Annotated in this window: 59 protein-coding genes, 1 tRNA gene, 1 pseudogene and 1 riboswitch (2 of these 62 only partly in view); of the genes and pseudogenes, 27 read left to right on the forward strand and 34 right to left on the reverse strand. The window is 71.1% G+C overall.

Annotated features, from left to right (window positions below; translation table 11 throughout):
- Both ACE1OA_RS34435 and ACE1OA_RS34440 read left to right on the forward strand, forming a co-directional pair.
- Positions 1 to 218, forward strand: partial view of a hypothetical protein gene (locus ACE1OA_RS34435; RefSeq protein ID WP_432753976.1) — the 3' portion only. The gene continues 373 nt to the left of window position 1, outside the view; 218 of the gene's 591 nt are visible here — the last part of the coding sequence; its start codon lies beyond the left edge, outside the window; its stop codon occupies positions 216 to 218.
- 448 nt (positions 219 to 666) lie between these two features.
- On the forward strand, positions 667 to 1,413 hold the full coding sequence (locus tag ACE1OA_RS34440) for a VOC family protein (RefSeq protein ID WP_386540685.1): 747 nt from the start codon (positions 667 to 669) through the stop codon (positions 1,411 to 1,413).
- 89 nt (positions 1,414 to 1,502) lie between these two features.
- Here ACE1OA_RS34440 and ACE1OA_RS34445 read toward each other — a convergent pair whose 3' ends face one another.
- From ACE1OA_RS34445 to ACE1OA_RS34460, 4 genes are all read right to left on the reverse strand, one after another.
- A complete protein-coding gene (locus ACE1OA_RS34445) occupies positions 1,503 to 1,850 on the reverse strand; it encodes an STAS domain-containing protein (protein ID WP_384873498.1) in 348 nt (115 codons plus the stop codon).
- 537 nt (positions 1,851 to 2,387) lie between these two features.
- Positions 2,388 to 3,893: an aminotransferase class I/II-fold pyridoxal phosphate-dependent enzyme gene (locus ACE1OA_RS34450; protein WP_386540591.1), complete on the reverse strand. Its 1,506-nt coding sequence runs from the start codon at positions 3,891 to 3,893 to the stop codon at positions 2,388 to 2,390.
- Between the two features lie 229 nt (positions 3,894 to 4,122).
- Positions 4,123 to 5,016, reverse strand: coding sequence for an SDR family oxidoreductase (locus ACE1OA_RS34455; RefSeq protein ID WP_356777859.1), 894 nt, complete (start codon positions 5,014 to 5,016; stop codon positions 4,123 to 4,125).
- Between the two features lie 55 nt (positions 5,017 to 5,071).
- Entirely contained in the window at positions 5,072 to 5,698 is a 627-nt protein-coding gene (locus ACE1OA_RS34460) for a flavodoxin family protein (protein ID WP_432753977.1), read from the reverse strand.
- A 234-nt stretch (positions 5,699 to 5,932) separates the two neighbouring features.
- Between ACE1OA_RS34460 and ACE1OA_RS34465 the strand changes: the two genes are divergently transcribed.
- Positions 5,933 to 6,187, forward strand: coding sequence for a DUF6479 family protein (locus ACE1OA_RS34465; protein WP_384873508.1), 255 nt, complete (start codon positions 5,933 to 5,935; stop codon positions 6,185 to 6,187).
- Between the two features lie 140 nt (positions 6,188 to 6,327).
- On the opposite strand, the gene ACE1OA_RS34470 is transcribed toward ACE1OA_RS34465, so the two are convergent.
- The 7 genes from ACE1OA_RS34470 to ACE1OA_RS34500 form a co-directional block, all read right to left on the reverse strand.
- Positions 6,328 to 6,401, reverse strand: a tRNA-Met gene (locus ACE1OA_RS34470).
- 211 nt (positions 6,402 to 6,612) lie between these two features.
- Positions 6,613 to 7,320: an NAD(P)-dependent oxidoreductase gene (locus tag ACE1OA_RS34475; RefSeq protein WP_432753978.1), complete on the reverse strand. Its 708-nt coding sequence runs from the start codon at positions 7,318 to 7,320 to the stop codon at positions 6,613 to 6,615.
- 148 nt (positions 7,321 to 7,468) lie between these two features.
- Positions 7,469 to 8,392, reverse strand: a complete 924-nt coding sequence (locus tag ACE1OA_RS34480) for an RNA polymerase sigma-70 factor (RefSeq protein WP_432753979.1) — start codon at positions 8,390 to 8,392, stop codon at positions 7,469 to 7,471.
- 499 nt (positions 8,393 to 8,891) lie between these two features.
- Positions 8,892 to 9,332: a VOC family protein gene (locus ACE1OA_RS34485; RefSeq protein WP_356606019.1), complete on the reverse strand. Its 441-nt coding sequence runs from the start codon at positions 9,330 to 9,332 to the stop codon at positions 8,892 to 8,894.
- Positions 9,333 to 9,714: 382 nt separating this feature from the next.
- Positions 9,715 to 10,758, reverse strand: a complete 1,044-nt coding sequence (locus ACE1OA_RS34490) for a YihY/virulence factor BrkB family protein (protein WP_384873523.1) — start codon at positions 10,756 to 10,758, stop codon at positions 9,715 to 9,717.
- 233 nt (positions 10,759 to 10,991) lie between these two features.
- Positions 10,992 to 11,468, reverse strand: coding sequence for a hypothetical protein (locus ACE1OA_RS34495; RefSeq protein WP_384873526.1), 477 nt, complete (start codon positions 11,466 to 11,468; stop codon positions 10,992 to 10,994).
- Between the two features lie 56 nt (positions 11,469 to 11,524).
- Positions 11,525 to 12,463: an SDR family oxidoreductase gene (locus ACE1OA_RS34500; RefSeq protein ID WP_386540683.1), complete on the reverse strand. Its 939-nt coding sequence runs from the start codon at positions 12,461 to 12,463 to the stop codon at positions 11,525 to 11,527.
- A 276-nt stretch (positions 12,464 to 12,739) separates the two neighbouring features.
- On the opposite strand from ACE1OA_RS34500, the gene ACE1OA_RS34505 reads away from it, so the two are divergent.
- Together ACE1OA_RS34505 and ACE1OA_RS34510 are read left to right on the forward strand one after the other, a co-directional pair.
- Positions 12,740 to 12,994 carry a DUF5133 domain-containing protein gene (locus ACE1OA_RS34505; protein ID WP_386540583.1) on the forward strand — a complete coding sequence of 85 codons (255 nt, stop codon included), beginning with the start codon at positions 12,740 to 12,742 and terminating at the stop codon, positions 12,992 to 12,994.
- A gap of 589 nt (positions 12,995 to 13,583) precedes the next feature.
- Positions 13,584 to 13,892 (forward strand): PRC-barrel domain containing protein, encoded by a 309-nt coding sequence (locus ACE1OA_RS34510; RefSeq protein ID WP_356606033.1) that lies wholly within the window; start codon positions 13,584 to 13,586, stop codon positions 13,890 to 13,892.
- Positions 13,893 to 13,995: 103 nt separating this feature from the next.
- Here ACE1OA_RS34510 and ACE1OA_RS34515 read toward each other — a convergent pair whose 3' ends face one another.
- The 3 genes from ACE1OA_RS34515 to ACE1OA_RS34525 are packed head-to-tail and all read right to left on the reverse strand — an operon-like array spanning position 13,996 to position 16,426.
- Positions 13,996 to 14,355: an STAS domain-containing protein gene (locus tag ACE1OA_RS34515; protein ID WP_386540581.1), complete on the reverse strand. Its 360-nt coding sequence runs from the start codon at positions 14,353 to 14,355 to the stop codon at positions 13,996 to 13,998.
- The gene (locus ACE1OA_RS34520; protein ID WP_384873540.1) at positions 14,352 to 15,617 is read right to left on the reverse strand and encodes a PP2C family protein-serine/threonine phosphatase; all 1,266 of its coding nucleotides are present in this window, start codon (positions 15,615 to 15,617) and stop codon (positions 14,352 to 14,354) included. Before ACE1OA_RS34520 ends, ACE1OA_RS34515 begins: the two co-directional genes overlap by 4 nt.
- Positions 15,617 to 16,426, reverse strand: coding sequence for an alpha/beta fold hydrolase (locus tag ACE1OA_RS34525; RefSeq protein WP_384873543.1), 810 nt, complete (start codon positions 16,424 to 16,426; stop codon positions 15,617 to 15,619). Before ACE1OA_RS34525 ends, ACE1OA_RS34520 begins: the two co-directional genes overlap by 1 nt.
- Positions 16,427 to 16,986: 560 nt before the next feature.
- Between ACE1OA_RS34525 and ACE1OA_RS34530 the strand changes: the two genes are divergently transcribed.
- Entirely contained in the window at positions 16,987 to 17,262 is a 276-nt protein-coding gene (locus tag ACE1OA_RS34530; protein WP_384873546.1) for an isoamylase early set domain-containing protein, read from the forward strand.
- 188 nt (positions 17,263 to 17,450) lie between these two features.
- Positions 17,451 to 18,080, forward strand: a complete 630-nt coding sequence (locus ACE1OA_RS34535; protein WP_356606043.1) for a class I SAM-dependent methyltransferase — start codon at positions 17,451 to 17,453, stop codon at positions 18,078 to 18,080.
- An 8-nt stretch (positions 18,081 to 18,088) separates the two neighbouring features.
- On the opposite strand, the gene ACE1OA_RS34540 is transcribed toward ACE1OA_RS34535, so the two are convergent.
- Entirely contained in the window at positions 18,089 to 19,546 is a 1,458-nt protein-coding gene (locus ACE1OA_RS34540) for an NF041680 family putative transposase (protein WP_432752769.1), read from the reverse strand.
- Positions 19,547 to 20,137: 591 nt separating this feature from the next.
- On the opposite strand from ACE1OA_RS34540, the gene ACE1OA_RS34545 reads away from it, so the two are divergent.
- From ACE1OA_RS34545 to ACE1OA_RS34570, 6 genes are all read left to right on the forward strand, one after another.
- Positions 20,138 to 20,677 carry a 2'-5' RNA ligase family protein gene (locus tag ACE1OA_RS34545; RefSeq protein ID WP_432753980.1) on the forward strand — a complete coding sequence of 180 codons (540 nt, stop codon included), beginning with the start codon at positions 20,138 to 20,140 and terminating at the stop codon, positions 20,675 to 20,677.
- A gap of 137 nt (positions 20,678 to 20,814) precedes the next feature.
- Complete coding sequence (locus ACE1OA_RS34550; protein ID WP_432753981.1) at positions 20,815 to 20,997, forward strand: hypothetical protein; 183 nt, start codon at positions 20,815 to 20,817, stop codon at positions 20,995 to 20,997.
- A 328-nt stretch (positions 20,998 to 21,325) separates the two neighbouring features.
- Entirely contained in the window at positions 21,326 to 21,760 is a 435-nt protein-coding gene (locus ACE1OA_RS34555; RefSeq protein ID WP_432753982.1) for a hypothetical protein, read from the forward strand.
- Between the two features lie 281 nt (positions 21,761 to 22,041).
- On the forward strand, positions 22,042 to 22,221 hold the full coding sequence (locus ACE1OA_RS34560) for a DUF6480 family protein (protein WP_356606051.1): 180 nt from the start codon (positions 22,042 to 22,044) through the stop codon (positions 22,219 to 22,221).
- A 272-nt stretch (positions 22,222 to 22,493) separates the two neighbouring features.
- Positions 22,494 to 23,672, forward strand: coding sequence for a lycopene cyclase family protein (locus tag ACE1OA_RS34565; protein WP_356606053.1), 1,179 nt, complete (start codon positions 22,494 to 22,496; stop codon positions 23,670 to 23,672).
- A gap of 28 nt (positions 23,673 to 23,700) precedes the next feature.
- Positions 23,701 to 25,257, forward strand: a complete 1,557-nt coding sequence (locus ACE1OA_RS34570; protein WP_432753983.1) for an FAD-dependent oxidoreductase — start codon at positions 23,701 to 23,703, stop codon at positions 25,255 to 25,257.
- 43 nt (positions 25,258 to 25,300) lie between these two features.
- On the opposite strand, the gene ACE1OA_RS34575 is transcribed toward ACE1OA_RS34570, so the two are convergent.
- From ACE1OA_RS34575 to ACE1OA_RS34590, 4 genes are read right to left on the reverse strand one after another with little or no spacing between them, the layout of a single operon-like run.
- Positions 25,301 to 26,293, reverse strand: coding sequence for a DUF5914 domain-containing protein (locus ACE1OA_RS34575; RefSeq protein WP_356606057.1), 993 nt, complete (start codon positions 26,291 to 26,293; stop codon positions 25,301 to 25,303).
- A gap of 20 nt (positions 26,294 to 26,313) precedes the next feature.
- Complete coding sequence (locus tag ACE1OA_RS34580; RefSeq protein WP_432753984.1) at positions 26,314 to 27,360, reverse strand: phytoene/squalene synthase family protein; 1,047 nt, start codon at positions 27,358 to 27,360, stop codon at positions 26,314 to 26,316.
- On the reverse strand, positions 27,357 to 28,919 hold the full coding sequence (gene crtI / locus ACE1OA_RS34585; protein WP_432753985.1) for a phytoene desaturase family protein: 1,563 nt from the start codon (positions 28,917 to 28,919) through the stop codon (positions 27,357 to 27,359). The genes ACE1OA_RS34580 and crtI overlap by 4 nt, the downstream gene beginning before the upstream one ends.
- Complete coding sequence (locus ACE1OA_RS34590) at positions 28,916 to 30,109, reverse strand: polyprenyl synthetase family protein (protein ID WP_384873234.1); 1,194 nt, start codon at positions 30,107 to 30,109, stop codon at positions 28,916 to 28,918. Before ACE1OA_RS34590 ends, crtI begins: the two co-directional genes overlap by 4 nt.
- Before the next feature lie 257 nt (positions 30,110 to 30,366).
- On the opposite strand from ACE1OA_RS34590, the gene ACE1OA_RS34595 reads away from it, so the two are divergent.
- Together ACE1OA_RS34595 and ACE1OA_RS34600 are read left to right on the forward strand one after the other, a co-directional pair.
- A complete protein-coding gene (locus ACE1OA_RS34595) occupies positions 30,367 to 31,074 on the forward strand; it encodes a class I SAM-dependent methyltransferase (protein WP_356606065.1) in 708 nt (235 codons plus the stop codon).
- A 338-nt stretch (positions 31,075 to 31,412) separates the two neighbouring features.
- Positions 31,413 to 31,742, forward strand: a complete 330-nt coding sequence (locus ACE1OA_RS34600) for a hypothetical protein (RefSeq protein WP_432753986.1) — start codon at positions 31,413 to 31,415, stop codon at positions 31,740 to 31,742.
- A gap of 424 nt (positions 31,743 to 32,166) precedes the next feature.
- On the opposite strand, the gene ACE1OA_RS34605 is transcribed toward ACE1OA_RS34600, so the two are convergent.
- Positions 32,167 to 32,580: a TraR/DksA family transcriptional regulator gene (locus ACE1OA_RS34605; protein WP_432753987.1), complete on the reverse strand. Its 414-nt coding sequence runs from the start codon at positions 32,578 to 32,580 to the stop codon at positions 32,167 to 32,169.
- Between the two features lie 225 nt (positions 32,581 to 32,805).
- Positions 32,806 to 33,195: a hypothetical protein gene (locus ACE1OA_RS34610; RefSeq protein ID WP_432753988.1), complete on the reverse strand. Its 390-nt coding sequence runs from the start codon at positions 33,193 to 33,195 to the stop codon at positions 32,806 to 32,808.
- 203 nt (positions 33,196 to 33,398) lie between these two features.
- On the opposite strand from ACE1OA_RS34610, the gene ACE1OA_RS34615 reads away from it, so the two are divergent.
- Positions 33,399 to 33,692, forward strand: coding sequence for a hypothetical protein (locus ACE1OA_RS34615; protein WP_356606073.1), 294 nt, complete (start codon positions 33,399 to 33,401; stop codon positions 33,690 to 33,692).
- A 136-nt stretch (positions 33,693 to 33,828) separates the two neighbouring features.
- Here ACE1OA_RS34615 and ACE1OA_RS34620 read toward each other — a convergent pair whose 3' ends face one another.
- Together ACE1OA_RS34620 and ACE1OA_RS34625 are read right to left on the reverse strand one after the other, a co-directional pair.
- Positions 33,829 to 34,800, reverse strand: a complete 972-nt coding sequence (locus ACE1OA_RS34620; protein ID WP_432753989.1) for an oxidoreductase — start codon at positions 34,798 to 34,800, stop codon at positions 33,829 to 33,831.
- Positions 34,801 to 35,122: 322 nt separating this feature from the next.
- A complete protein-coding gene (locus ACE1OA_RS34625) occupies positions 35,123 to 35,572 on the reverse strand; it encodes a hypothetical protein (protein ID WP_386543424.1) in 450 nt (149 codons plus the stop codon).
- A gap of 100 nt (positions 35,573 to 35,672) precedes the next feature.
- Here ACE1OA_RS34625 and ACE1OA_RS34630 point away from each other — a divergent pair, with 100 nt between their 5' ends.
- Positions 35,673 to 35,984, forward strand: coding sequence for a hypothetical protein (locus ACE1OA_RS34630; RefSeq protein ID WP_384873248.1), 312 nt, complete (start codon positions 35,673 to 35,675; stop codon positions 35,982 to 35,984).
- Between the two features lie 40 nt (positions 35,985 to 36,024).
- Here ACE1OA_RS34630 and ACE1OA_RS34635 read toward each other — a convergent pair whose 3' ends face one another.
- Positions 36,025 to 36,777 (reverse strand): hypothetical protein, encoded by a 753-nt coding sequence (locus ACE1OA_RS34635; RefSeq protein ID WP_432753990.1) that lies wholly within the window; start codon positions 36,775 to 36,777, stop codon positions 36,025 to 36,027.
- A 213-nt stretch (positions 36,778 to 36,990) separates the two neighbouring features.
- On the opposite strand from ACE1OA_RS34635, the gene ACE1OA_RS34640 reads away from it, so the two are divergent.
- The 3 genes and pseudogenes from ACE1OA_RS34640 to ACE1OA_RS34650 form a co-directional block, all read left to right on the forward strand.
- Positions 36,991 to 37,653: a hypothetical protein gene (locus ACE1OA_RS34640; RefSeq protein WP_356777793.1), complete on the forward strand. Its 663-nt coding sequence runs from the start codon at positions 36,991 to 36,993 to the stop codon at positions 37,651 to 37,653.
- Between the two features lie 49 nt (positions 37,654 to 37,702).
- Positions 37,703 to 37,915: a hypothetical protein gene (locus ACE1OA_RS34645; RefSeq protein WP_432753991.1), complete on the forward strand. Its 213-nt coding sequence runs from the start codon at positions 37,703 to 37,705 to the stop codon at positions 37,913 to 37,915.
- Positions 37,908 to 38,282 (forward strand): annotated as a pseudogene (locus ACE1OA_RS34650) (GntR family transcriptional regulator); the annotation flags it as partial. The gene ACE1OA_RS34645 and the pseudogene ACE1OA_RS34650, both read left to right, overlap by 8 nt.
- Before the next feature lie 286 nt (positions 38,283 to 38,568).
- Here ACE1OA_RS34650 and ACE1OA_RS34655 read toward each other — a convergent pair.
- The 3 genes from ACE1OA_RS34655 to ACE1OA_RS34665 form a co-directional block, all read right to left on the reverse strand.
- Positions 38,569 to 39,156 carry a hypothetical protein gene (locus ACE1OA_RS34655; protein WP_432753992.1) on the reverse strand — a complete coding sequence of 196 codons (588 nt, stop codon included), beginning with the start codon at positions 39,154 to 39,156 and terminating at the stop codon, positions 38,569 to 38,571.
- 300 nt (positions 39,157 to 39,456) lie between these two features.
- Positions 39,457 to 40,332, reverse strand: a complete 876-nt coding sequence (locus ACE1OA_RS34660; RefSeq protein WP_432753993.1) for an alpha/beta fold hydrolase — start codon at positions 40,330 to 40,332, stop codon at positions 39,457 to 39,459.
- Positions 40,329 to 41,072: a TetR/AcrR family transcriptional regulator C-terminal domain-containing protein gene (locus ACE1OA_RS34665; protein WP_432753994.1), complete on the reverse strand. Its 744-nt coding sequence runs from the start codon at positions 41,070 to 41,072 to the stop codon at positions 40,329 to 40,331. Before ACE1OA_RS34665 ends, ACE1OA_RS34660 begins: the two co-directional genes overlap by 4 nt.
- Positions 41,073 to 41,347: 275 nt before the next feature.
- A riboswitch (guanidine-III (ykkC-III) riboswitch) is annotated at positions 41,348 to 41,409 on the forward strand.
- A 78-nt stretch (positions 41,410 to 41,487) separates the two neighbouring features.
- Between ACE1OA_RS34665 and ACE1OA_RS34670 the strand changes: the two genes are divergently transcribed.
- From ACE1OA_RS34670 to ACE1OA_RS34685, 4 genes are all read left to right on the forward strand, one after another.
- On the forward strand, positions 41,488 to 41,940 hold the full coding sequence (locus ACE1OA_RS34670) for an Ohr family peroxiredoxin (protein WP_386543411.1): 453 nt from the start codon (positions 41,488 to 41,490) through the stop codon (positions 41,938 to 41,940).
- On the forward strand, positions 41,933 to 42,388 hold the full coding sequence (locus ACE1OA_RS34675; RefSeq protein ID WP_386543409.1) for a hypothetical protein: 456 nt from the start codon (positions 41,933 to 41,935) through the stop codon (positions 42,386 to 42,388). Before ACE1OA_RS34670 ends, ACE1OA_RS34675 begins: the two co-directional genes overlap by 8 nt.
- Before the next feature lie 592 nt (positions 42,389 to 42,980).
- A complete protein-coding gene (gene icmF / locus ACE1OA_RS34680) occupies positions 42,981 to 46,211 on the forward strand; it encodes a fused isobutyryl-CoA mutase/GTPase IcmF (RefSeq protein WP_432753995.1) in 3,231 nt (1,076 codons plus the stop codon).
- A 406-nt stretch (positions 46,212 to 46,617) separates the two neighbouring features.
- Entirely contained in the window at positions 46,618 to 48,072 is a 1,455-nt protein-coding gene (locus tag ACE1OA_RS34685) for a hypothetical protein (protein WP_432753996.1), read from the forward strand.
- Positions 48,073 to 48,205: 133 nt separating this feature from the next.
- Here ACE1OA_RS34685 and ACE1OA_RS34690 read toward each other — a convergent pair whose 3' ends face one another.
- Entirely contained in the window at positions 48,206 to 48,787 is a 582-nt protein-coding gene (locus tag ACE1OA_RS34690) for a hypothetical protein (RefSeq protein ID WP_432753997.1), read from the reverse strand.
- A 174-nt stretch (positions 48,788 to 48,961) separates the two neighbouring features.
- Complete coding sequence (locus tag ACE1OA_RS34695; RefSeq protein ID WP_356606101.1) at positions 48,962 to 49,126, reverse strand: hypothetical protein; 165 nt, start codon at positions 49,124 to 49,126, stop codon at positions 48,962 to 48,964.
- A 380-nt stretch (positions 49,127 to 49,506) separates the two neighbouring features.
- Between ACE1OA_RS34695 and ACE1OA_RS34700 the strand changes: the two genes are divergently transcribed.
- The 3 genes from ACE1OA_RS34700 (at position 49,507) to ACE1OA_RS34710 (ending at position 52,304) form a co-directional block, all read left to right on the forward strand.
- Entirely contained in the window at positions 49,507 to 49,941 is a 435-nt protein-coding gene (locus ACE1OA_RS34700) for a VOC family protein (RefSeq protein ID WP_356606103.1), read from the forward strand.
- Positions 49,942 to 50,162: 221 nt separating this feature from the next.
- Positions 50,163 to 51,779, forward strand: coding sequence for a PP2C family protein-serine/threonine phosphatase (locus tag ACE1OA_RS34705; protein ID WP_432753998.1), 1,617 nt, complete (start codon positions 50,163 to 50,165; stop codon positions 51,777 to 51,779).
- A 201-nt stretch (positions 51,780 to 51,980) separates the two neighbouring features.
- Entirely contained in the window at positions 51,981 to 52,304 is a 324-nt protein-coding gene (locus ACE1OA_RS34710) for a plasmid stabilization protein (RefSeq protein WP_356777769.1), read from the forward strand.
- Positions 52,305 to 52,347: 43 nt separating this feature from the next.
- Here the strand turns inward: ACE1OA_RS34710 and ACE1OA_RS34715 are convergent, their stop codons facing one another.
- The 5 genes from ACE1OA_RS34715 to ACE1OA_RS34735 form a co-directional block, all read right to left on the reverse strand.
- Positions 52,348 to 52,662: a hypothetical protein gene (locus ACE1OA_RS34715; RefSeq protein ID WP_356606109.1), complete on the reverse strand. Its 315-nt coding sequence runs from the start codon at positions 52,660 to 52,662 to the stop codon at positions 52,348 to 52,350.
- A 298-nt stretch (positions 52,663 to 52,960) separates the two neighbouring features.
- Positions 52,961 to 53,512, reverse strand: coding sequence for a cysteine hydrolase family protein (locus ACE1OA_RS34720; RefSeq protein ID WP_356606111.1), 552 nt, complete (start codon positions 53,510 to 53,512; stop codon positions 52,961 to 52,963).
- A 68-nt stretch (positions 53,513 to 53,580) separates the two neighbouring features.
- Positions 53,581 to 53,997 (reverse strand): CBS domain-containing protein, encoded by a 417-nt coding sequence (locus tag ACE1OA_RS34725; protein ID WP_432753999.1) that lies wholly within the window; start codon positions 53,995 to 53,997, stop codon positions 53,581 to 53,583.
- 82 nt (positions 53,998 to 54,079) lie between these two features.
- The gene (locus ACE1OA_RS34730) at positions 54,080 to 54,451 is read right to left on the reverse strand and encodes a fic family toxin-antitoxin system, toxin component (protein WP_356606138.1); all 372 of its coding nucleotides are present in this window, start codon (positions 54,449 to 54,451) and stop codon (positions 54,080 to 54,082) included.
- Positions 54,452 to 54,453: 2 nt separating this feature from the next.
- A protein-coding gene (locus ACE1OA_RS34735) for a hypothetical protein (RefSeq protein WP_356606115.1) crosses the window boundary here: on the reverse strand, positions 54,454 to 54,693 show its 3' portion. Its footprint extends 24 nt past the window's final position; 240 of the gene's 264 nt are visible here — the last part of the coding sequence; its start codon lies beyond the right edge, outside the window — the gene reads right to left on this strand; it ends in the stop codon at positions 54,454 to 54,456.

The raw sequence follows: 54,693 nt of genomic DNA on the forward strand, positions 1-54,693 counted from the left end.
ACGAGATCCAGAACCGCTTCGTGGACGACCCGCGCGAGGCCGTCCACGCCGCCGACACACTGGTCGCCGAGGTCATGCAGACGCTCGCCGCCACGTTCGCCGAGCGCAGGCAGGGCCTCGAGGGCCAGTGGAACCAAGGTGAGAACGTCGACACCGAGAGCCTGCGCCTGGCCCTGCGCCAGTACCGGTCCTTCTTCAACCGGCTCCTCTCGAGCTGAACGATCACCCCCGGCTGCCCGTGATCCGGGGGTATCCCGTTCACCGCGCTTCGCGCTTCGAGCCTCCGACTCCGCCGTGATCCGCTGCATTCCGTCGAGGGCTCGGGCGCCGCTCAGTCCGCCCCTCCGCAGAGCGCTGAGGGCAGGTGCCGACGTCCCGGAGGTCTCCTCCCGCAGAGCGAGTACGACGCCGACAACCCGCTCGCGCCGGCACGGCGGAGTGGCTGCCTGGAGTGGACGAAGGGGCCTGACAAGCTGACCTCGCGGCGCTCATCGGCGGATGCCGGTACCCGCGACGGGCCGGCCGCAAGGGCGCCCCCACGGGTCGAATGCTCCGGCTTGCGACGACGGTGAAACAACCGACCGCCGCGGGGGTCGGGACGGATGGAGGGTCGGTGTGGCGGTTTTCAGTGACACGGTGTTCGGTGCTCCCTGCTGGGTCAGCCTGCTGACCCGGGATCTCGAGGCGGCGCAGAACTTCTACGGCGCGGTCCTCGGCTGGGACTTCCGGCCCGACAGGCGCGGCGAGAACTTCTGCGTGGCGCTGCAGGACGGTGCGCCGGTCGGCGGCCTGGGCGTGCTCGCCGGGCAGCCCGCGGCGGTCGCGTGGACGCCGTACTTCGCCGTGATCGACGCGAACACGGCAGCGGAACGGATCCGTGAGCGCAGCGCCACCGTCGCGGTGGGGCCCCTGTCCTTCGGCACGGGCCGGGCCGCGCTGGCCGCGGACCGGGACGGCGCCACGTTCGGGATCTGGCAGGGCAGGCTCCAGCCAGGGTGGAGGATCGGTGCACGCAAGGCTCCCGCCTGGCTCGAGTTGCGGACCAGGGACGCCTTCGAAGCAGCCGTCTTCTACGGGCAGGTCCTGGACTGGGCGTCCGAGCGACCCGGATCGTGCCAGGTGTCCTACGAGGGTTCCCAGGTCGTCCTGCGCCACGGCCACGACATCGTCGCCCGCATCAGCGGGGGCGCTGTCAGGACCGCCCCCGACCCGCTGGTGCGTCCGCGATGGCACGTCCACTTCTCCGTCGCCGATCTCGACGCTGCCGTCGCGCAGGCCGAACGCCACGCAGGCCGTCTCGTCCCGCCCGTGCTCAGCACGCCCACCGAGCGCCGTGCGACCCTCGCCGACCCCGACGGCGCCCTCTTCACGATCACCGTACGGAATGAAGCCGGTGGGCGGGCACCGGACTGACGTCGCCCTCGCCCCGGCCCTGCCCTGGTCGTCCGACGGGAGCCTGTGCGTCATGGGCGACCGGTACCCCGGTGCTCCGTGGTCGCGTCCTACGCGGCGTGGCCGGGGACTGCTGCGGTCGGAGGTCGAGGGCTGAGGTGGAAGAGACCTTCGGCCCCGGTGATGCGCAGTACGCGCAGGACTCGTTCCTGCACCCCGCGGAGTTCCAGCGTGCCGTCCTCCTGCTGCACGCGGAGGCGCAGTTCCAGGAGCAGGTTGAGGCCGCTGGAGTCGAGGAAGGCGAGCCGTGACAGGTCCAGGGAGAGGGTCCTGCCACCCAGGGGGAGGGCGTGGACGGCCTCGGTGACGGTGGGGCACGTGGTCATGTCGAGTTCCCCGGCAATCACGATCAGCGTCCGGTCGGGCAGCTCGTCGACGTTCACTTCAAAGGTTCGCATGAGGGTTCACCGTTCGGGTTGAAGCCCATCACGGCCGGCTTCTGCCGGAAGGTGGCCGTCAAGAGCGCGACATCGATGTCGCTCACAGCCGGGCGTGACCACCCGTACCCGTCCACGGTCACCTGAGGTGGCCATCGGACGGCGCGGGGTCTCCCACCAGACCAGGCTGGCTGGTGCTCGCAGCGTGTCACGTCGCGTCGCCGAGGACTACCCCGCACCAGGTCGAATCAGCCGCGGGGGACCGGTGGCCGATGAGGCCGGCACGGGTCACCGAGTTCGCGACCAGTGCGTAAACCCGGCCTCGGTCGATGAACGGTCGGTGCGCCTGGGGTTCGAACAGCCACGAAGTCGCCGGCGCGAGGTGCCGGACATGTGCAGTTCGTGAGGTTTGTCGTCCATGGGGGTGGGCAGCCGCTCTTCGGTTATGAAGCCTCGCCACGTGATCACTCCCGATTCCGACGGGTGGCGAGGGAACCATGCGGGCCGCGCCCTCCGCGCCTGGGACGTGGCCCGCGCCATGCCGGCCGGGCCCCGGATTCAGCCACCCGCGGAGTCGGCGGCCGCGACGACCCGCACCGTCCGCAGGCGAGGGTCTGCCGGGTCGGGCACGTTCATCCCCGCGTCGACTCCGGTGCGCAGGTACCGAAGGACCGGTTCGGTGAGCCGTTCCCCCGGGAGGGCGACGGGAATGCCCGGAGGGTAGGGGGTGATCATCTCTGCTGCGATCCTGCCGGCGGCCGATTCGAGAGGGACGTCCTCGGTGCGGGCGAAGTAGGCGTCACGCGGCAGTCGCGCCTGATCCATGCGCAGGCTCGCCGGGGAGGGTACCTCCACGGACGAGGCGGGCCGCAGTTCCGACGCGTTGCCTGCCAGGTCCTTCAACGCCGTCAGCAAGGTGCCCGTGGTGTCGTCGTCGTCCGCGTGCGTGAGCTGGGCGCTGATCCGGCGGTGATCGAAGAGGTGCATGTCGACGTGGTGGTTCTCGCGCAGCCAGTCCGCGGCGTCGTATCCGGTGACGGCGAGGTCCGACAGGTCGATGACCACGGGCAGGGGGTCGAACTCGAAGGCCAGGCCGGGGCCGCAGAAGTCCGCCGCGTCGTTGACGTGGAGCCCGTCGATCTTCTCGATCTCGGCTCGGACGTGTGCGGCCCGATCCAAGGCGCGGGAGAGGAGCCGGTTGCCGTCCCGGACCATCTGACGGCGCCAGCCGTCGATCCCCGCGTACAGCAGGACGGACGGGCTCGTCGTCCCCAGCAGATCGGCCCGCGAGGCCAGGTCGGCCGGGTCGATCAGACCGCCCTGCAGATGGAAGACCGATCCCTGCTCCAGGCCGCTGCCCATCTTGTGGATGCTGGTGACGCAGACATCGGCTCCGGCGTCCATCGCCCAGGTCGGCAGGTCCGGGTGGAAGGGCAGGTGGGCGCCCCACGCCTCGTCCACGACGAGCGGCCTGCTCCGGCGGTGGCAGACCTCGGCGATGGCGGCGAGCTCGGCAGCCGAGCCGTAGGGGGTGGGGCTCGTGACCAGGGCACCGCGGGCGTCGGGGTGGGCGCGGAACGCCTCCTCGTACGCCTGGGCCGTGGGTGCGTGGGCGAGGTGACGCTCGGGGTCCCAGGCGGGCTCGACCCAGATCGGCTGGATGCCGCACAGGATCAACCCTGCGACGACCGACTTGTGGGCGTCCCTGCCGATGAGCAGCTTCTCGTGGGGAGCGGCGACGGTCAGCATCGCCGCCTTCACCGAGAGTGAGCTGCCGCAGGTCGAGAAGAACGTGTGCTCGGCATGCACCGCCTCGGCCATCAGCCTCTCGGCACGCTCCAGGACCCGCCCGCGGGTCCGGCGCTCGTCCAGGCCGCCACTGGCCAGCACGTCGCCATGGAACACCGCATCGCCGAGCACCCGGCGGACGTCAGGATCGGCGCCGCGCGCCTGCTTGTGCCCGGGGGGTGTGAACGCCACCTCCCCTGCTCGGTGGTACCTCTCCAGCGCCTCCAACACGGGGGCCTCGTCCTGGCCGTCGACTCGCTGCTCCGTAGTGCTCATGCCTCACGGCTTCCCCGCTCTCGCGGATTTCCGCCCCCGAAATCCGGCAGTTTGCGTCCTGAACCCGGCCGGGCCTGCCGGGACGCCGGGAACGGTCCGGGGACAGCGGCCGGTGCCGGTGCCGGTGCCGGTGCTGGTGCCGGTGCCGGTGCCGACGGCGGACGCGACCGCTCCGGTCCGATCCGCTCCGCTCCGGTCCGTCGGCGGTCCACGGCCCAGGGGAGAGGAGTCAGGGGAGGGGCGTGCCGCCGGTCGCGTTGAGGATCTCCCCGGTGATGTATCCGGCCTGGGGAGAGGCCAGGAACACGTAGGCCGGCGCCATCTCGGCCGGCTGGGCGGCCCGGCCCAGGGGCGACTGCTCGCCGAAGTGCTTCGTCTCCGGCATCGTCGCGGGGATCAGCGGGGTCCACACGGGTCCGGGCGCGACCGCGTTCACCCGGATCCCGCGCTCGGCGAGCATCTGCGCCAGACCGTGCGTGAAGGAGATGATCGCCGCCTTGGTCATCGCGTAGTCGAGGAGATGCGGGCTGGGTTGGTATCCCTGGACGGAGGTCGTGTTGATGACGCACCCACCACGTGGCATGTGCGTCAGGGCCTGGCGAGTGAGCCAGAACATGCCGTACAGGTTGGTCTTCATCACCCGGTCGAACTGCTCCGTGGTGATCGCCTGGATGCCGTCGGGTTGCGACATCTGGTAGGCCGCGTTGTTGACGAGGATGTCCACGCCGCCGAGTTCGCCCGCCGCCCGCTCGATCACGCTCGTGCACTGATCCTCGTCCCGCAGGTCGCACGGTACGGCGATGGCCGTACGGCCGGCTTCCCGTACCAGGCGCGCGGTCTCCTCGGCGTCGTCCGCCTCCTCGGGCAGGTGGGTGAAGAGGACGTCCGCACCCTCACGTGCGAAGGCCAGGCACACCGCCCGGCCGATCCCGGAGTCTCCTCCGGTGACGACCGCCGCCCGGTCGGCGAGGACCTGATGGCCCTGGTACGACTCCTCACCGTGGTCGGGCCGGGGGTCCATGCGCTCGGTCGAGCCGGGATGCTCCTGGTGCTGCTCCGCCTGCGGCGGCCGGGGATGGCGGGACGGCGGGTCGGGGAGGGCGGCATCTTCGTGGGGCGTCATCGGATTCCTCCGTGCGGGTGGGGCGAGTCGTGAGCGTCGTCGTGAGCGTCCTTGATCAGGAGGACGGGGGGTAGGCGGCCGCCTTCAGCAGCCTTGCCAGGTGGGCGGTGTTGGCGGCGAGCGTGGCCGTGGTGGCCTCGGTCTTCTCGGGGGTCTTGTCGAGGTCCCGGTAGTCGGTGCCCTGCATGGCCTCGCCGACCCAGTACGTGACGGCGTTCGGTGCGAGGGAGAAGCCGACGTCGTTCAGCCCCTGGAAGAGGTCGGCGCTGACCTTGTGGGCGCCGTCCTCGTTGCCGACGACGCAGACGGCCGCGGCCTTGCCGTAGGTGAGCATGCGGCCCTCGTCGTCGCTCTCGCCCTGCTCGGCGTTGAGCCGTTCGAGGACCAGCTGCGCGACGCTGGAGGGATGCCCGAGCCAGATGGGCGTGGACAGGATCAGGATGTCGGCGTCCAGGATCGCGGAGCGGATGCCCGGCCACGCGTCCCCGCCGCCCATGTCGGTCCCCACTCCGGGCTTCACCGCGTGGTCGGCGATCCGGATGACGGTTCCGGTGACTCCGTGGTCGGTCAGCGCGGCCAGTGTCTGTTCGGCCAGCAGTTCGGAGCTGGAAGGCGTGGGGGAGGGGGAGAGCGTGCAGACGAGCGCCACGGCACGGAGCGGGGTGATGTCAATGGGGTTCATGGTCTTCGGCTACCCGCCCATCGGAGGCGAATCCCCCGAATCGCCCGCGAGTGCACCGGATGCCCCGCGCCGACCGCCCGTGCCCTGACTCACGGGGGTAGCCGTTGCCGGCGCCGAGGGGTGCGCCGCTGAAGACGTTCGTCCGATCGGTTCCTTCCGGGCTCGCCGTGCATCCGGCGACTCGCTGAACGCGAAATGCGGGCAAAAGGTACATCGCCCCTACTGGAGGCTCCCGTGCACCTCGTGATCGGATTGATCGTCGTAGCGGTTCTGGTCGGCGCCGTCGCCTTCGGAAGCAAGTTGCGCGACCAGGAAGGACCACCCCCCGACCCCACGACGCACCCGCACCGGCCCCCCACCAGCCGGCTTCCCGGAGAGGTGTCCGAGCGCCTCCGCCACGTCGAGGTCCCCAAATCCGACCGCGCGCACCGGCTGCGTCCGTACCAGGTGCGGACCAGCACCGAGCCGGTCCCCTACGAAGAGGCGTAGCCGGACGCTGCCGCTCGTCGGGAATCTGCCTCGCGGTACCGAATCGCCCGGTCATCCAGCCCGGTACCCCCCGGCCTGGTGCGGTGTCGCGTGCACGCGTGAGGCCCGGATCCGCAGGATCCGGGCCTCACGTCGTTCAGTAGCGGGGACAGGATTTGAACCTGCGACCTCTGGGTTATGAGCCCAGCGAGCTACCGAGCTGCTCCACCCCGCGTCGGCAGAAGCAACACTACGTCACTCGCGGCGCTCCCAAGACCAGACGACCCTCATGGGGGCTCGCGCGGGTCGGACAAAGGGGGCTATAGCACCACATCTGTCTGCGGCTGTCCTCCTCGTCGCGAGGGCTTCGCACAGGCCCGGACACGCCCCCGACCGCGGGCTCCGTCCAGCGGGTGCTGCTCCGGCGATGTTCTGTCCGGTCGTCGTCAGGTCGGATCGTCGTTCCTGGTCAGCGCCTCGCGGCGGATCCACTGGAGCAAGGTGGGGTTGTCGACGGTGGTGATGACGCTGACTGTGGAACGGACGTGCCGGTCGTCGTCCAGCAGTCGCAGCAGGCCGGCGGCCAGATCGACGCGGGCGGTGAACCTCCCGTCCGCGTGGCCTTCCACCAGCGTGTGGTCGGTGACCGACGGAAGGTGGTAGAGCCCGCTCGGGCGCACGATCGTCCAGTCCAGATCGCTGGCCCGCACCAGTGCCTCCATGCGCCGCATGTCGTCGTACAGGGTTCTGCCGAGTACCCGTGTCACGTACGGCAGGAGCACTCGGTTGAACAGGAATCCGCCGTCGGAGAAGCGGTGAGGTTCGACTCCGCTCGAACTCACCACGGCGAGCCGCCCGACCCGGTGGCGGCCCATCGCCGCGACGATGTGGGAGGTACCGCGCGAGTAGGTGCTGATCGGGTTTCTCCCCGCCGGCACGCCGAGCGTGGAGAGTACGGCGTCCCGCCCCGCCACGGCGGCGTCGACGGCCTCGGGATCGAGGACGTCGGCGCCGACCACCTCGAGCCGGTCATGACGCAGCGGGAACGCGGCGGGCTGCCGGGTGACCGCCGTGACGCGGTGTCCGGCGGAGAGTGCCTGGCCCGTGAGGAGGCGGCCGGTCGGACCGTTCGCCCCGAAGACTGTGATGTGCATGATGGGGTTCTTTCCTGATCGCTATGTCGTCGGGTGGAAAGTCAGGGGAGGGGTGCGGAGCGGCGGAGCGCCCGTGCCCATGGCGGCAGTTCGTCGACGAGGCGGTACAGGGCTGCCGCACGCCCTCCGATGCGGGTGGCGCCGCCGATCAGCCGGGGCCCGTAGCGGCCCGCTGCATGTCGCGCAGGACCGCCCAGGCGTCCGTGACGGGACCCACGTGCCTGAGTTTCTCGGGGTTGCTCACCGTGCGGATCGCCTGGATCCGCCCGTCGAGGACGTCGAGCGTCCAGGTGCTGATGACCTTCCCGTCCTGAACACGGAAGATCGCGCCCGGCCGGCCGTTCACCTGGCACGGTTCCACGACACCGCCGATGCGCACGAACGCCGGGAGGGAGGAAACGAGCACCTCGATGACGTGGTCGGCACCGAAGAAGCCCTCGGCCCATTGCGGAGCTCTGCCACCGTTGTCCGCGACCAACTTCACGTCCGCGGAGAGCAGTTCCCGCAGACCGTCGACGTCTCCTTCGGCGAAGGCACCGAAGAACCGTGTCGCGAGCTGCTCGCGTTCACGTCGGTCGGCCTCGAACCGCGGTCGACCCTCCGCCATGTGACGGCGCGCCCGGACCGCCAGTTGGCGGCATGCCGCCTCCGAGCGGTCCACCGCCGTGGCGATCTCGGGGTAGCCGAAGTCGAACACCTCGCGCAGCACGAAGACCGCGCGTTCGAGCGGGGTGAGTCGTTCCAGCAGCAGGAGCGCCGCCATCGACACCGAGTCCGCCAGCTCGGCCGAGCGCTCGGGGTCCTCGTAGGGGTCCGTGAGCAAAGGCTCGGGAAACCACGGCCCGACGTACTCCTCCCGCCTGACGCGGGCGGAACGCAGGACGTTGATGGAAATCCGCGTGACCACGGCTGCCAGATAGGCCCTGACCGAGTCGGGAGGGGTCGACGAGGCCTCGTAACGGAGCCAGGTCTCCTGGACGGCGTCCTCCGCCTCGGTCACGCTGCCCAGGATCCGGTAGGCGATCGATGCCAGCAGCGGCCGCAGCTGCTGGAACTCCTCGGTTCGCGTCACGCGGGCTCCTGCTCATCGCTCGGCCGCCCCGACGGGCGACGCAGCTGCCGGCGGAGCATCCGCTGGGCCTCGGCGCTCGCGAATCCGTTTCCCTCGGTCAGGATCACACCCGGCGGATCCTGCCGGGGCCCCGACCACTGCCGCGGAACCCCTCCGCCCCGTACGAGCACGCGCATGTCCACCATCCGTCCACGTCACCGTCTGTCTTTCACTCTCCAGACAAGTCGGCCCGGAGATCTGTGACATGGCCCGGACCGGCGTTGACGGTCGGGTCGTGGCGACTGGCCGCTGGGAGGGGTCGACGTGGCCGCGACTGCGCGTCGGCATCCCTCGATCCCAGCGCCTGGAGGAGCGCGACGATCCGGAGCGCGTCCTCCCGGCCGACGGGGTCCGCGGCGTGGCTACGGCGTAGCTGCGTGACCGGCCCGGTCACGGCCGCGGTGCGGCCGCCCGTCTGACGGATGAGGTCGCCGACGAGCGCCGATTCGGGTCCGCCTGCTCAGGCCAGTTGCTCGGCGAGGCCGATGATGATGCCCTCCGGGCCGCGGACGTAGCAGAGCAGATAGCTGTCCTCGAACCGGGCGATCTCGCCCACGAGCTCGGCGCCGTGCGGGCGCAGGCGGGCGACGGTGTCCTCGATGTCGTCGACGGCGAACATGACGCGGTGCGTGCCCAGGATGTTGTGCGGCCGGTTGCGCGGCCCGGTGCTGATCGCCGCGGGGCTGCGGTACTTCGCCAGCTCGAGCCGGCTGTGCCCGTCCGGGGTCCTGACCATCGCGATCTCACAGTGGACGCCGTCGAGTCCGGTGCACTGGTCGGCGAAGAGGCCCTGGACCTCCCCCCTGCCCTCCAGCTCCATCCCGAGTTCCACGAAGAACGCGATGGCGGCCTCCATGTCCTCGACGACGATGCCCACGTTGTCCATCCGCTGGATCGCCATGCCAGGCTTCTCCTTCTCTCTCGTGCGGCCAGTGACGGCCACTGATGTGCCTGGGACGGAGCCGACGGCACGTTCTCGACATCCCGCCCTCCGGGGCCGTCGCAGTCCGAAGAATCTGTCACGAGCCGCGCGCCGCCGCAGCCACGCGGACGATCGGCCGCAGCCCGCTGTCACCGCTCTTCCATGCTTCCTCCCCGACTCGCGGCGAGCGCGCTCGAGAAGCGGGTTCCGCAGGGTCACGCTGCTGCGCACGTCACCGGTGGCCGGCCGTGAGCACGACCGCGAGGGCACACGCCGGTCGCGTCCGGCCGGCGCGGGGTGCGTCCGGTGGGAGGGGCGCTTGCTTCCTGACTGCGGCGCAGGGAGGTTCCGTGCGTGTCGGTCATTCCATACGGCGGCGGTCCTCGTCGCTCCAGGTGCGCGTGTCCCGCGGCTCCACGTAGGGCTCTTCGTCCTTGGGGTATCCGCCGGCGATGGCACGCTGGCGGACCAGTTCGGCGTCGAACTCCAAGCCGAGGAGAACAGCCAGATTGGTGATCCACAGCCACACCAGGAAGATGATCACCCCGGCAAGGGCGCCGTAGGTCTTGTTGTAAGAGCCGAAGTTCGCGACGTAGAAGGCGAAGCCGGCCGAGGCGATCATCCAGATCAGCAGGGCCAGGAGGCTGCCTGGGGTGATCCACTTGAAGCCGCGGCCCTTGGCGTTCGGAGCGGCCCAGTAGAGGATGGCGATCATGATCGTGACGAGCAGGACCAGGACCGGCCACTTCACGATCGACCAGATGGTCAGTGCGGTGTCACCCACCCCCAGAGCAGCACCTGCCTCCCGGGCGAGCGCGCCGCTGAAGATCACGATGAGGGCACTGGCGACGGCCAGGATCATCAGCGTGAGCGTCAGCGCGAGTCGCAGCGGAAGGACCTTCCACACAGGGCGGCCTTCCGGCACGTCGTAGACGGCGTTGGAGCTGCGGATGAACGCGGCCACATAGCCCGAGGCCGACCAGAGCGCGACGGCCAGGCCGACGATCGCCACGAGAGAACCGACACCGGCGTTGCCCTGCAGCTGCTGAACCGCGCCACTGATCACGTCGCGGGCCGAGCCGGGGGCCAGCTTCTGCACGTTGTCCAGGACCTGCTTGGTCGCCGACTCGCCGGCGAGACCCAACAGGGCCACCAGGACCAGCAGGGCCGGGAAGAGCGCCAGTATCCCGTAGTAGGTCAGCGCCGCCGCCCGGTCGGCCAGCTCGTCGTTCTTGAACTCCTTCACCGTGCCCCGGAGCACCGCCATCCACGAACGCCTGTTCAGCTGCGAGGGCTGATCCGGCGCCTGCTCCTCGACCTGCTCGTCAGGCCCCGGGCTCTCGGCACCACGGGCGGCTTCGGGCTCGCGCCCCTCGTTGCTCTGCGGCTTCGGTGTGCGGTGCATGTCTGGCGGCTTGCCCCTCACGAGCGACTCATGCATGAACAGTCGGACGTGGCACCCGGCCCAAGGTCGGCACGGCTCCAGGCGCCGGGCTCGGAGACCCGCCGTCCTCCTCCGGGGCGGGAGATCACGGGAACCGCCCGGTGTCCGACGCGCGACGGTCACAGGACGGTCGAGACCGTGGCAGCGGTTCGAGGAGACGGGGCTCGGACACCGCGGACGGTGAGTACCGCCTGTCAGGACGTCGCGATGAAGTCGCGTCGCCCGGCGCGGAGGTCGTCGAGGAGGCGTGAGGCGTCCGTGAGGAGGGTGCCCTGCAGGGCGTGCACGGCCGGAGAATCCGCGGAGGCGTTCCGTTCCTGCTCACCCGCGCGGTCGAGATCCGCATCCGCTCCGTCGAACCTGGCGTCGAGGCGACCCGGCTCGGTGGGCGAGGTCCGGCCGATCTCTGCCATCGCGGAGGCCGCCGCCCGCAGCACGGAGCTGAACCGGGGCCGGAAACCCGCGGGGAGGTCGCCGAGCTCTTCGCTGTCGAGTGCGTGGTGCAGGGTTCGGGTCATCGAACGCAGATGATCCATGGCCCGCTCCGCGAGAGAGACGGCCTTCCGTGCACGGTGCAGTGTCTCGTCGGCGCCGCGGACGCTGCGGCGCGGGTTCAGGTAGCCGTTCTCGATCTCGGTGTCGATGGCACGACGGAGGCGCTGCGGCCTCACCGCACACCTCGCTCTCGCCCCCGCTCGGCACACCCACCACCGGAATGGGCCCCGGGCTACTCCGCAGGCCGGGGCTCCTCCTCGGCACGGAGCTCTGGGTGGTCGGGCCCCGCGCTGCCGGCGGCAGAGCCGCCGGGGCCGAGGAGGCCGGTGGTCGGCAAGGGGGCGTCCCCGTGCGCCGCGAGGACCTGCCGGGAACGGTACGTGATGACGGACGGCAGGCACGCCCGTGCGGCGTTGGCGCCGCGCAGCCACCGTGGGGCGTACACATGGGCGGATCGGCGTTCGATGCCCCGGACCATGGCGCGGACGAAGGGCGCGGTGCCGTGCGTGGCGGAGAGGGGCCAGGGCATGTGCGTGCGCAGCTCGCGGAAGACCGCGGTTTCGTCCGCGGCACGGATCATGTCGGTGTCGGCCCAGCTCAGATAGGCGATGCCGACCGCTACCCCCTGATGGGCGACCTCTGCGCGGAAGGCGTGCGCGAACGCCTCCACTCCGGATTTGGAGGCGCAGTACGCCGTGAGCAGCGGCGAGGGAGCGAGAGCCGCCAGGGAAGCGACCTGGAGGTAGTAGCCGTGCGTGCGTAGCAGGCCGGGGAGGAAGGCCCGGACGGTCAGCGCGCTGCCGACGAGGTTGACGTCGACGACCCGCCGCCAGGCCGCGGGCTCGCACTCCAGGAGCGGGCCGCCGAGGGCTACGCCGGCGTTCGCGACGACGACGGAGGGCTCGCCCAGGGCGTCCCGCACGGCTTCTGCGGCCGCCGCGAGTCCGTCCGCGTCGGCGACATCGACCGTCCAGTGGGCCGACCGGCCCGGCAGGGCCGCCGCCAGTACGGCGAGACGTTCCTCCTCCAGACCGAGCAGGGCCAGCCGGGCGCCGCGCCGGGCCAGGGCGTGCGCCAGCCCTTCACCGAGCCCCCGAGCGGCGCCGGTGACCACGACGACCCGGTCCTTCAGGGGTCCCGAGTCGGAGGGGCGGTGCTGCCGACGGGTCATCATGGCGGGCCACTGCCCGATCGAGGCCTCCCTACCCGCTCGATACGGATACGGGCGCGCCGCCGGCGCGGTCGGCACCACGTACCTCCGGGCGGTCGGAGCACGAATCGCCCGGTGAGGCCGCCACGCCGGGCGGCCGCGGGGAAGTGCGCGGAGTACCCCGCCCGATCAGCCGTGCTCCCGACAGCCCTGCTCCCGACCGGCCATGCCGAGGAGGCATGCCCGGGCGTCGACGGGGAACACGAACGCCCCGGCCGACTACCAAGGGACCGATCTGTGCTCGCACCCGATTCGCACGACATCCGAACCATGCTGGCCCGCTACGCGGATCTGCGCATCGCCCAGGCGCGCGGTGAGAGAAGAGACGCGCAGGCGTTGCGGAACATCTCCCGTGCCCTCTGCGACATCACCGGCTCGACCAGCATCGAGGAGGCACTGGAGGTCGCCGACACCCTCCTCCTGACCCCGCAGGTCCGTCGTCCCCGCCCGGGTGTGGCGTCGGGCGGCACCGCGACGAAACTGGCCGCCTGAGCTCCCCGGGCTCTCCCGGCGGGCGCCCGCCCCCGCCCCAGGCGGCAGGCGGCCCGAACGACCCCACCGCCCACCTGCTCGTCGCGCCTCGTCCGAACGCAGCGAGGACGAGCTGGACGAGGAAGCCGAAAAGCGCGACATCGAGGGCCGCTCCAAGATGACCAAGCAGCCACTCCACGACGGCTGCGGTGTCTCGCGGCGTTGTCGGAGTCGCCCGAGTACGCCCAGTACGAGGGCGATCCTCCGACTTGCGATACACCACATCCGACGCCGCGGGCCGATCCTCGAAGAGCGCCCGGACAGGACCTAGGTGTATTGACTCGCACGATGTTCCCCTCGGGACCTTCCTCGTTCTCCGCGCCCGGGTCGCCCGCGGGTCGCCCGTCGTGTCGGGAAGCTGTGCCCGACGCACGACGGCAGGCCGGCACGCTCTCACCCGCTCGTCGCCGGACTCAGCCGCCCGTGATCGTGCATGGGAGGGGATTTCCGAGGTAGGTGGGTGCAAGGTCGTCGCGCGAACGACGCCATGCAAGCGAGGAGCGGCGAGATGACGGACAGTCCATGGTGTTTCGGTCCCGGGTGCGACCACGTGATCGGTACCGATCTGGCGGGATGGAAGGTGGAGGCCACCGACGGCCCCATCGGTGAGGTGGACGAACACTCCGACGAACGAGACGACGCGTATCTCGTGGTGGACGCGGGAGCGTGGATCTTCGGCAAGCTCCTGATCCCCGCGGGCGCCGTGACGCGGATGGACCACGGGACACGCACGATTCACCTGAGCCTGACCAAGGGGCAGGTCGAGGACGCGCCGCAGTACCTCTCCTCCGACCAACGAGCCGACCCGCAGTACCGGGCCGACCTCGTCGCCTACTACTGGAAAGCCGGCCCCTGCTGAGGGCCTGAACGAGGGGCCGGGTCGACCGCACCCTGCTCGCCCGGCCGGCCTGGTCCACCTCGGCGGCGGTCTGCTGATCCTGCGCCGAAGGCCCGGCCCGCGGTCAGCTTGTGCTGGGCTGCCACGCGTCCTCCGCGGCCTGGGCGCTGGCATGGCTGGGGAAGACCTGGTCCAGGCCCACGATGCGGAAGATCCGGGTGACGCGTTCGGGGACCGCGGCCAGTGCGATGGCCGCGCCGGCGGCCAGGGCATGGTTGCGGGCGGCGATCAGGACGGTGATGCCGCTGGAGTCGCAGAAGGTGATCGCCCCGAGGTCGAGGACGAGCTGCTGCCCCCGGCGCAGGTCGATCTGTGGGAGAGCGTCGCGTACTTCGGGGGCGGTATGGTGGTCGAGGTCCCCGGCGAGTTCCATGACCGCGCCGGTGGCGGTGGTGCGGATGCGGAGGGTCAGTTGCTTCGTCACTGTGGCTCTTCACTGAGGGCTCGGGGCACGTGGACGGCCAGGACGGCGGTGTCGTCGTCCACGCCGGTGAAGGTGTCGAGCAGGTCGCGGACCGCGCCGATGGTGTCGGACGCGGTGGTGGGGGCGAGGGCACGGCCGAAGTCGAGGAGAGCGTCGTCTCCGTAGCGGCCGTCGGGGCCGGCGGCGGTGTGGGCCTCGGTGAGGCCGTCGGTGTGCAGGAGCAGGGTGTCGCCGGGGGCGAGGTGGACGGTGGTGGTGGAGATGTGTACGTCTTGCAGGACACCGATGAGCTGGCCGCCGGGGGTGGGCAGGTAGTCGGCGGTGCCGTCGGCGCGCATCAGCAGGGCTGGGGGGTGTCCGCCGCTGGCCAGTGTGATGCGGAAGCCGCTTCGCTGGGGGTCGGGGGTGAGCAGACCGAAGACGACCGTGCAGAAGCGCGGGTCGGTGCCGTTGAACTCGTGGCTGAGGACCGTGTTGAGGTTGGCGAGGACGGCGGTCGGGTCCGGGTCGTAGACGGCGGCGGCGCGCAGCGTGTAGCGGGCCAGGGAGGTGACGGCGGCCGCGGCGGCACCCTTGCCGCACACGTCGCCCAGGAACAGGCCCCAGGTGCCGGCGGCCAGGGGGAACAGGTCGTAGAAGTCGCCGCCGACCTCGTCGACGGAGGCGATGTGGTAGTACGCGTCGACGTCCAGGCCGGGCACGTTCGCCAGCACGGGCGGCAGCAGGGTGTTCTGCAGGGTGGTGTTCAGGAGCTTGAGGCGGTCGCGCTCCAGGTCGGCTTCCCGGCGGGCGCGCAGCAGCTCCGTCTCGTAGGCGCGGCGGTCGCGGGCGTCGAAGAGGGTGGTGCGGATCAGCAGGGGCTGTCCGTCACTGCCGGTCTTGACCGTCGAGGTGACCATGACGGGCAGACGTGAGCCGTCGGCGGCCTTGAGTTCCAGGGCGATACCGCTGATCTCGCCCTGCATCCGCAGCAGCGGTGCGAAATGGGTCTCGTGGTAGAGCCGGCCTCCGACGGTCAGGAGGTCGGAGAAGCGCCTGCGGCCGACCAGGTCGCCGCGCTCGTAGCCGAGCCAGTCCAGCAGCGTGGCGTTGACCTTGGCGATCCGGCCGTCCAGCAGGGTGGAGAGGTACCCGCAGGGGGCGTGCTCGTAGAGGTCCTCGACGCTGTCCTCCAGCAGCTCGGAGAACCGGGCCTCCTCGTCCGTCGGCGCCCTGTCCTCGGCCGGGTCCTTGCCGCCGTCCGTCTCGTCGGCTGTGGACATCACGGGGTCGCTCCCGCGAACGCGGCGATCGCCGCGGCGGTCTCCTCCGGGGCGGAGAGCTGGGGGCAGTGGCCCGTCGCGTTCAGCGTGACCAGTCGGCTTCCGGGGATCCGCTCGTGGACGAACGCGCCCACCTCCGGCGGGGCGATCGCGTCGTGGGAGCACTGGGCGACCAGTGTCGGCACCCCGACCGCCGCGAGGTCGGCGCGGTTGTCGGACAGGAACGTCACCCGGGCGAAGACCCGCGCGATCTCCGGGTCCGTGCGACAGAAGCTGTTCGTCAGCTCCTCACCCAGTTCGGGACGCTCCGGATTTCCCATGATCACCGGGGCCATCGCGCCCGACCAGCCGAGATAGTTCGCGTCCAGCGACTCCAGCAACTCGTCGATGTCGGCGGCGCTGAATCCGCCCCGGTAGCCCGTGGCCGGGTCGTCGATGAAACACGGGGACGGAGCGAGCAGCACCAGCCCGGCGAACGCCTCCGGCTCACGGGCAGCGGCCAGCACCCCCATCATCGCGCTCACCGAATGCCCCACGAACGTGACCGGCCCCAGCGCCAGCTCCCGGCACACCTCCAGCACGTCGTCGGTGTAGCCGTCCAACGTCCCGTACCGCTCCCGGCTCCAGGCCGACAGCCGCGAGTTCCCCGAACCCACATGATCGAAGAGGACCACGGTGAAGTCCCGCTCCAGCGCCGGCACCACCAGACGCCACATGTTCTGGTCGCACCCGAACCCGTGCGCCAGCACCACCACGGGCGCGCCGGCCCGCCCGGTCACCGTCACGTGGTTCCTGCTCCGCACGTCCATACGGACATCCTCGCAGACCGCGATTCGCCCTCGCCCGTGCGCTGAGCCGTACGCACGAGCATGAGGATGCAGCCCGGCGAGCGGCCGTACGTGCCCGCTCTGCCCGTCGCCACGGGAGCGCGGCTGTGGGCGGAGCGCGGCGGTCCTTGCCCCGTCTCCACGACGGCGGTGGCGTGGTCTGCAGGTGCCCGTGCGGTGGCTCTCACCGGAGCAGCGTGGAGGTCGTCCCCGGGATGCATGACCGTGGACCCCGTTTCGGTGGGGTCGCCCGAACGGCCGATATCCGAAGGGCCTGGCGCGGCGGTGGGGGCGGTTTCGTGTCACGGTGGCAGGGCGACGAGAGTCCACGCATGCGGGGCCCGGCCGGTCGATGGAACCCTGGCCCGGGCCCCGCAACGGACCCGCCCCCTGCCTCCACCCTCTGGGCGTCACTCGTGCGGTCATGGCGAGCGACCGGTCGGGTGGCCGGCAGACATGCCCGCGGCGACTTCGACCCGGAACCCGTGAGGGGGCGGGCGACGACGCGTGGGTCACCCCGACTACTACGGCTGGAGATCACCGTGCTCGAACGCAAGCGGCTCAAGGGCCGGACCCAGGTCACCTTCGTCCTGCCCGAGAACAGCCCGGACGGGCCGGTCAGCGTGGTCGGGGACTTCAACCACTGGAACCCCACCGCTCACCCCCTCGAACCCCGCGGCGACGGCACCCGAGCCGCTCGCGTGTCCCTCCCTGCGCACAGCGCGCACTCGTTCCGCTATCTGGCCGCCGGCGACTACTGGTTCGATGACGAGCACGCGGACCACCACGACGGCACCAACAGCCGCATCCACACCTGAGCCCCGTACCGGCATCGGGGTGGTCGGCCGTCAATCGATCGCCCCTCCCGCGTCGGAGGTACAGAGGACCCGGCGACCCCGCGCTCCGTTTGCCACCGGCTCTGCGGCCGGGCAGCCGGCCCGTCACGGGTGAAGCGCCACGGACCAGGAGGACCTGCGAACGTGCGCGAGTGCTAGCTTCCCTTCCCGTGAGGGGACATCAGGAGGAGACCAGGGCGGCCTACGACGGGGTCGTGGAGCTCTATGCGTCGAAGTTCGCCAACCGGCTGGAGACACAACCGTTCTCGCGGAACATGATCGGCACCTTCGCCGAGCTGGTGCGCGGGACGGGGAACCGACGGGCAGCCGACGTCGGGTGCGGGCCTGGACACCTGACGGCCATGCTGCACGACCTGGGGCTGGACGCCATCGGGCTCGACCTCTCCCCGGCCATGGTCGACCATGCCCGGCGGGCCCATCCAACGCTTCGGTTCGACGAGGCACGGATGGAAGCGCTGCCGGTCGAGGACGGCACCCTCGGCGGCGTCCTGGCCCACTACTCGATGATCCACACCCCACCCGGGGAACTGCCCGCGCTGCTCGCCGAGCAGGTACGGGTTCTGGCGCCAGGAGGTCTGCTCCTGGTCTCGTTCTTCGGAACCGAGGGGCCCGAGCCCGTCCGTTTCGACCACAAGGTGACGCCGGCCTACAGCTGGCCCGTGGACCGGCTCGCGGAACTCCTGACCGCGGCCGGACTGGACATCGTCGCCCGCCTGCTCCACGACCCGGCCTCCGAACGGGGCTTCCTCGACGCCCACGTGCTCGCTCGCCTCCCCTAACTTGATCTTTAACCTGTGCGGCGGGGCCGTGGGGTGGTCGATTTCTTCGCTCGCTGGTTGGCCGGCTGTGTGTTGCGGGGTGTGTGGACGTCGTGGCGTGGGGTGGGCCGGGTGTTTTTGCGGCCGGGTGGTCGTCCGGGTCCGGGGTGGGTGGGTTTCGGTGCTCTGGCCGGGCAGGCGGCTTGCGGGCGGATGTGCCGGAAGTCGCGGCGGACCCGTGCGGGGGTGAGTCTGTCCGCGGGAACGGGCCTTTCCCAGGGGCGGCGGCGGTCGGCCGCGAGCGGTCGGGCCAGTCGTAGTTGGGTGTAGGCGGCGAGGATCAGCCAGGTCCAGCGGTCCGCCGCCTCGGGGGTGCGGATCTTCGGGCAGGTCCAGCCGAGGGTCTGCTTGAACAGGCGGAAGGTGTGCTCGATGTCGAAACGCCGCAGGTATGCCTGCCAGAGACGGTCGGTGTCCGCTGCGTCTGCGTCGGTTCCCGACCACCACAGCCAGACCGGCTTCGGGGTGGCGCCGCTGGGCAGATGCTGGATGTCCAGACGGATCACCGTCCCTTCGACGATCGGGAGGGTGCCGTCGGCCGCGGCCCAGGACGAGCGGTGGGTGAGCTTGGGGTGGAGCCGGTTCCAGGAGCGTGCGAGGGCGGTGCCGTAGAGGCGTGTGTCGGTGACGGTGTCGGTGTCCGGGGTGCCCCAGGTGTCGGGCTGTCCGAAGACGAACTCGCCTCCGTGCCGGGGCGGCCGGCCCCTGGTGTGAGGCTGCCGGGGCGGTGCCGGGCGACGCAGGACACGGTCCGAGCGCATCCGGGCCAGCACCTGCACCGGCAGATCCTTGAGGAGGAAGGCGAGGCGGGGTGCGTCGTATCCGGCGTCCGCGATGATGAGGACGTCCGGGTCCCCGGCCTGCCACTGGCCTGCGGTGATGAGCCGCTCGACCAGGTCGCGCAGCTGTCGGGCGGTGACGGTGGCGGTGTCGTCCCCGGGCGCCAGACGCAACGCGTCGAGCGGCGCGGTCCATGAACTTCGGCCGGGTTCCAGTGCGCAGACGATCGAGTAGGGCCAGCCGGGAACGGGGATGTGCTGGTCCTTGCCGCGGCCGTAGGTGTGGCAGAGGATCCGCTGCGGTGAGGTGTGGGCGTCCGGCCGCAGCCAGCAGGTGACGTCGACGGCCAGGACGATTCGGCCGTCGACTGCTCGTGGCAGCGGCACCGAAGCCAGGGTGTGTCGCATCCGGTCGGCGTCGATGCGGCCCTGGGCGAGGGCGGCGTAGAGCCCTCCGTGCCCGCGTCGGTGTTCGCCCACCAGCGACAGTTCGGCCAGTGATCTCACCGGCCCGTCCCCGCACAGAACTGCATCCGTCAGCTCGAACAGAGCGTCCGAACGGGAGGTGAGACAGGAGTAGAACTCGCCCCGGAAGCGTGACAGATCCGCCAACGGCTCTCGCCGGGCATCGTGATGCTGCAGACTCATCCTCACGGCCTTCGTGCTGGACGTGTGTGTTCCTTGGTCGGAGCACATGTTCAGACGAAGGCCGCTTCCGTGTACGGCGGTTACCGAACCGAGTGATCAAGTACGACCCACCGTTCGACAACGCACGTTAAAGATCAAGCTAAGGGCTGTCCCGTAATCCGCGGTGGGTTGGCGCACGGCGTCGGCTACGGCACCTCGCGGCGTTGTCGGATCGCCCGAATACGCCCAGTATGAGGACGACCCTCCGCCTTGCGGTGCACCGCATCCGACGCCGTGCACCGACCCACCGCGGATCACGGGACAGCCCTTAGGGAGCGTCGTCCGGATCGGCGCCGGGTCGGCGGTCCGTCGTAGGGGCCGGACCAGGGGGCCATGCTTCGTACGTCGACCGGTTCCGGCGCAGCTTCTGTGGTTGCTCCCAGGTGCCTACGGATCGTGACAGGTGCGGGCCGCCGGCCGACCGTGCCGACACCAGGTCCTGCACGCAACGCTCGTGCCCATCCAACGCGTTGACGTGCTGCACCGATCGACGCGATCGTGCTGCTGAAGAGAACCTGCGAAGTCCGCGGCAGAACTGACACCATGCAGGTCATGGCAGAGGAAATCACCAGGGGGTTCTGGGCGGGCCGTACGGGACTCATCGTCCGGATCCCTGAGGCGGAGCCGTCCGTTCGCAGGTGGCGTGAACGGCTGGACCCCTCAGCCCGGGCCGGTGTTCCCGCCCATGTCACCGTGCTCTTCCCGTTCCTCGACGAGAGTCGAATAGACGCGCTGGTCCACACTGCACTCGCGGACATGCTGGGCAGCCACCCGGCCTTCGACCTGCGGTTCGCGAGATGCGGACGGCTTCCGGAAGTGCTCTATCTCGTTCCCGAGCCAGACACGCCGTTGCGGCAGCTCACGGAGGCGATCGCCGATCGTTGGCCTGAGGCTCCGCCGTACGGCGGCCGATTCGCAGAGATCGTCCCGCACCTGACCATCGCTCAGGGTCAGGAGGGCGCCGTCCTGGAGGAGATCGAGGCCGACCTCGCGGGCGGGCTCCCGTTCACCTCCCACGTCTCGTCGGTTGAGCTCATCGTTCACGACGGCACAAAGTGGCAGGTTCGGGCGTCGTTCGCACTCGGAGAGTGAAGCCGGTCAAGAGGGCCTGGCCCGTCTGCTGTCCGTTGGGCAGCGGCCGGCCTGTTCACGGTCGATGCCGAGCGCATGCGCGAGGCAACGAAGAGGGACCGTCGTCGCGAGCGGGGCTCCGCTTCGAGGTGATCCCCGTGGGCCGCTATGCCGTGGTCGTCCACTTGATCGACTGGCAGGCCGAATCCGGCAGTCAGGACGAAGCCGGGCGGCCCGTTCCGGGAGCCCTGCCGGACTTCGTCGTACTGATCAACCCTGCGCAGCCCGGTCTAGAGACCCTCCGTACTGCGGTGCACACGTTCGAGGCGCCGAACGGCTGACGTCGACGGATCCCGTTTCAACTGCCACGAGTTGCACTCCTGATCGCACGTCCCCCCACGCATGTGGACGCGGGGCTGCCCTGGATCGCTCGGGCGGCCCGGGACCACTCCCGGTGCCGTGACGCTGGGACGTCAACCATTGGTCAGCCCACGAAGGCGCGGCACGACTAACCGCGTCACCCTCCTGACCTTCCCCAGCCCTGAGCCCCCTCCCGGAGACACCCTGATGCACCCTGACGTGGAACGGCTCACCCACCTCCTCCCGCCGCCGGCGGAGCGTCGGCCGCAAGGTCCTGCTCACCGCCTCCATGGGCCAGGACGGCACCCGTTGCCTTCTGGTCACCTGGACGGACGGCGGGCTCGGCATCAGGGCGGCGGGCACCGCCGAGGAACCTACGTCGGCCTCGGCGCGGACGGGGTGCTGATCGGCCAGGACGTCGGCGGCGGCTACCTCTGCCGCACGCAGGAAGGCGCCGACGACGTCCTGGTCGAGGCCGGCGACGTGCTGCCCGAGGAGTGGGTGTTCGTCGGCTACACCCCGGGCTTCGTCGACGACCAACGGGTGCTGGTCGTGGCGGCCGAGGAGCAGTGGGCGGAGGAGGGTACCCATCTCCTCCTCGACGCCCACACGCTCAGGCCCCTCGCCGCAGTCGACTACCCGCAGCTGGCAGGGGTCGCCGCCGTGCCGCTCGGTGACGGCACGTGGCTCACCGTCGAGGAGGACACAGTGCGACGGTGGACGATCCCATCCGATCGCGGGTGACGGCGGAACAACATCATGTTTGCCATCCATCGAGGTGGGCAGCCGCTCATCGGTTTCGGAGCCCTCGACACGCGATCACTCCCGGTTCCCGTGGCCGGCGAGAGGACCGCGGGGGCCGCGCCCCATGCGCCGGGCCGAGGTCCGCGCCATGCCGGCCGGGGCTGAAGAACACGGGGCTGAAGAACGGCAGCGCACCGGCCGACGGCTACCCCACCCGCATCCTGGCGTCGCCCGTGCGACCCGGGAGGGGGACTGGCTCTCGACGACGGGAACTTCTGATCATGACCGATCCACTCGTACCACCGGAGGAGACTCCGCCGGTTGAAGGGTCCACTGCCGAGGCGCACGAAGAACGTGCCGACGGAGGCATCTGGGAGCATCCGGCCTTCTGGCTCTGGCTCGTCGTCATCGGCGCGGTGATCGTGGCGGGCTTCTTCATCGCCCGAGTCGTCGCCTTCTGATCCACCCACGGCCGGCCTTCTGATCCACCCGGGGCTGTCCGGCGCCGTCGACGCCGGTACGGATCCCCATGGGTGACTCGGGTCGCCTTGAGCGACTCGCCTGTGTCGATCACGGTTTTCGCGTCGGTCGACGGGACGATGGCGGGCATGGTGCCTGACGCCCGACCCGGGCATGGTGCCGTGACGCCCGGAGGGAGCCGGTCCGTGCCCGCGCAGGCCGGACGAGGGTGCCCGAACCGCGCGAAGCCGAACCCGTCGTCGAGGGAGAGCGGATGACGTCGACCTGCAGTGATGTGGTCATCGTCGGAGCAGGCGCTGCCGGGCTGTCGCTCGCCTGGCGTCTGCTCAACCCTCCAGCCGGCGTCGTCGTACCTCGCGTCACGCTCGTCGACGCTCCCGTAGGCCCCTTGCGGCCCCCGGAGCGCACCTGGTGCTACTGGGAGCGAGGTCCCGGTGAGTACGACGACCTCCTGACCGCGTCCTGGGGGGCACTGCGCGTGCGCGACTCCCAGGGCTCCGGCCCGGTGCGCGGCATGGGGGCCTACCGGTACAAGATGCTCCGCTCGCCCGACTTCACCAGTGGCCTGCTGCCACGGCTGGGCGGACTCACCCGCATCGATGCGGTCGTCACCGACATCGACGACCTCGACGAGGGCGCCGAGCTCACCTGCCGCACACCCGACGGCGCCCCGCTCGCCCTGCGAGCACGGTGGGTCTTCGACTCCCGCCCACCCCGGACCGTGTCCTCTCGGGTGGCTCTCCTGCAGCACTTCCGCGGCTGGTTCGTACGCACGCACCAGCCGGTGCTCCACCCCCACGTCGTGGAACTGATGGACTTCCGCACCCCGCAGCCCCGGCTTGGTCTGTCCTTCGGCTACGTGCTGCCCACCGGCCCCCGAGAAGCCCTCGTGGAGTACACGGAGTTCAGCCCGTCCGCCCTGCACGCACCCGCCTACGACGCAGCCCTGCGCCACTACACGGACGAGATTCTTCGCCTCGGCCGGTTCGACATCCTCGGGACCGAGCAAGGCGTCATCCCCATGACGGACGCGCACCACCAGCGGCGGGCCGGACGCCACGTCTTTCGTATCGGAGCCGCCGGCGGAGCGGTGAGGCCCTCCACCGGCTACGCCTTCACCGCGATCCAGCGCCAGACACGCGCGGTCGCCGACGCGCTCCACCACGGCCGTGTACCCGTGCCACCTCCCGCGTACCCGCCTCGCCACCTCAGCATGGACGCCACCCTGCTCCGCGGTCTGTGCTCGGGCCGTATCCCTGGCGCCCCGTTCTTCAGCCGCCTCTTCCGGGATGTCTCCACCGAGCGCCTGCTGCGCTTTCTCGACGGTGACACCCGGCCGGCCGAGGACCTGCTCATCGGGCTGCGAACCCCGATCCTGCCGATGCTGCGCACCGCGGCCGAACTCCCTCTGCTCTCCCGCACACCTCACTGATCCGGCCCCGGCCAGAAAGCCAGCGCAGATGACCGACTTCTCCGTCACGGCAGCTCGCCGCGGACGCGACCGCAAGGCAGTGATGCTTCCCGCCATTCCAGGCCGCACGCGTGCGGGGAGAGCGGCGCCCCGCTGCGCCGTCGTCGGAGCGGGCATCGCCGGGATCGCCGCGGCCACCCTCCTGGCCGAGCGCGGCATCCGCGTCACCCTGTACGAACGGGAGGGCACGCTCGGCGGCCGCCTGGCCGGCTGGCCCCTGCAACTCGCCGACGGTTCCGGCGTCACCATGAGCCGCGGGTTTCACGCCTTCTTCCGGCAGTACTACAACCTCCGAGGGCTCCTCAGGCGCGTCGACCCGGCCCTGGAGCGACTGCGGCGCCTGCCTGACTACCCGCTCCGGCACAGTTCGGGCCTCTACGACAGCTTCGCCCGGGTGCCGCGTACCCCGCCCTGGAGCGCCCTGGGATTCGCGGCCTTGAGCCCCAGCTTCGGCTGGCGCGACATGCGCCGCCTCGACGCACGCGCGGCCCTGCCGCTTCTCGACGTCCGTCTCCCACAGCTGTACGAGCACTACGACGGCATCAGCGCCCACGAACTGCTGGAGCGGATCAGATTCCCTGAAGCAGCCCGCCATCTCGCCTTCGAGGTCTTCTCCCGCAGCTTCTTCGCCGACCCGCGCGACCTCTCGGCCGCCGAACTCGCCCTCATGTTCCACATCTACTTCCTCGGCTCCTCCGAAGGCCTGCTGTTCGACGTGCCCGACGAGCCCTACCCCCAAGCCCTGTGGGACCCGCTCGCCCGCTACCTCGAAAGCCATCGCGCCGACATCCTCACCGGCACCGCCGTCGAGGCCATCGAACCCTCCGCCCACGGAGGCCTCACCCTCGTCACCACCGCGGGTACTCACCACGCAGACGCCGTCGTCCTCGCGCTCGACACCACCGGCCTGCGCTCCCTGGCAGCACACTCACCCCACCTCTGCGACGACACCTGGCGCGCCGGCATCAGCCGCCTCCACGTCGCGCCCCCCTTCCTGGTGTCCCGCATCTGGCTCGACCGGCCGGTCGCCTCCCACCGCCCCGGATTCCTGGGCACCAGCGGCTACGGCCCCCTCGACAACATCAGCGTGCTGAACCGTTGGGAAGGCGAAGCCGCCCGCTGGTCACAGAAGACCGGCGGCTGCGTCATCGAACTCCACGCCTACGCGGCCGATCCCTCGGCCGACCGCGAGCGCCTGGCCGAGGACCTCATCGAACAACTGCACCGCGTCTACCCCGAGACCCGATCCGCCCGCGTCGTCGACCAGCACCACCTGTGGCGTGCCGACTGCCCCTTGTTCGCCGTCGGCAGCCACCGGGACCGGCCCACGGTCTCGACCCCGGACCCGCGCGTCACCGTCGCCGGCGACCTCGTGCGGACCGACCTCCCGGTGGCCCTGATGGAGCGGGCCGCCACCACCGGATTCCTGGCAGCCAACGCCCACCTGCGCCGGTGGGGCCTGCGCGGGCAGACTTTGTGGACCGTTCCGGCACACGGCCGATCCGCCCTCCTCCGCAGCCTCGCACGCGTGGCCGAACTCCGGTGAGCCGGCTGATCCGCGCCCGACGAGACCGACGGGGTCCTCCTGCTCAGCCCGGGAACCGTCCCTGGCTCCGCAGCGCCCAGCGGCGCTCGGCGTAGGCGAGGTCGTCCCTCCACAGCCGACCGGCCGTCGCGCGCATCACCGGGCGCAGCAAGGGAGCCGCCGCACGAGCGATCGCGAACCCGCGGCGGTCCGAGGCCGCCACGACCGCTTCGATCACCGCGGTACGGGGGCGGGCCGCCCCCGGCTCCGTGAGAGGCGTGGCATGGGTCTCCACCACGGAGCCCTCGCCTTCGCCCGCCACGATGCGCATCACCACGGTCCGGGGCTCCGGCGCGCTGAAGGCCGCGCGTACGGGAACGACAGCGCGCCCGGCCACCTTGAACGCGACATCCACGAGAAGCACGTCGTCCTCGTCCGTGACGTCGTCGGAAGGCACCGTCAGGACCTCGAGATCGACGAAGGAGTAGGGGTGCAGCCAGGCTCCGTGCCAGGGATCCAGCCGGTTCGCCACGACGTCCTCCGGTTCGCACGCCCCGACGCCCGTGTACACGGCGCTCAACGAGCTCCTCGCGGCCGGACGTACCGGCACCACAGGCTGTTCCGTGGGCGACTCGCCGCCCACGCCGTCCAGCCGTACCCACACCAGGACTCCGTCGTCGTGGACAGGCAGTGGTTCCCAGCCGGCGTACGACTTCCCGTTCAGGCTCATTCCGTGCCAGCGGCAGATCAGCGTGCCACAGGTGACGGCACCGTCCTTCAGCGGCGCGCCCAGGTGCGGGCAGGCACCGGGGCCCGCGACCGCGACCCCGTGGGCATCGCGCCACAGCACCAGCTCGACCCCTGCGACGTTCCTTCCGAGCGCGCTGTCGGAGCGCACGTCGCGGCCGGCGGCGACGACGTACCAATTTCCGGATGGACGCGCCCTGGCCCGCTTGACCGCGGAGGCGATCACGGCCGGGCGTGCCGCACGCCATGTCGACCGCTGCCGATCCCAGGCCACGGGCCGCCGCCTCAGTCTCAGAGGAATGCGTCCCATGGGCCGCGTCCTGTTCACCGTCACTCGCTTCCCCTCTTCGCCGCGATGCCGACAGTCGTTCCCGGGTTCTGGCTGGCCCCGAGGCCGGCTGCCTCGTCGCCGTCGTCGCTTCTCCGAGACAGCCGACCGAGGCGGGGGAGGGACGATCGGGCAGCGAGAGCACGGCCGAAGCCACGCGCGGCCACCGAAAGCCGCCGACGCCGACCGACGACCGCCCGGCGGTGCACCACGGCGAACCCATCGCTCTCGATGGCCGCCAGGATGTCGCGGTACAGCACGAAAGCCGTCCTGACACACGGGGCGGAGACGGGCTCCAGCTGGGCGATGCCGCGCTCCGCCTCCTTGTACACCGAGCGGGTCATCGCGGCGGCCGCCCTGAGCGCCTGCGTGATCCGTGCATCCCGGCACCCCGTCAGCCTGCTCCACAGCAGCAGGTCCCGGTCGACGCCGTGGGCCGCCAAGAGGTCGGCCGGCAGGTAGACACGGCCGCGGTCGAGGTCCTCCCCGACATCCCTGAGGAAGTTCGTCAGCTGAAACGCCACGCCCAGGGCCGCCGCCTGCGGCTCAGCCTCCGGACGGGGCACCACCGTGCCGAGAACCGGAACCATCTGCAACCCGATCACAGCCGCCGAGCCGTGCATGTAGGCCGCCAGGTCGGCGTAGGTCGGGTAGTCGGTGACGGACAGGTCACTGCGCATCGAGCGGAGGAAGTCGATGAAATGGCGCGCCGGAATGCGGTAGCGCGCACGGGTGTCCGCGGCCGCCAGGACGACCGGCTCGCACACCTCACCACCCCGGATCGCGACCTGCCACTGCGACTCCAGGGCGTCCAGAGCCGCCTTCCGCTCATCCACGCCCGCCTGGCTGCCCAGATCGTCGACGATGTCGTCGGCGTACCGCGCGAATCCGTACAGCGCGTGCACCGCGGACCTTCGGTCCACGGGAAGCAGCCGGGTGGCAAGAAAGTACGTCTTCCCATGACGCGCGTTCAGCCGACGGCAGGCGGCGTAGGCGGCGCGCAGGCGTGGATGGATGATTCCCGCCGCGTCCAGCTCCCGGGCCGTCACGCCGCACCACCCCGACCGCCGCCACCGGTCCCGGCCACCACGCCCGCCCGAGCGTTCCGGGCACGGTGTCCACCACCGGCAATGCGACCCGTGACCCGCAGGGCCGCGAGCTTGCCCGAGATCAACACCGTGGGCACACCCACCCCAGGGGTGGTGCCACACCCCGCGAGAACCACGTTCTCGGTGCCGCGCACCAGATTGCGGGGCCGGAACGGCCCCGTCTGCCCGAACGTGTGCGCCGCCGAGAACGGGGTCCCCGCCGCATGCCCCATGCCCGACCAGTCCGCCGGCGTCACGAGGCACTCGGCCTCGATCGACTCGCCCAGCCCGCACAGACCACGGCGCTCCAGCTCCACGATCAACGCATCCCTGTACCGGCCCCCCAACTCACCCCAGCGAACCGCGTCCGGGCCCACCTCCGTGTTCGGGCACGGCGCCAGGATGTAGTGCAGATGACGACCGTCCGGGGCCAGCGACGGGTCGGTGGCGGTCGGCCGGGTGATCAGCAGGGACGGGTCGCTCATCAACCGCCCCGTACGGGTGAGCTCGTGAAACGTGCCGCTCCAGGCGGATCCGAACGAGATCGTGTGGTGAGCCAACTGGGGCCATGTCCGGGTCGTTCCCGCGTGCAGGACGACCGCGCTGGGGGAGTGGCGCAGCCGGACGGGACGCCGGGGACGACGCCCGAGCAGCTCGTACGAGGTCGGCAGATCGGGGGTGAGGACGACCGCGTCGCAGGGAATCCGCTCGTGCTGGGTGACGACGGCGGCAATCCGGTCCCCTCGGCGTTCGAGACGCTGTACGGCCGCACCGAACCGGAAGGTGGCCCCGGCAGCCGCGGCGACCTGGGCCATGGCCACGGGAACGGCATGCATGCCGCCCCGCGGGAAGTACACGCCGGCGATGGTGTCCATGTAGGCGATGACGGCGTAGGCGGCCAGGGCCCGCGACGGAGGCACTCCGGCGTACAAGGACTGGAAGGAGAACACTCGCTGCAGGCGCTCATCCTCGAGGAAGCGGCCGATCGCGCGATCGAGACGCCCGAAGCCGCCCGCCGCCGCCAGTCGCACCAGATCAGGGTGGAGCAGCTGTACGGGAGAGTCGAAGTTGGCGTCGATGAACCGGCGCATCTGCAGTCCGTACAGATCGGTCAGCCATCGGCGGAGCCTGCGGTACCCCTCGGCCTCTCGCGGCCCGGCGAAGCGCGCCACCTCCGTCTCCATGGCCTCCGGGTCGGTATGCACGTCGACAGAACTGCCGTCCGCGAACGCCGCGCGGTACGCCGGATGCAGGGCGATGAGATCGACGTGGTCCCGGAGACGCCCGCCCACCGCCGCGAACGCCTCGTCGAGGAGGTCGGGCATGGTCAGGACGGTCGGGCCCGTGTCCATCCGGTAGCCCAGCCGCTCGGAGCGACCCGCGCGGCCGCCGGGTTGCTCGTCCCGTTCGACCACCGTCACCTGCCGTCCCGCGCCGAGCAGGTGCAGCGCGGCGGACAGGCCGGCGAAGCCGGCACCCACGACGACGACATGATCGGTCCGGCCCGGTAGCGCCTTCACCGCACGCCCCCGATCCGCGCACCCTCGGTGCCCGCACACACCGGTCCCGAGCCCGGGACGCGCTGAGCCCCGTTGCCGCCGGACCGGCCGCAAGCCTCCCTCAGCAGCCGGCCGATGCGAGCGGTGGCCGCAGGATCGAGCCCCGCTCGTTCCAGAGCGTCCTCGCTGCGGCTGCAGAGCTGCTCCACCTGTTCCACGACCCGGTCGCGCGCCCCGCTGGTGACCAGGAGCTCCAGCACCCGCTGCACCTCCTCCTCGGCCACCTCTTCCTCGGCCACCTCCGACCGGGCGCCGAGGACCCGGTCGAGTACCCGGATTCCCACGCGGTCTCCGCGCGCCTCGCAACGCTCCCTGGCGACGGCCAACAGATACGTCGACTTGCCCCCACGCAGGTCCTCGCCCGCTGGCTTGCCGGTGGCATCGGCGTCACCGAACGCCCCCTGCAGGTCGTCGTGAAGCTGGAAAGCGACACCGGCCTCCCTGCCGACCTCACCGAGAGCGCCGACAGCTGTGGCGGAGCCGCCGGCGAGGGTGGCGCCCAGCATCAACGGGCGCTCCACCGAGTACGTCGCTGTCTTCAGCATCGCGGCGCGAACCGCCTGAGCCGGCGAGTGATCGGCCGTCGCCTGCGCATGCAGGTCCAGGTACTGGCCGGCGACCATCTCGGTGCGCATCGCCCGCCACAGGGCGGTCGCCGGCCCCGTGGACGGAGTACCGGTCATCGCCTCGGCGAAGGTGTCGTCGGCCCACGCCAGAGCCAGATCCCCGGCAAGGACGGCCGCGGCACGCCCGAACGTGCCGCACGGGCGCTCGCGCCCCTGCGTGCCGTACTGGGCGTCTATGTCCACGTGGACCGACGGACGCCCCCGGCGCAGCGGAGAACCGTCCATCACATCGTCCTGGATCAGGGCACACGTCTGCACGAGCTCCAGAGCACCCGCCACCTGCAAGGTCACATCCGCCACCGCGGCGTCTCCGCCGCAGGCACGCATGCCCCACCAGACGAACTGAGGCCGCAGACGCCGGCCTCCCCGCAAGGTGAACCGCGCCACGCGGTCGGCGATGTCCGCGGCGAAGAGGGAATCCACTGCCTCCGCTTCCTTCTGGCGCCGACGGAGGATGTCGCGGAGCACCGAGTCGACGGCCGCCGTGACGTCCTGGTCGATGAGAAACGGATCGAGAGTGCGCATAGGGATTCCCTTGCTGCCGGCGGTTACGGACTACCGCTCACTCGATTCCGTACCGCTCCAGCCCTCGGATGCATCCGAACTTAGGCCGACCAGGTCATTCACCGACGCTCACGACGTACGAGCGCGGCCTCAACAACACCGAGGCGTCGAAATCCCGCACGCGCCCTCAGGACGACCCTGCCGACGGACTCCGGCGTGGCATCCACCTCCCCGTGCAGAACCCCCCGAAGCTGTGACGATCAGCTTGGAGGACGACCATGGCCCTGCTCCGCGACCACGACCTTTCCGCCGCCTTCGACCACGCCTCGCGCTCCTATGACCGCATGACCTCGGCGAGCCCCGGATACCACAGTCATCTCCGCCGCTCGGCGCGCCGCCTCGGGCTCCCCCACGAGGGATCCGGCCTCACCGTGCTCGACCTGGGCTGCGGAACGGGCGCGTCCACGCAGGCCCTCCTGCACGCCGCCCCGCACGCCACCATCACGGGAGTGGACGCCTCGGCCGGCATGCTGCGACGGGCACAAGCCAAGCAGTGGCCCGGCTCCGTCTCCTTCGCCCACGTGCCAGTCGAATCCATGACCACGGCGGGCTTCACCGGACCCTACGACGCAGTCTTCGCCGCCTACCTCTTCCGGAACCTGGCCGACCCCGACGCCGTCCTCCGCCTCGTACACGACGTACTGCGCCCGGGCGGGCGACTCGTCGTACACGAATACGCGCTCGGCGGGCGACCCGTCCATCGCGCCATCTGGTCTGCCGTCATGAGCGGACTCGTCGTCCCGTGGGGCAGACTCAACGGCGACGCCTCCCTGTACGAACACCTGCGCCGCAGCGTCCTCGACTTCGACACCGCGACGCAATTCGCGCAGCGGCTTGGCCGCGCCGGCTTCACCCAGGTGCGCACCCTGCCGCTGCCGGGATGGCAGACCGGCATCACGCACACGTTCACCGCTCGGCGCCGCTGAGGGCTCCGCCGGCGAAGCGACGAGCCCCGCATCCACTTCCCATGGTTTCCAGCGGGTGGCGTGACGCCCGGCCCGGACCGAGCGCTCGTGCGGTTCCCATCACCGTGAGCAGCGGTTGCGAGACGACCCTCAGTGGTCCATCTCGATGTAGAGGCCCGCGAGTACCGCTACGACGCAGACGACGGCTACGACGATGAGGGCCAGCGCGACCACTCCCGTTATCCCGGCGATCGCTGCCCGGGTGCGAACTACGGCTCTGCGGAATGCCGTTGACCGGGCGGAGTGCGCTCCCTATGGTGATGTTGATCATGAAGTGGCCTGCTGTGAGGGAGCTCGGGATGCGACGTAGGACCAAGACGACGGTGCAGGCCGTGGTGGCCTCGGTGGGGCTGTCGGCATCGCTGATCGTCGGAGCGAGCCCGGCCCAGGCGGCGGTCTACAACTGCGGCACCACGTTGGGGAACAACACGGCGGGCGCCTACTGCAACAGCGGATTCGGCAGCTACCGGGTGAAGGCGACGTGCTCCTCGCCGAACTATCCCTACGTGACCACCATCTACGGGCCGTGGATCACCCGGAAGTCCACGACCACGAATCCTCCTTCGTACTCGTGGGTGAACGGCGACAACTACAACTGCCACATCACCAGCGCCGTCGTGGCCGTCTGACCCGCTGCTGTCCGGGTCCCGTCGAGGGGCTGCGGCCGCGTGACCTGCTCGGCCCGTTGGAAACGTACGCGGCGTGCGAGGGTCGGCATCCGGCCGGGGCCGCACCCCGTGCAACGCGCGGGCCGCGTCGCGTGCAGGTCCGCGCGGGCCGTCCGGATGCGGGCAAGGCCAGCCGGGTACGGGGCGACTCGGCCGCGCCCCGGGCGTCGGTGAGGAGCGACGGCGCCCGCGCGAGTCGCTGAAGCGCGAACAGGCACGCCTGCTCGCCCAGATGCACCGCCTCCGCTGAAGACGACGCGGCCTCCGTCGCTCGGCGGACGCCGTCCGACGTCAGCCCGGCCGCCGGACACGAGCCGGACGCGCCGAACAGGGGCCGGACATGTGCGGCCCACCTGGCGGAGGCGGTTCTCGACACGGGTCGGCGTCAGGCGGTGCGCCGGGGCCGCCGCCGGTCGGACTGCGCGCAGCGGAGGCAGGTGGTGGCGGCCGGCCGGACCTCCAGCCGTTCCGGCGGGATCGCCGTGCCGCAATCCTCGCACCGCCCGTACCGTTCCTGTTCGAGCCGGTCCAACGCCTGGTCCAGTTCGCGCAGGTGGTCGCGCGTCTGCGCCATGAGGGAGGCCACGTGGGCCCGCTCGAAGGCGGTGCTGCCGCCGTCGGGGTCGTGCTCGTCGTCGACCGCGACGAGGCTGTTGGCCGCGACGATCTCGTCGAAGTCGCGGCTCAGCGCCGCGGCGCGCGCGAGGGTGTCCGCGCGGTCGGCAGCCAGGCGCGCGCGAGCGGTCGACGAGCCGGCCGGACCGGGCTCGTCGTCGCTGTACCGGGATGTCTCACCCATGCTGCGAGAACGCCGGGGAGCGGTCCTCCGATTCCCGGCGTTCTCGCGCCGTCGCTCACACCGCACCCGAATGGCGACACGGCGGTCGACGGCCGGGCTGCCGGTGGGGGCGGTGGGGGCGGCCCGCGATCGGCCCCTGAGCGTGAAGCGTGACTGTCCGGAGCACACCGTGGCCGCTCGCGGCGCGACGAGGCACCCGAGGCGCACGGCTACGGGCGGCCGAGGTCAGCCATCTGACGGCCGCCTCGTCGTGGGTGTCGTCGCCCCCTCCCTGTCGGAGATGGTGTCCCCTGAGAATCTCTGGCGAAGCCGCCGAAGAACGCGGGCCGCCGTTCGGAGACCGCGGATGGCCTCGGCCAGGTCGGACCCGTAGGAGGCCCAGCAGACCACCGAGCCGTCCTCGTCGAGCTGCCCCACGAACCACTCGCCGTCGTCCCTCGCGAGGCACAGGTCGTGGAACGCGAGCATCACATCGGGCCGCAGAGGCTCGTAGCCGCCCGGACCGGCCGACTCGACGACGACGAGCCGATCGCACGACAGCGGTGCTGCGCCGGGGTCTCCGGAAAGTGCGCGCACGCGCTCGATCGTCCAGCCGGCGGGGAGCCCTGAGTTCACCGGCGCATGATCTCAGTCGGGTGCCTGCCCCGGCCACCCGTCAGGAGGTCCGTCCCTTCGCGTGCGCAGCCGTGCGCGCCTGCCACCGGGTGGACCGGGGCGAGATGTCTCCGGGCGACCGCGATCGCCGCCAGGGGTGAGTCGGTCACCACGGGGTAGACGGGGGCGGCCGGCCCTCGCCCCGCAGTAAGGAGAAGCCCTCCATGAGCCTCACCTCGACCGTCCGCTCCCTGCCCGGACACGAAGGGCGGCCGCGTCCGATGTCGCGCCTCGCCCGCGTGCTGCCGTCTCGCGCGGCGGACGCCGCCCACGACGCCGCGCACGAGACTGCGGCCCGCTTCGGTCACGGCGCCTACTCGGAGTCCTGCCCGACCTGCCATGTCCCGGCCGGGTCCCTGTGCCTCGCCCGACGCAGCGTCCACGCCGCCCGGCGCGACCAGTACCGCCGGAACCCGCAGCGCATCGGCGTCATGTCGCTCCTCGGGGCGCCCGCCTGAGGTCGGCTTGCGCGCTCGTGGGCGTACGAGAACCCACGGCCGGCTGCTCACCTCGCGCGGTGTGGCGCGGTGGTGCACCCGGCGGCCCATGTGCCAGGGAGGTGTGCGCGGAGCTACGGGTGCGCTCAGCCCGGGTTCATCGGGTGATCGGGGCGGCGCCGGTCGCCGCGACGGACAGGTCCCAGAGCCGTGCGGCAGCGTCGGGAGCGATGGCGTAGTCGCGGACACCGCCGTCGTCCATGGGCTGCTCGGGGAGGGATACGGCCGCGACGTCGCAGTCCTCCAGGTAGAGCCCGCCGAGTCCGTCGAGGAGGGGTGACGTGGCTGCCCACAGGCCCGTGGCGGCGCCCTGGGAGGGGGTCTTGAACCCGGCGCCGACGACGTTGCCGTGCTCGTCCACCCACCCCCGGTCGATCTGCTCCCGGAGGCTCATCTCCCGCTGCAGCCCCGTGATGATCTTGCCGGGGTGGAGGGCGAACGCCTGGACGCCGTCGTCGCGTGCGAGGGCGTCGAGGTGTACGGCGAACAGGGCGTTGGCGGTCTTGGCCTGGCCGTATGCCAGCCACTTGTCGTAGCCGGTGCGGAAGTGCGGGTCGTGCCAGCGGATGTCGGTCAGGGTGTGTCCGGCGGAGCCGTTCACGACGACGCGCGCGCCGGCCGCGGCGGCCAGGAGCGGGTAGAGCTCGCTGACGAGTGCGAAGTGCCCGAAGTGGTTGGCGGCGAACTGGCCCTCCCAGCCGGGCCCGACGCGTCGCTCGGGGGTGGCCATCACGCCCGCGACGGCCATCAGGATGTCGATCCGATCGAGCCGGTCGCCGATCTGTGCGGCGGCGGCACGCACGCTGCCGAGATCGGCGAGGTCCAGGGCGACGACCTCGCAGCCCGGCACGTCCTGGAGGACGGTGCGGGCGGTGTCGGGGCGGCGTGCCGGAACGATGACACGGGCACCGGCGGCCGCCAGGCTCCGGGTGGTCTCGAGGCCGAGTCCGGAATAGCCCCCGGTCACCAGGGCGGACTTGCCGGAGAGGTCGACGCCGTCCATGACGTCGTGCGCGCTGCTGGTGGCGGAGAAGGGCGAACCGAGCGGTTGCTGAGCGGTTGTGGTCATGGGGCCGACGCTACGATCTAGAGCGAGGTCTAGATCAAGTCCTGGACGGAGCGGCATGACGACCGTCGAGACCTACGGGGGCCGCCGAGCGTCGGCGAGGTGTCCGACCGGATCCGACCAGGCGTGCACGCCTGCGTTCCACGAGCGCGAGGGGCTGGTGGCCTGGGGAAGGTCTCCCTCTGGTTTCCGTGAGCGGGTTCCGCGCAGCGCCTTCCGCGGCCGCATCGCCGAGCCGGCGAACGCGGGTACGGCCGCCTCCGCGGCCTCCTGCGAGGGAGGCCGCGGGAACGCCTCGTATCCCGACACCCACGCGGGACGGCGCTCAGTCCGCAGCCCTGTTTCCATCTGCCAGGGCCGGCCGGCGAATGATGTCCGTGTCACTCTCCTCGCGGGGGACGTAGAACCAGCCACGCTCCGTGGACGCGTCGTAGTGCACGACGAGGCGGCCGTCCGTGAGCATGGCATTCCACCTGGCCAGCCGTTGGCCGTCCCGAGCGGTCAGCTCCTTGCCTGCCCGAAGTCGTGCCTCGGTACGGAGCATCATCGCCGGGTACAGGTACCGGTGCTCCCTGTTGATCTTCCAGGGAAGCAGGTTGTCGTCACGAAGATTGCGCCGGTCGATGCCCCTGCGCCGACGGAAGGCGGACCACATGGGGATCGATGTGTCGATCCCGTACTTGTCCCTGTAGGTCTGCTGCATCCACTCGTACGTGCGACCTTCCATGAACCAGCGAACAACTTCCTGTTCGTCCTGGATCTTCTTCGGCGGCATGTCTCTCCCGGTCCGCGGCGGTTGCCTCACCCCTGCGCTGAGCACAGCCCGCCGGCTTTCGAAGGGAGACTGCCTCACGGCGGCTGATCATGTCGAACTGGTGACCGTGGTCCGCCTTCAGGCCGGCCTCCCCGGCGTCGGCTTCCGTGCGCGGCGGGCCTGGCGCGACATCGTCGACCTGCTCACCGAGTGGCTGCCCGGCACGCCTGGCGCCGTCGGAATGCACGGCCGCGCGTCGAGCGCCCGTGAGGGGTGTGCAGGGCGCGAACCGGGCACGCCCGAACCAGCGATGCCGCCGACGTACGTGGCCGCCAGGGTCACGGAGTGGTCGTCCGCTCCGAGGGTCCGGCCACGGGATCCGAAACTCGTCGCCGAGCGGGCCGGCCCCGAAGCCGGGCCGGAGAGCCGCTGATCGACTTCCCGGGATGTCGTGCTCCGGGCCGCGCCCGTCCTCACGCGCGTCCCCGGGGCCCGAGCCAAGGGTGACCGAGCCGGTCGGCGAACTCCCGCGAACCTCCGCAGATCTCGGCGACCTGACGGGGATCTCCGGCCGTGATCCGCGCCGCAAGGGGTTCGACCTGGACGGCCGGATCGTCTCCGGAGATCGGCATGGTCATTCTGAACTGAAGCCACGGGTGGTCCTGCCCGGTCGTGGGCCGGCTGGGATGGAACAGGAAGACGGTGATCTGCTCGGGTTCCCAGGGCGGGGCGGAGACGGCGTGCAGCTCGCAGTCCCACGTCGCCAGTCGGCCGGGGTGTTCCCGGAGCCGTTCCTCCAGCAGTCTGGCGACCGTCCGGGCGGGCCATTCCCAGCTGTGGTCCGCCGTGGCCCGCTGGATCTCCGCCCCGTACGCGGCGGCGTCGAACCGGAACTCCGGGAGATCGACCCCCTCGGCGTCATCCGGGTTGCGCCAGCCGCTCCAGATCACGTACGGCCCTTCGCGTCTCACCGTGACGTGGACGGCGCCGCAGCAGGCTTCCGTGCACGCGGCTTCGGCGAGCCGGACCTCCCGAGGGACGTCGGTCGCGTGCAGCGGCGCGTTCGGGCCCAGCAGACGGCCGGGGTCCGCCGCCGGGCCCTCGTGGAACACGTCGGCCAGGATGTCTCGTCCGTCGACGATCGGTCGGCATTCCACGCCGGCGTGCGTGGTGCCGAGCGGTGGCACGAAGACCCGGAGGGACAGTCGATGCGGTGCTGTGGTCATCGCCCGATGATCCCCGAGCCACGCGCTGTTGTCGCGCGGCCGAGTGAGTCCGCGGGGGAGGGGCGCACCGCCCCGGCCGTCCGTCCGCATGTCCGTCCCCGGTCGCTGACCTGCCGCGTGTCCGGGGGCGGCGACCCACGCTGCGTCCCCGGGCACCGGTCCGGGGCAGGCCGGGCGTCCGCCGGTGCCGGCCGTGCCCGTACGGTGGTCGCCATGACGATCAACCGTCCGGGATCACCGGATGATCTGCCGCCCGCTGACGTTCTGTGGGCCCGCTGGGCCCTGCTCGCCTCGCTGGGGGCGACCACCGCGGCCGAACGCCGGCCGAGCGGGCACCGCACCGGCCGCTGGATCGACGACGACGGCCTCCACTGGGACGACGCGGGCTGTACCTGGTGGGTGATGTCCCGGATGGCCGAGGGCCGTTACGTACTGTACGGCGAGGACGAGTCCAGCGCGGCGAAGTGGCACCAGCCGCCGGTCGACATGCTCGCGGGCGCCCCGGCCTGGCTGCCGTGGGAGGAGCTGCGGGATCGGCTCGCCGGGTACGAGCTGGGCTGCGTCTACTGGTACGAGAACGGAACCTGGGCCCGCGCGCCCTACCCGGAGGACCTCGACGACGACGGCCTGGACTGCGGGATGAGCGCGTTGGTCGACCGAGCGCAGGCGGTGGGGCTGCTGGCCGAGCGCCTCGTTCCGGTGGACGGCGAACCCGCGGCGGATGCGGTCCTGGCCCAGGCCGAGGCCGGCCGGCTGCGGGATGTGGACGCGTTGCTGGCGCGGCTGCGGGACCCGGACGGCGACGTGCCGGACCTCTCCGCCGTGACGCGCGCCCTCGTCCGCTCCGGCCTGGCGGGCGTGGCCCCTGTCGGTTGACGGGAGCGGCCCGGCGGCCCCGCCGGGGCGGTGGTGCGGAGAGCGGCTGGTGTCGAGCCAACTGCTGCTGGTCGTCCTGATGATCCTCGTCGCGCTGACGGAACAGGCGTGCGCCGGGCCGCTGGGCGCCGCGACCATCGTGGTGATCTGCCCGCTGGGTCTGCTGAGCCTGTTCACCATCGGATGGTCCCTGGTGACCGTGGTGGCGCCCAGGGCGGTCGAGGACGAGGCGGGCGACGAGGGGACCGACGACGATGAGTGACCCCGCCGTTCGCGTCGACACGACCAGCCTGGTACCGCCGTACGAGCAGATCCGCGCGCAGCTGGCCGCGCTCATCCGCACAGACCGGCTGGCCGAGGGCGAGCGCCTGCCGACCGTGCGGCAGCTCGCCGCCGATCTCGGACTGGCGCCGGGCACGGTGGCCCGCGCCTACCGCGAGCTGGAAGCCGACGCGCTGATCCGGACGCGCCGCGGCGCGGGCACCAGGGTCGCGGCCCTCCCGTCCGTGCCCCCCACGCACGACTCCGCCCGTCTCGCCACTCTGGCCCGGGACTTCACCTCCGCCGCGCGAGCGCTGGGCGCCGACACCAAGGACATCCTGGCCGCCGTCCGCGAGGCGCTGGACCCGGGGCAGGCCGCCACGCGGGCCTCCGCCGGCGGTGGAGCGGACGATGCCAGGGCGGCCGGGGCCGGCGCGGGCGACAAGGACGAGAAGGAGGTCTGACCGACATGGAGGCGGCGAAGGACGAGCCGCGGTCGCGGCGCGTCCGCTGAGCCTGCGCTCCATCCGCGCCTGGCGGGCGTGGTACCGGTGTTGCGGAGTGGTGGCTGTGCCGGTCACCCTTTCCCGTCATCGGCGGGGGCACCTTGCCGGAGCGCGAGCGGTGTGCGGAGTGAGCGCCTGGCAGGAGGTCTCAGCCGCGCCATCTGGCCACGAAGTCGTCATAGCCCGCCAAGTAGGAGCTGGGAACGGTCTCCTGGCTCGGCCGGCCGTTGAGCCAGCACACCTCCACCGTGTCGGTCTCGGTGTCGAGCAGGCAAGCCACTCCGCCGCTCGCGACGGTGAGACCGGTGAACGTCGCCCTGACACTTGCGGATCGCTCGAACAGCCTGCTCATCCGCGAGGTGGCCGCGGTGAACACCAGCGACGCGAAATCCGGGTGCCGCTCGGGTGCGAACGTCACCGTGAGGTAGATGTAACCGAGGGCGACCCGCCCGAACTCATCGCATTCCGTACGGGAGTCCTCGCAGTACGCGCGTACCGCGTCGTCGACGCCGAACGTGATCGAGGTGTCGAGCTCCAACCTGTTGCCTGACGAGCAGTCGACCGGTTCGCTGTCGAAGTGGGACGTGAAGGGGACGACGACCTGCTCACCGCCGGGCAGGGTGACCATCAGTGGGGGGACCCGACGGCCTTCCGGCGCCAGCTTCGCGAGCTCGGCCAAGGCGCGGGAGACGTTCCGCGCGGGCGTGATGATCTCGTAGCTGTAATCGAGCCCCATGCTTGCCACCCCTCTGTCGACCGAGCCGAACCTTCCCATGAAGTGCCCGAGCGGGGCCCGCGAATTTTCCGGGGCCTGCGCGGCCCCGTCCTGCCGGACGGGCTGGAGAAACCGCGGACGACACGCCTGAGTCGGGTGGCAGGCGATCCGGCTGTCCGGTCGCCGGTGCATCGCGTCGCCGGGACGCCGGAGAAGCCACTCGCCGGGCTGTCGGAGCGAGTTCGCGGCGGGCGACCATGCCGTGAGAGGCGCGGGGCCTCCCGCCGCGGCGGGTCGCCCATCGCGACGGCCCTCCTGCTCTCAGGACGTCAGGAAGGAGCGCAGCGTCTCCGCGACGGTTGCCGGGTCCTCCAGTTGTGGGTAGTGCCCGACCGCGGGCGGTCCGGTGAGTTCGACGACCGAGGCCCCCGGCATCCTGGTGCGCACGCGTGCCAGTACATGCGCGCCGCTGATGGGGTCGGCCGGTCCCCAGAGGAAGAGCGCCGGGCCGGGGTACTTCTCCAGGGCGGTGGTCCACCGCTCCCTGTGCTTGTGGCGCTCGTCGATGTAGCGCAACAGTCGCGGCGCGCGCCGTTTTCCGCCGGCTCGGGACGCCGCCGCCCACAACTCCCGGAGGTCCGCGTCGCAGAGCTCTCGCCCCAGTACGCCGCGCAGGGTCGCGCCGAACCTGCGGCGCGTGGTCAGCGGGGCGATGAGCGGGCCGAGGGGCCCGTGGAGCAGGCGCTGGGTCGGTACCGGGCGGTGAAGGTCGGGGTAGAGCCCGCCGTTGAGCCAGACCATGTGGGTGACCCGCGCCGGATCCCGTGCGAGCAGTTCCTGCCCCACGCTGACGCCGTAGTCGTGGGCCACCAGGGCAGTGCGTCCGGTGTCGGTCCGCCGCCACACCTCCTCGACCAGGTCTGCCTGTTCGAGCACCGAGTACGTGTGGCGACGCGGCTTGTCGCTCTCCCCGAAGCCCAGGAAGTCCAGGGTGGTGACGCGCAGTCCGGCCGCCGCGAGGGTGGGGACGATCGGCGCCCAGTCGTGGGAGGACGTGGGAAAGCCGTGGAGCAGGGTGACGGGTGTCCCGTTCGCGGGACCGTCGCGGCGCACGAAGATCTCGTGACCGCCGACCGGGACGCGGGCGCCGCCGGCGGTCCACTGATCCCAGGGCGGCAGGAGCGGTGTGGTCCTCATGCGTCGATCTCCTCGGTGTGGAGCCGGCCCAGACCTGCTGTCAGCGCGCGAAGTCCGAAGGTGAACTCGCCTTCTCCGTCGGGCGTGTTGAGCAGTTCGGCGTGTCGGCGGACGACAGGGTGGGTCCGGGGGGACAGGTTCGCGAACAGCTCGGTCATGGCCGCGCGCTGCGGGCCCGTCCGGGCCGCCCCACCGCTGTCGAGTACGGCCGAGCCGATCACGAAGTGGGTGACGGTGAGATAGACGTGTACGGCCGTGCGGGGGTCCCATCCCTGGTCGAGGAGCTGCCCGAGGGCGTGCTCGCGGGCGCGCAGGGCATGGGGTCCGAGGAGCTGGCCACTGGTGAGTGCCGGTACGAGGGCCGGATGGGCGGCGAGGACCCGGCGGAACTCCCTCGCGCCTTCTTCCAGGCCGGTCTGCCAGTCCGTGGTGAGGGACGGCAGCCGGATCTCGCCGAGCATGTGGTCCACGGTCTCGATCAGGAGTTCCTCCCGGCTGGCCACGTGGCGGTACAGGGAGGTGTGACGGACCTGGAGGTGGTCCCCGAGACTGCGCATGGTGAGGGAGTCCAGGCCGTCGCGGTCGGCCAGTTCGAGCGCGCCCGCCGTGATCCGCGCGAGGGTCAGCCCGCCCGCGCGGGGCCGGCGCCGCGCGCGCTCGGTGTAGCGCGCCTGCCACCAGGCCGGGGAGCCGGGCTCCGGGGGCTCGGGGACAGACGGTGTGCGGCTGTCGGACGTCATGGACACCCCTTCCTTCGGCCGTCGCGTCGTCGCGGCCCCTCCTCCGACGCGTCCAGTGGACGCACATCATGCGTCCACTGGACGCGTTGCGCAAGATCCCTCGACCGGGGAGAACGGATTCCCGCTCCGCCGCGTGGCCCGCCGCCCGGACCGCCGAGGGGGCCGATCCCGGCGACGACCGACGTGCTCAGCCGTGGTCGGGCGTCGATCCTCGCAGGTGAGGAAGGTCACCGGACCTCCCCGTTCCGGTGCCCCCTTCCGTTGCTAGATTGTCCGGCGGCCCGATCCCGGGCCCCGGACGAGATGCGCCGTACCCGGTCACGCACGACGACGCGCCACGGACCTCCCCAGCGGAGGCGCCGTCACGCCGCCCGGACCCGGGAGGCGTTCTCTCGTCGCACAGATGGGCCGAAACGTGACCGTGCCACTCACCCGCACCCTGTACCGGACGACCGCGCACGCCAGTGGGGGCCGCACCGGATCGGTTGCCACCGGCGACGGCCGCCTGGACGTCCGACTGGCCCCGCCGCGCAAGAACGTGCCGGGCACCACCAACCCCGAGCAGCTCTTCGCCGCCGGTTTCGCCGCCTGCTTCACCTCCGCGCTGGCCGAGGTGGCGGACGAGTTCGGAGCGGACGCCTCGGCCGCGCGTGTCGCATGCGAAGTGCAGCTGGGCACCACAGACACCCCCGCGGGCTACGGCCTCGCGGTCACCCTCACCGTCGCCCTCCCGGGCTGGACGGCGGCGGAACTCCTGCCCCTCCTGCACCGGGCCGACGCGGTCTGCCCCTACGCGCAGGCGGTGAAGGGGAACATCCCGCTCACCCTGCTGGCGGTCGACGACAGCGACATCGCCGCCGATGCCTGAGCCGACGGGCGCCGCCCGCGACGTCACCCCGACACCGAACGGTCCCGGCGTACCGGTTCCCGAGCGGGGCGCGTGGGTGCGACACGGCATCAGCCGGAACGGCGGCCCCCTGGCGGAGGACCGTGTCGTGGTGTGGCTCCAGACCGGGCCCTACTTCGCCGACAGCCGGGGATTTGCCGGCCGCACCTCCTTCGACGGCTCCCACGTGCACTTTCACCACCTCACGGGAGAGCCCGGCGAAGACAGCGGCATGCTCACCTGGAAGGGCGCGGACCTCGTCGAACGAGGGACCAACACCGACGGCAGCACCTTCCTCGAGATCTGGAGACCGCTCCCCGTCGACGACACGGAGAGCGGCTCCTGGGCCGGTCCGGACTACCACGTGGTCCGGGTCGGCAGGCATGTGGTGCACGTCGACTCCCGTTCCGGCACGTACTGGCGGATGTGACCACACGGGGCTGCTCGACGTCCTGACCGGATTTGCCCGGACGGGCCGGACGGCTTGACCGGGTCGCCGACGGTTCCGACCGGGACACGGTCACCGGAGCGCGCGACGAGCCGTGGGACGTGGCGGCCGGAGGGAAGCCGTTCTCGGTCTCGGCTGTTCGCCCCTGGGGGACCCGCCGACCGGACTGTCCGGCCGGCGGCGGCGCAGCCGGTTGCAGGAATCCGCGCCGAACGGAAGGCGGGCGCACCCGGTTGCAGGGGTCCGCGCCGGACGGAAGGCGGGCGCACCCGGTGACGATCGGCGCACCGATCGGTCCGTACCGGCGCCGCCGTTCCCTGCGGCCTCCACGTCGCCCCGCACCCAGGGCGGACCCGTCCCGCCCCCGGACCGACTCCCGCCCGGGCGCGTGCGCGCCCGCTTGCCACCCGCCCGCCACTCACCGCAGCCGGACGCCGATCCCGAGGGTGCGATCCCGAGGACCGCGCCCCGGCGGGTACTGTGCTCGCCGTCACATGAAGTCACCCCCTGCAATTTACTAGGACGTCCTAGTATCTCTGGGGTATGAGCTCCACCGCATGCTCCGGAGGGCCCCATGAGCGATCTGCACCGTCCCGCGAACCCCGTACGCCTCGTCACCGCTTCCGCCCTGTTCGACGGCCATGACGCCTCGATCAACATCATGCGGAGGATCTTCCAGGCGCAGGGCGTCGAGGTGATCCACCTCGGGCACAACCGCTCGGTCAAGGAAGTGGTCGACGCGGTGCTGGAGGAGGACGCGCACGGTGTGGCGGTCTCGTCCTACCAGGGCGGGCACGTGGAGTACTTCGAGTACCTCGTGGAGTCGCTGAGCGCCCAGGGGGCCGACCACGTCCGGGTCGTCGGCGGCGGCGGGGGCGTGATCGTCCCCGAGGAGATCTCCCGGCTGCGGGCGAGCGGGGTCACCATCTTCTCCCCGGAGGACGGGCAGCGGATGGGCCTCGCCGGGATGGTCAACTCTGTCGTCCAGGACTGCGACTTCGACCTGTGGGACACCAAGCCCGTCGAGGCGTCCGCCGTCCTGGCCGGCGACCGTTTCGCCATCGCCCGCGCCGTCACCGGGGCCGAGCTGGGCCGGCTTCCGGCCGCGTTCCTGGACGAGCTGCGCGCCGCCTCCGCGGCGCGCACGGTCCCCGTACTCGGCATCACCGGCACCGGCGGCTCCGGCAAGTCCTCGCTCACCGACGAGCTGGTCCGCCGGCTCCGCGTCGACCAGCAGGACAAGCTGCGGATCGCCGTGATCGCCGTGGACCCGACGCGCCGCCGGGGCGGCGGCGCCCTGCTCGGCGACCGCATCCGGATGAACTCGCTGGACGGCGGCCAGGTGTTCTTCCGGAGCCTGGCCACCCGCGGCAGCCACGAGGTGCCCGAGCACCTGGCCGACGTGATCGACGTCGTGAAGGCCGCCGGCTTCGACCTCGTCATCGTGGAGACCCCGGGCATCGGCCAGGGCGACGCGGCGATCGTGCCGTTCGTCGGCACGTCGCTCTACGTGATGACGCCCGAGTTCGGCGCCGCCTCCCAGCTCGAGAAGATCGACATGCTCGACTTCGCCGACGTCGTGGCCATCAACAAGTTCGAACGGCGCGGTGCCCTCGACGCCATGCGGGACGTCGCCCGCCAGCTCATCCGCAACCGCGAGGCGTTCGGCAAGCGGCCGGAGGAGATGCCCGTCTACGGCACCTCGGCGGCCACCTTCAACGACGACGGCGTCACCGCGCTCTACCAGCACCTCACGACCTTGCTCGCCGCCGAGGGCCTGTCGCTGTCCGAGGGCACGCTGCCGGCCGTCGACGTCCGGCACTCCTCGGGCATCCGCCGGGTCGTCCCCTCGGACCGGGTGCGCTACCTCGCCGAGATCACCGAGACGGTCCGCCGGTACCACTCCGAGACCCTCGCCCTCTCCGAGGCCGCCCGCCGCGTCCAGCGCCTGGACGCGGTCCGGGAGGAACTCGTCGCCGCCGGCCACGACGGCTCCGGCGTCCAGGAGCTCCTCGAAGGCGCCCGCGAGCAGCTGCCTCACGACGTGACCGCCCGGATCGAGGGATGGCCCGCCGTCGTCGCGGCGTACGCGAAGGACGAGCTGGTCGTGAAGGTACGCGACCGGGAGATCCGTACCCGGCTGATGCGCGAGTCCCTCTCCGGCAACAAGATCCCCCGCGTCGCCCTGCCCCGCTACACCGACCACGGCGAGCTGGTGCGGTTCTGGCGCGACGAGAACCTGCCCGGCCACTTCCCCTTCACCGCGGGAGTCTTCCCCTTCAAGCGGGACGGCGAGGACCCGGCGCGCATGTTCGCGGGTGAGGGCGACCCGTTCCGCACCAACCGCCGCTTCAGGCTGCTGTCCGAAGGCCAGCCGGCCACTCGTCTGTCCACGGCCTTCGACTCCGTCACCCTCTACGGCCGTGACCCCGACGAGCGCCCCGACATCTACGGCAAGGTCGGCACCTCCGGCGTCTCGGTGGCCACGCTCGACGACATGAAGGCGCTCTTCGACGGCTTCGACCTGGTCGCGCCGACGACGTCCGTCTCCATGACCATCAACGGCCCCGCCCCCACCATCCTGGCGTTCTTCCTGAACACCGCGATCGACCAGCAGACCGAGCGCTTCCGGGCGGACGAGGGCCGGGAGCCCACGCCCGAGGAGGCGGACGAGCTGCGCGCGAAGGCGCTGGCGAACGTCCGCGGCACCGTGCAGGCCGACATCCTCAAGGAGGACCAGGGCCAGAACACCTGCCTGTTCTCCACCGAGTTCTCCCTGCGGATGATGGCCGACGTCCAGGAGTGGTTCATCGAGAACCGGGTCCGCAACTTCTACTCGGTGTCCATCTCCGGCTACCACATCGCCGAGGCCGGCGCGAACCCCATCAGCCAGCTCGCCTTCACCCTGGCCAACGGCTTCACCTACGTCGAGGCGTACCTCGCCCGGGGCATGGACATCGACGACTTCGCCCCGAACCTCTCGTTCTTCTTCTCCAACGGCATGGACCCCGAGTACTCCGTCCTCGGCCGGGTCGCCCGCCGCGTCTGGGCCGTCGCGATGAAGGAGAGGTACGGTGCCAACGAGCGCTCCCAGAAGCTGAAGTACCACGTCCAGACCTCGGGCCGCTCCCTGCACGCCCAGGAGATGGACTTCAACGACATCCGCACCACGCTCCAGGCCCTCATCGCCATCTACGACAACTGCAACAGCCTGCACACCAACGCCTACGACGAGGCCGTCACCACGCCCACGGAGGAGTCGGTCCGCCGGGCCCTGGCGATCCAGCTCATCATCAACCGGGAGTGGGGCCTCGCCATGAACGAGAACCCGCTCCAGGGGGCGTTCGTCATCGACGAGCTCACCGACCTGGTCGAGCAGGCGGTGCTCACCGAGTTCGAACGGATCAGCGAGCGCGGCGGCGTTCTCGGCGCCATGGAGACCGGCTACCAGCGCGGCCGCATCCAGGACGAGTCGATGCTGTACGAGCAGCGCAAGCACGACGGCACCCTGCCCCTGATCGGCGTCAACACCTTCCGCAACCCGCACGCCGCGGACGCCGAGCCCGTCGCCATCGAGCTGGCGCGCGCCACGCAGGAGGAGAAGCAGTCCCAGCTGGACCGCGTCCGCGACTACCAGGCCTCGCACCAGGAGCCCGCGAACGCTGCCCTGGCGGCCCTCAAGAGCGCGGCCATGGAAGGCCGGAACGTCTTCAGCGTCCTCATGGAAGCCGCCCGCGTCTGCTCGCTGCAGCAGGTCACCGACGCCTTCTTCGAGGTGGGCGGCCAGTACCGCCGTAACGTCTGACCTCGCCCGGAGGCGGACGAGCAGCCGCTCGGGGCCACGTGCCACTCCCACCCGGCACGTGGCCCCGCTGTCGGCGGGCCATCCGTGGGGCGACGAGGACGGCGGGCCGACAGAACGGCAGCCCGGGCGTCCTCGACAGCTGCCGTCGCTCGGGTCGTCGTCTTCCGGACAGGCCGGGAGGGCGTCCTCGGGCGGCGCCCGGTCCCAGGTGGGAGGGATTCGGACATGTTGCGAGCGGGCAGTGATTGGCATGGTCTCGTCAAGGTGATCGTGGCATTCTGTGCAGCCCCTCAGGCCGCGCCCGAACCACGCGCCCGCGTATGCCCCTCGGAGGCATGAGCCCATGTCCGCATCGCGAACAAGTACGGCACCACGAAGAAGCGCGTCGGCCCGTCTCCTCGTCCTGGTGGCGACACTCGCCATGGTGTGGCTGCCGACCGCCGGCCAGGTCCGGGCCGACACTCCTCCCGCGGCGGCGCAGGTCCGCCTCGACTCCTGGATGGGCGACCTGGCTCCGCGCATCGCCGGTACCCCGCTCAACCGGATCGCCATGCCCGGCAGCCACGACGCGGGATCCTGGAGCATCACCGCGCGGTCGGGGCAGTGCCGCACCGGCTACATCTACGACCTGGCCAGGGGCTTCCCGCAGTTGGCCGCGAGCGTCGCCAGGACCCAACGCGTGTCGATCGCCGAGCAGCTCTCGAACGGATCCCGGTACGTCGACCTGCGCCTGTGCAAGCAGGACGGCCAGTGGTTCACCTTCCACGGCTCCCCGCTCGGCGCCCCGTTCTTCGAACCGAACGGAGAGGCCGACCAGATCGGCCGATGGATCGCCGCGCACCCGTCGGAGCTCGTCGTCATCAGCCTGTCCGTGAGCGCCCCCGCGGCGGAGCTGCCCGCGGCCACCGCGGAGGCGTACGACCGCTTCGCCGCCGTCGCCGGTACGGCGAGGCTCGCCTCCCGGTCCCAGTTCGCCCCCGGCTCGACCTACGGCAGCGTCGTCGCCGCCGGGAAGAGCGTGATCCTGCTGGACGACTCCGGACTGGCCGACCGGGACTGGGCCTGGAGCGCCACCGCCACCTCGTCCGGCCGCGGAAGCTACCCCGCGGAAAGCCCGCCGGCCGGCAACTACCTCAGGGATTTCGCCGGTCCCCAGGCGCTGTTCGCGGAGACCCTCGCGCGCGACCGGGCAGCCCTCGCGCGGGAACCGGGAGGGGACGCCGGAAAGTTCTTCGTCATGGCCGGGATCGTCCAGCCGGACACCCTCCTCGGCCTCGCCGGCCTGCAGCAGAGCTTCACAGCGCTGCCCGACTCGATGACCTGCGTCCCAGGCTCCTTCTACGACCCCCGCAACGGAGGGGAGTGCTGGTCCTGCCCGGCCGAGTACGTACGGAACATCACCCCCGTCACCCAGGGCGACGCCTGCTGGCTGCCCAGCCGCGCCGTCAGCACCGCCGCGACGTACGTGCGGAACGAGACGTGGGCGTGGAACTGCCCCGCGGGCACCTTCTGGGATCCCCGCATGGACGCCTTCCCCTGGCAGGGGCAGTGCTGGTCCTGCCCGCCGGACCACCTGCGCAACGTCACTCCCGTCACCAGCGCGACCGCCTGCTGGCGCATGACCCCCATCCGCCAGGCGCCGGCGACCCTCCGGGGCCCTTCCGGGATCACCCGCACGTTCCTCCTGGACCGGGCGGCGTCCTACAACGCACTCCTCCACCAGGAACTGCTCGGCCCCTGGAAGGCTCCGGAGCTGCGGAAGAACCTGAACATCGTCGCCGTGGACGACGTCACCGGCGCCCCGGACGGCCTCCAGCCGGGCGACCTGGCCCGCGCGATCATCGCGTACAACACGCAGTGACAGCCGCGGGGTGCTCCGCCAGGCTCCACCTGGCGGAGCACCCCGCGGGCAGCGGGTCCGATCCCGCGTGGCGCCTGCCGAACGGCCACGGTCTCGTCGTGCCCGCTGAACGCCCACCGGGACCGAGTGGGCGTCAGCTGTAGACCATGGGGCAGCCCCGCCGGATCGAGTGCTGAGCAGCGCGCAGGAACACCGCGACGTAGAACGCCGCGTCCGGGTCCTTGCTCCACGCCCCGGTCCGAGGAGCGGCCGGCTCCTTACTCCGGTCCCTGAACCACCTGCTCAGATCGAGGTTGTCGCAGGTCGCCGGAACATCCGAAGGCAGATCGATGGCAGCCGCCAGCCTCTTGGCCAGCGGCAACACCTGGGGAGCGCCGGCGACCATGGAGTCGTGGTCGTCGGCGTCGATGGGCAGCCAGATCTCCTCATGGAGCGAGAAGGGCACGAGGACGGTCCAGCCGCAGAGGGTCTCCGTCTCCTCGCGTGACAGGTGCGTCTCGCAGAGGGCCAGAAACCCCGTCATGAGCGGGGCCATCTTCTCCTCGAAGGCCTGCCCGGATCCGGGTGCGAAGTCCGTCTCCGCAGGTACGTCCAGGTAGGGAGGCATGCCTCGCCGCCCGAGCTCAGCATTGAGCGTCGAGGCGACCTCGCCCCATCCGCCCTCCTCGTCACCGAACCACTCTTCCGCGCCGATGCTCACCAGATACACACCCATGCGGGGAAGCTATCGCGCGCATCTGACACCGAGGGGTGAGCCGAGGTGGGGCGTGGTGTCGTCCTTGGTGAAGCTCCGCGTGCCGCGCCAACTCGGCTTCCCTGAACGCCTTGTGGCTCACTGCGCCCTCGCGGCTCGGCTCTCGGGGCTCGCACGGGGCAGGTGTGTCCGCTCCTACCGCCAGGGCGGTCGGGGCCCGTGGCCGAGGAGGTGGGAGACGGCCAGGACCGACGCGACCCACATGATCACCCCGGCCCAGGCCAGAACCTCGAAGCCGGTGGCCCGGGCCGCCACCAGCAGCGACAGCGCGCACACCAGCGCTGCGAGGACCGCGAGCACCGCCGCCCGTGCGGGGGCTGCCCGCCGGATCGGCCGGCCTGCGCACCGGGCGCCATCTGCCAGGTCCGCTGCCAGCTGATCCCAGGCCGCTGTCTCCCGAGGCGTCAAAGCACCCTGCGCCATGACCAACCCACCCCCCCTCTCGCGCGCCGCCTCCGGACGCGCCGGCGCCCGAGTACCCCCGGACGTCGCCGTCATGCCGCCGATGCGCGGGCGGCCCCGGAACCCCGCGCCCAGTGCTCCCGGTACCGGCATCGGAATCCCCGGTGAGGACGTGTGACCGGCAGGTGCGCCGCGAGGACCCGGTGGCGCCGGGCGAAGGAAGGGGACGGGTCTTTCCAGGCGAAGGAGCGGCGGAGGGCCCCTGCTATGGTGCGCCGATGTCAGTGATCAAGAAATTCCAAGTCACCTTCGACTGCGCGGAACCTGAGCGCGTCGCTCGATTCTGGTGCGAGGTGCTGGGGTATGTCGCAGCCCCGCCACCGGAGGGGTTCGCCACCTGGGACGATTTCAACCGCACCCTGCCTCCCGCGGAGCAGGATGCGTGGTTCGCCTGTAGTGATCCCTCGGGTGAGGGCCCGCGCCTGTACTTCCAGCGGGTCCCCGAAGGCAAGAGCGCCAAGAATCGGGTCCATCTCGACGTCCGGGTCGGCACCGGGCTCGTGGGGGACGAGCGCCTCGCCACGCTCGAGGCCGAGTGCGCACGACTGGTCGCGCTCGGCGCCACCCACGTGCAAACGCTGTACGCGGATGGGGAGAACGAGTCGTGCATCCCCATGCTGGACATCGAGGGCAACGAGTTCTGCATCGACTGAGCACTCGCCGAGCCGCGGGAGGCGAGGGAGTCGCCTCCCCTGGCTCTTCCGATTCCGGGCATCCTGCCCCGTGACCGCGTCACGGTCTCGCCGGCTCTCGACATCGGCCACGCGCGCCGCCGCCACCGGGCAGCGGAGTCGTGCGTCTCCGCTGCGGAGCCGGAGTCTGTGTCCGGATGTCCAGTCTCGGAGCGAGCGCCGGAGCGTGACATGCTCTGTCCATGACTGACCGTCAGGAGCCAGGGGAGCGGGGCCGCGGCATGGATGACGACTCTCCCTTCGCCTCGAACCAGTACGTGCCCGGCCACCCGCTGCGATCGGGCGACGCCGTGTCGAGTCCCGTCGTGCAGGAGGTCCTCGACGGGCTACCGGGTTCGGCGATCTTTCTGATGCCGGAACGGGGACCCGATGGAGCGGTCGTGGACTTCCGGATCACGGCGGCGTCGCCCGATGCGGTCGACATCGCATCGCGCCGGGGAAAGGAGCTGATCGGGCTGAGTGTCCTGAAGACCTACCCCACCGTCGCCGGCACGGATTTGTGGCGGGGGTACCTGAGCACGCTGGAGAGCGGAGTCCGCTTCGAGGGTGAACCGTTCGAGTACCAGGAAGTCGTCGCCGGTCTGCCACGCCTCTCCCGATTCGCTGTCCGCGTCGCCGGTTGCCAGAGCGGCCTCATCGTCTCCTGGGTCCGGCTGGACAGCGGGGAGCGCGAGCAGCGTCGTCTGGCGGTGATGCAGCGGCTGGGACAGATGGGATGGGCCGACTGGGACCTGACGCAGAACGTGATCACGTGGTCTGACGAGGTCTACCGCATTTTCGACCGAGACCCCTCCCTGGGACCTGTCACCCTCGAAGAGCTTCCCGAGCTCGTGGTCGGTGAGGACCTTCCTGCCCTGGGTGACACCGTGCAGCGCTTGCTGGGCGCGGGCGAATCCATCGACCACACCTTTCGGATCACCACCCCTGGCGGTGGGATCCGGCACCTGCGGATCGTCGCGGAAGCGGAGACCGACGTCCGTGGAAAGCCGGTGGAGGTCCACGGCTTCTTCCAGGACCGTAGCGCAGCGAAACAGGCCGAGCGGCAACTCCTGGACCAGGAGGAGGCAGCCCTCATCCAACGAAGCGCGCTGACCGCCGAGCGCGAACTGGCCGCCCGCCTTCAGCACGCCCTCCTGCCGCTCTCCCACCAGTCTCTGCATCTGGCCGACCTCACCGTGGATGTGGCCTATCAGCCCTCGCAGGAAGGACTCAACGTCGGGGGCGACTGGTACAGCGCCATCGAGCTGCCCGACCGGAGCGTTCTGCTCGTCGTCGGTGACGTCGCCGGTCACGGCCTGGACGCGGTGGCGACGATGGCCCAGCTGCGGTTCACCGCGAAAGGCATGGCGATCACCGAAGCGTCGTTGCCCACGATCCTCCAGCGACTGAACACACTCCTGCTGCACACCTCGGAGCGGAGCTCCAGCACCGCCACGATGATCATGGCGCGCTACGATCCCGCCACCGCAGAAGTCACCTGGGTTCAGGCCGGCCATCTGCCGCCCCTTCTCCTGCGCGGGGGAGAGGCCCGGTACCTGCCGGCGCCGGCGGGCGTCCTGTTGGGCGGAGTGGCCGACCCGAGCTACGAGGCGGCGACCCTACGTCTTCTTCCCGGCGACCACCTGCTGCTCTACACAGACGGGCTGATCGAGCAGCCCAGCGAGCCCTTGGATGACGGCCTGGCCCGCCTGGCCGACGCTTCGAGGGCCTGCGGGGGACGCCTGGACGGCATTCTGCGTTCTCTGGTCAAGCCGGACGTCCGTCGCGACGACATCTGCGTCCTCCACGTCAGCCTCTGACAGGTTCGAACGAGGGCGCGTCGTGCCGGAGCGGAACCCTGCCGCTCGGCGGTTACCCGGACCCGCTCCGCGGAGGGGGCGCCCCCGGCCTCGGGCTCCGGCACTCGGTGACCGTTTCCGTGGACGGCGGTGTGTGAGATGCGGTGGGATCGGGGCACCCGCACCATGACCGTGACATCACCGTCGATCGGGAGGCACGTCATGCCCCGAGGTTCCAGCCCGAAGCGAGAACGCCAGTACGAGCACATCAAGGAGTCGGGAGAGAAGCGCGGCATGTCCGAAGACCGCGCGAAGGAGATGGCGTCGCGCACCGTGAACAAGGAACGCGCCCGCTCGGGCGAGTCCAAGACGGCGAGCCGCAGCTCCACCCAGGGGAAGTCTGCCTCACAGCGGGGCGGGGAGAAGTCCCGCGGCGGCTCGTCCGAACGCACCAAGGACGAGCTGTACGAGGAAGCCAAGCAGCGCGACATCGACGGCCGCTCCAAGATGACCAAGCAGCAACTCAAGAACGCCCTCGGCCACTGATCCGGCACAGCCAACCCTGGCTGGCTCGACTTGCCGCAGCAGGTCAGCGCTCGCGGCGGGCTCCGGTCGTCAGCCGCTCGGATGCATGGCCGGCGGCGCCGTGGTCCCAGACTGCTCCGGGCCCGGTGGCGGACAGAGGGATGCCCATGCTCTCGCACATCCGGTGCGCGCGGGCGAGGGCGCTGAGAGTAGCGGGGGAGGGCGTCGGGGTGGGGAGTTCGACGAGTACCTGGCCGGGTTGGTTGCTGGCGACGAGGGCCTCGATCTCCAGGGCGGCCGCGGCCCGGGTGGTGACATCGAGTTCCCGTAGGAGGGTGACGCGCAGCACGCCGTCCCTGAGGGTGTGGCTGATGACCATGATCGCCTCCCGGACTCGCTCCAGACATGCGAAATGCCCAGCTCAGCGTCTATGAGTGTGGCCGACGGCCGGGTCCGGCGCCACTCGTGCGCTGCGCGCCGGAGTGGAACACAGCAGGCTTGGCGCCGGCCGGGGCCCTGCTCATGAGTGGGTGCAGATTCGACGCCTGCGCGGTCCCCTCTCCGCGGGAGAGGAGCGCCTTGTTGCGATGCAAGGTCTTCGGTGCCCCGCGCGTGGGCGGAGCGCCGGACGCGTGCCCTGCCGGCGCGGAAGTCCCTTGGCCGGCCGCTGGAGGATTTCAGGGTCGTTGGTCTTCGAAGGAGAGGTCGTCCAAGGGTACGAGGGTGGCGGACATGTTGATCTGCATCATGCGCAGGGCGGAGTGGGCGAGTGCCGGGTCGATGTGGGCGACGGCTTCGGGGGCGAGGCAGACATGGAAGTGGCGGATGTGGGCGTCCAGCGCGGAGTAGAGGACGCATTGCTCGGTGACCTGTCCGCACAGGACGAGGCGTCGGGCTTCGAGCTGCCCGAGCAGGTAGGCCAAGGGGGTCTCGTAGAAGATCGAGTGGCGGGCCTTGACGATGAAGAGGGAGTCCTCGTCGGGAGTGATCGGCTCGACGAGTTCGGGGTGGCGCCCGTCCAGGGCTGCTCGCACGAGCTCACCGTGATGGGAGCGCCACTGGCCGAAGTTGTCGTTCACGTAGATCACGGGCACTGATGCGGCCCGTGCGCGCTCGAGCAGTTCTTCCACGGCCGGCAGCGCTTCGCGCACCGAGGTGACCAGGGCGTCGGCGTCCTGGTGGTCGTAGGTGTTCAGCATGTCGATCACGATGAGCGCGGTGCTCGCCATGAGACCACCGCCTTTCAGCGCACCGCTCGGTACGCAGGCGCCCCGGGCGTCCAGGGCGCCTGCGGGTTTCAGTCGGCCGACAGGGCTTCGAGGAGGTCTCCGACCTGAGGGTCTGGCAGGGCACGGGCGACGTCGGCCTGAGCGACGATGCCGACGAGGGAGTGGCCGTCGATGACGGGCAGCCGGCGCACCTTGTGCCGAGTCATGGTGCGCAGGATCTCGGCGGCATCATCGTCGGCGCCGATGGTGACGGCTTCGCCCTGGGCGAGCTCGCCGGCCTGGCAGGAGGCCGGGTCCTTACCCGCTCCGAGGACCTTCACGACGATGTCTCGGTCGGTGAGCATGCCCTTGAGCTTGTTGTCGGTGCCGCAGATGGGCAGCGCGCCTACGCCCATGTCGGTCATCTTCTTGGCCGCGTCCAGGACGCTGTCCTGGGCGCCGATACACGTGGCGTCAGGGGTCATGATCTCGCGTGCGGTGGGCATGACGATCCTCCACCCATTCGCGTGAACGGTGCCTGTCGTCCGGCACATGCCCCCGGTGCGGCGCGTCATGCGGCCCGATGGGTCAGGGCTGCCAGGTGTGCAGGAGGTCGGCGATGCGGGCGGCTGTGGAGCGGGGGTCGTAGAGCTCGTGCGCGAGGGTGGTGAGCTGTTCGCGGGTGGGATCTGCGGGGATGCCGCTGGCATTGAGGTACATGACCGCGACCGCGCAGGCGACGGTCAGGTTGGAGCGTTCGAGCCAGCGGCATCGGCCCAGGGTGTGGACGAGAGCTGCAGCCCGCGCATAGGGGCCGCCGTACACGGCCTGGTCCAGAAGCTCGGCTTGGTGACGCGCGACCGCGGCGAGCGGAACACCGAGGTCGTCGGGAGCCGGGTCGGACCGGCCGGCACGTTCGGCCACCTCGAGGATCCAGGACAGGTCGACGTGCAAGGACATGCTCACGCAGCGGCGCCCCGACCGCTGGGCGCAGGCGCGTGCCCGGCGTCGAGGTCGGCTTCCAGATCGTCGAGGAAGTCGCCATGCCGGTCGAGGAGCTTCTGGGCCGCAGCCATGCCGGCGGCACGGGCACCGGAGGTGTCCTCGGCGATCAGGCGTTCCACGTACCTGTTGAAGTCCAGCCCGCGCGCGGCGGCAGCGTCTTTGCCCGCCGCCAGGACGTCCGGCGTCAGTCGCAGCTG

The organism is Streptomyces sp. JL2001 (genome assembly GCF_050917515.1).
In the GTDB taxonomy this organism is placed as follows: domain Bacteria; phylum Actinomycetota; class Actinomycetes; order Streptomycetales; family Streptomycetaceae; genus Streptomyces.

Coding starts and splice junctions, on each gene's coding strand:
- ACE1OA_RS34455 (WP_356777859.1), bottom strand. CDS start 5,016: ATGACGCCCCACGAAGATGCCGCCCTCCCCGACCCGCCGTCCCGCCAT.
- ACE1OA_RS34475 (WP_432753978.1), bottom strand. CDS start 7,320: ATGCACATCACAGTCTTCGGGGCGAACGGTCCGACCGGCCGCCTCCTC.
- icmF (WP_432753995.1), top strand. CDS start 42,981: ATGAGCGATCTGCACCGTCCCGCGAACCCCGTACGCCTCGTCACCGCT.
- ACE1OA_RS34520 (WP_384873540.1), bottom strand. CDS start 15,617: ATGTCCACAGCCGACGAGACGGACGGCGGCAAGGACCCGGCCGAGGAC.
- ACE1OA_RS34705 (WP_432753998.1), top strand. CDS start 50,163: ATGACTGACCGTCAGGAGCCAGGGGAGCGGGGCCGCGGCATGGATGAC.
- ACE1OA_RS34560 (WP_356606051.1), top strand. CDS start 22,042: ATGACCGATCCACTCGTACCACCGGAGGAGACTCCGCCGGTTGAAGGG.
- ACE1OA_RS34675 (WP_386543409.1), top strand. CDS start 41,933: ATGCCTGAGCCGACGGGCGCCGCCCGCGACGTCACCCCGACACCGAAC.
- ACE1OA_RS34700 (WP_356606103.1), top strand. CDS start 49,507: ATGTCAGTGATCAAGAAATTCCAAGTCACCTTCGACTGCGCGGAACCT.
- ACE1OA_RS34595 (WP_356606065.1), top strand. CDS start 30,367: ATGGCCCTGCTCCGCGACCACGACCTTTCCGCCGCCTTCGACCACGCC.
- ACE1OA_RS34730 (WP_356606138.1), bottom strand. CDS start 54,451: ATGTCCTTGCACGTCGACCTGTCCTGGATCCTCGAGGTGGCCGAACGT.
- ACE1OA_RS34575 (WP_356606057.1), bottom strand. CDS start 26,293: ATGGGACGCATTCCTCTGAGACTGAGGCGGCGGCCCGTGGCCTGGGAT.
- ACE1OA_RS34570 (WP_432753983.1), top strand. CDS start 23,701: ATGACCGACTTCTCCGTCACGGCAGCTCGCCGCGGACGCGACCGCAAG.
- ACE1OA_RS34710 (WP_356777769.1), top strand. CDS start 51,981: ATGCCCCGAGGTTCCAGCCCGAAGCGAGAACGCCAGTACGAGCACATC.
- ACE1OA_RS34635 (WP_432753990.1), bottom strand. CDS start 36,777: ATGACCACAGCACCGCATCGACTGTCCCTCCGGGTCTTCGTGCCACCG.
- ACE1OA_RS34525 (WP_384873543.1), bottom strand. CDS start 16,426: ATGGACGTGCGGAGCAGGAACCACGTGACGGTGACCGGGCGGGCCGGC.
- ACE1OA_RS34620 (WP_432753989.1), bottom strand. CDS start 34,800: ATGACCACAACCGCTCAGCAACCGCTCGGTTCGCCCTTCTCCGCCACC.
- ACE1OA_RS34720 (WP_356606111.1), bottom strand. CDS start 53,512: ATGGCGAGCACCGCGCTCATCGTGATCGACATGCTGAACACCTACGAC.
- ACE1OA_RS34490 (WP_384873523.1), bottom strand. CDS start 10,758: ATGCACCGCACACCGAAGCCGCAGAGCAACGAGGGGCGCGAGCCCGAA.
- ACE1OA_RS34485 (WP_356606019.1), bottom strand. CDS start 9,332: ATGGCGATCCAGCGGATGGACAACGTGGGCATCGTCGTCGAGGACATG.
- ACE1OA_RS34460 (WP_432753977.1), bottom strand. CDS start 5,698: ATGAACCCCATTGACATCACCCCGCTCCGTGCCGTGGCGCTCGTCTGC.
- ACE1OA_RS34725 (WP_432753999.1), bottom strand. CDS start 53,997: ATGCCCACCGCACGCGAGATCATGACCCCTGACGCCACGTGTATCGGC.
- ACE1OA_RS34665 (WP_432753994.1), bottom strand. CDS start 41,072: ATGACGTCCGACAGCCGCACACCGTCTGTCCCCGAGCCCCCGGAGCCC.
- ACE1OA_RS34445 (WP_384873498.1), bottom strand. CDS start 1,850: ATGCGAACCTTTGAAGTGAACGTCGACGAGCTGCCCGACCGGACGCTG.
- ACE1OA_RS34625 (WP_386543424.1), bottom strand. CDS start 35,572: ATGCCGCCGAAGAAGATCCAGGACGAACAGGAAGTTGTTCGCTGGTTC.
- ACE1OA_RS34600 (WP_432753986.1), top strand. CDS start 31,413: ATGCGACGTAGGACCAAGACGACGGTGCAGGCCGTGGTGGCCTCGGTG.
- ACE1OA_RS34615 (WP_356606073.1), top strand. CDS start 33,399: ATGAGCCTCACCTCGACCGTCCGCTCCCTGCCCGGACACGAAGGGCGG.
- ACE1OA_RS34690 (WP_432753997.1), bottom strand. CDS start 48,787: ATGGGTGTGTATCTGGTGAGCATCGGCGCGGAAGAGTGGTTCGGTGAC.
- ACE1OA_RS34500 (WP_386540683.1), bottom strand. CDS start 12,463: ATGACCCGTCGGCAGCACCGCCCCTCCGACTCGGGACCCCTGAAGGAC.
- ACE1OA_RS34590 (WP_384873234.1), bottom strand. CDS start 30,109: ATGCGCACTCTCGATCCGTTTCTCATCGACCAGGACGTCACGGCGGCC.
- ACE1OA_RS34545 (WP_432753980.1), top strand. CDS start 20,138: ATGGCAGAGGAAATCACCAGGGGGTTCTGGGCGGGCCGTACGGGACTC.
- ACE1OA_RS34450 (WP_386540591.1), bottom strand. CDS start 3,893: ATGAGCACTACGGAGCAGCGAGTCGACGGCCAGGACGAGGCCCCCGTG.
- ACE1OA_RS34540 (WP_432752769.1), bottom strand. CDS start 19,546: ATGAGTCTGCAGCATCACGATGCCCGGCGAGAGCCGTTGGCGGATCTG.
- ACE1OA_RS34715 (WP_356606109.1), bottom strand. CDS start 52,662: ATGGTCATCAGCCACACCCTCAGGGACGGCGTGCTGCGCGTCACCCTC.
- ACE1OA_RS34660 (WP_432753993.1), bottom strand. CDS start 40,332: ATGAGGACCACACCGCTCCTGCCGCCCTGGGATCAGTGGACCGCCGGC.
- ACE1OA_RS34605 (WP_432753987.1), bottom strand. CDS start 32,580: ATGGGTGAGACATCCCGGTACAGCGACGACGAGCCCGGTCCGGCCGGC.
- ACE1OA_RS34640 (WP_356777793.1), top strand. CDS start 36,991: ATGACGATCAACCGTCCGGGATCACCGGATGATCTGCCGCCCGCTGAC.
- ACE1OA_RS34655 (WP_432753992.1), bottom strand. CDS start 39,156: ATGGGGCTCGATTACAGCTACGAGATCATCACGCCCGCGCGGAACGTC.
- ACE1OA_RS34565 (WP_356606053.1), top strand. CDS start 22,494: ATGACGTCGACCTGCAGTGATGTGGTCATCGTCGGAGCAGGCGCTGCC.